The 57,671-nt window shown below is 60.5% G+C and carries 41 protein-coding genes (1 of these 41 cut by a window edge); 18 read left to right on the forward strand and 23 right to left on the reverse strand.

Going from position 1 to position 57,671, the window contains the following annotated elements:
* The 6 genes in view from L6D82_RS15795 to L6D82_RS15820 are tightly spaced (at most 58 nt apart) and all read right to left on the reverse strand, a layout consistent with a single transcriptional unit that may run on beyond the window.
* Window positions 1-105, reverse strand: the beginning of a protein-coding gene (locus L6D82_RS15795) for a GntR family transcriptional regulator (RefSeq protein ID WP_039766879.1). It extends 648 nt beyond the left edge of the window; the window shows 105 of its 753 coding nt (coding positions 1-105); the start codon lies at window positions 103-105; the stop codon falls past the left edge of the window.
* A gap of 58 nt (window positions 106-163) precedes the next feature.
* Entirely contained in the window at window positions 164-553 is a 390-nt protein-coding gene (locus L6D82_RS15800; RefSeq protein ID WP_236190311.1) for a carboxymuconolactone decarboxylase family protein, read from the reverse strand.
* Window positions 554-565: 12 nt separating this feature from the next.
* The gene (locus tag L6D82_RS15805; protein ID WP_007957406.1) at window positions 566-1,051 is read right to left on the reverse strand and encodes a flavin reductase family protein; all 486 of its coding nucleotides are present in this window, start codon (window positions 1,049-1,051) and stop codon (window positions 566-568) included.
* 12 nt (window positions 1,052-1,063) lie between these two features.
* Entirely contained in the window at window positions 1,064-2,545 is a 1,482-nt protein-coding gene (locus tag L6D82_RS15810; protein ID WP_236190313.1) for an aldehyde dehydrogenase, read from the reverse strand.
* Window positions 2,542-3,375 carry an alpha/beta fold hydrolase gene (locus L6D82_RS15815; RefSeq protein ID WP_236190315.1) on the reverse strand — a complete coding sequence of 278 codons (834 nt, stop codon included), beginning with the start codon at window positions 3,373-3,375 and terminating at the stop codon, window positions 2,542-2,544. The genes L6D82_RS15810 and L6D82_RS15815 overlap by 4 nt, the downstream gene beginning before the upstream one ends.
* A gap of 32 nt (window positions 3,376-3,407) precedes the next feature.
* Window positions 3,408-3,998, reverse strand: a complete 591-nt coding sequence (locus L6D82_RS15820; RefSeq protein ID WP_007957412.1) for an amino acid synthesis family protein — start codon at window positions 3,996-3,998, stop codon at window positions 3,408-3,410.
* 222 nt (window positions 3,999-4,220) lie between these two features.
* Between L6D82_RS15820 and L6D82_RS15825 the strand changes: the two genes are divergently transcribed.
* The 3 genes from L6D82_RS15825 (at window position 4,221) to L6D82_RS15835 (ending at window position 8,885) form a co-directional block, all read left to right on the forward strand.
* Window positions 4,221-5,189, forward strand: coding sequence for a hypothetical protein (locus tag L6D82_RS15825; protein ID WP_129974260.1), 969 nt, complete (start codon window positions 4,221-4,223; stop codon window positions 5,187-5,189).
* A gap of 254 nt (window positions 5,190-5,443) precedes the next feature.
* Window positions 5,444-6,472: a WD40/YVTN/BNR-like repeat-containing protein gene (locus tag L6D82_RS15830; RefSeq protein WP_085746236.1), complete on the forward strand. Its 1,029-nt coding sequence runs from the start codon at window positions 5,444-5,446 to the stop codon at window positions 6,470-6,472.
* Window positions 6,473-6,500: 28 nt separating this feature from the next.
* On the forward strand, window positions 6,501-8,885 hold the full coding sequence (locus L6D82_RS15835; RefSeq protein WP_007957414.1) for an efflux RND transporter permease subunit: 2,385 nt from the start codon (window positions 6,501-6,503) through the stop codon (window positions 8,883-8,885).
* 265 nt (window positions 8,886-9,150) lie between these two features.
* Here L6D82_RS15835 and L6D82_RS15840 read toward each other — a convergent pair whose 3' ends face one another.
* Both L6D82_RS15840 and L6D82_RS15845 read right to left on the reverse strand, forming a co-directional pair.
* Complete coding sequence (locus L6D82_RS15840) at window positions 9,151-9,870, reverse strand: FadR/GntR family transcriptional regulator (RefSeq protein WP_011334609.1); 720 nt, start codon at window positions 9,868-9,870, stop codon at window positions 9,151-9,153.
* Between the two features lie 208 nt (window positions 9,871-10,078).
* Entirely contained in the window at window positions 10,079-11,815 is a 1,737-nt protein-coding gene (locus L6D82_RS15845; protein WP_236190317.1) for an IlvD/Edd family dehydratase, read from the reverse strand.
* Window positions 11,816-12,008: 193 nt separating this feature from the next.
* Between L6D82_RS15845 and L6D82_RS15850 the strand changes: the two genes are divergently transcribed.
* From L6D82_RS15850 to L6D82_RS15885, 8 genes are all read left to right on the forward strand, one after another.
* A complete protein-coding gene (locus L6D82_RS15850) occupies window positions 12,009-13,331 on the forward strand; it encodes an MFS transporter (protein WP_007957417.1) in 1,323 nt (440 codons plus the stop codon).
* A 35-nt stretch (window positions 13,332-13,366) separates the two neighbouring features.
* Entirely contained in the window at window positions 13,367-14,359 is a 993-nt protein-coding gene (gene araD1 / locus L6D82_RS15855) for an AraD1 family protein (RefSeq protein ID WP_085746238.1), read from the forward strand.
* 9 nt (window positions 14,360-14,368) lie between these two features.
* Window positions 14,369-15,949, forward strand: a complete 1,581-nt coding sequence (locus L6D82_RS15860; protein WP_236190318.1) for an aldehyde dehydrogenase (NADP(+)) — start codon at window positions 14,369-14,371, stop codon at window positions 15,947-15,949.
* A gap of 205 nt (window positions 15,950-16,154) precedes the next feature.
* Complete coding sequence (locus L6D82_RS15865) at window positions 16,155-16,463, forward strand: DUF5629 family protein (protein ID WP_085746274.1); 309 nt, start codon at window positions 16,155-16,157, stop codon at window positions 16,461-16,463.
* Window positions 16,460-17,635: a lactonase family protein gene (locus L6D82_RS15870; RefSeq protein WP_236190320.1), complete on the forward strand. Its 1,176-nt coding sequence runs from the start codon at window positions 16,460-16,462 to the stop codon at window positions 17,633-17,635. The genes L6D82_RS15865 and L6D82_RS15870 overlap by 4 nt, the downstream gene beginning before the upstream one ends.
* Before the next feature lie 156 nt (window positions 17,636-17,791).
* Window positions 17,792-17,971, forward strand: a complete 180-nt coding sequence (locus L6D82_RS15875) for a hypothetical protein (RefSeq protein ID WP_011334602.1) — start codon at window positions 17,792-17,794, stop codon at window positions 17,969-17,971.
* A gap of 255 nt (window positions 17,972-18,226) precedes the next feature.
* Window positions 18,227-18,439, forward strand: coding sequence for a hypothetical protein (locus L6D82_RS15880; protein ID WP_085746241.1), 213 nt, complete (start codon window positions 18,227-18,229; stop codon window positions 18,437-18,439).
* Window positions 18,436-18,693 carry a hypothetical protein gene (locus L6D82_RS15885; RefSeq protein WP_011334600.1) on the forward strand — a complete coding sequence of 86 codons (258 nt, stop codon included), beginning with the start codon at window positions 18,436-18,438 and terminating at the stop codon, window positions 18,691-18,693. The genes L6D82_RS15880 and L6D82_RS15885 overlap by 4 nt, the downstream gene beginning before the upstream one ends.
* A 5-nt stretch (window positions 18,694-18,698) precedes the next feature.
* Here L6D82_RS15885 and L6D82_RS15890 read toward each other — a convergent pair whose 3' ends face one another.
* Genes L6D82_RS15890 through L6D82_RS15900 form a run of 3 tightly spaced genes read right to left on the reverse strand, consistent with a single transcriptional unit; the run spans window position 18,699 to window position 24,162 of the window.
* Window positions 18,699-19,283 (reverse strand): glutathione S-transferase, encoded by a 585-nt coding sequence (locus L6D82_RS15890; protein WP_236190322.1) that lies wholly within the window; start codon window positions 19,281-19,283, stop codon window positions 18,699-18,701.
* Window positions 19,280-22,921 carry an AAA family ATPase gene (locus L6D82_RS15895; protein ID WP_236190324.1) on the reverse strand — a complete coding sequence of 1,214 codons (3,642 nt, stop codon included), beginning with the start codon at window positions 22,919-22,921 and terminating at the stop codon, window positions 19,280-19,282. Before L6D82_RS15895 ends, L6D82_RS15890 begins: the two co-directional genes overlap by 4 nt.
* A complete protein-coding gene (locus tag L6D82_RS15900) occupies window positions 22,918-24,162 on the reverse strand; it encodes an exonuclease SbcCD subunit D C-terminal domain-containing protein (protein ID WP_236190325.1) in 1,245 nt (414 codons plus the stop codon). The genes L6D82_RS15895 and L6D82_RS15900 overlap by 4 nt, the downstream gene beginning before the upstream one ends.
* A gap of 415 nt (window positions 24,163-24,577) precedes the next feature.
* Here L6D82_RS15900 and L6D82_RS15905 point away from each other — a divergent pair, with 415 nt between their 5' ends.
* The 5 genes from L6D82_RS15905 (at window position 24,578) to L6D82_RS15930 (ending at window position 39,735) form a co-directional block, all read left to right on the forward strand.
* Window positions 24,578-37,642, forward strand: coding sequence for a hemagglutinin repeat-containing protein (locus L6D82_RS15905; RefSeq protein ID WP_236190328.1), 13,065 nt, complete (start codon window positions 24,578-24,580; stop codon window positions 37,640-37,642).
* Window positions 37,639-38,112 (forward strand): hypothetical protein, encoded by a 474-nt coding sequence (locus L6D82_RS15910; RefSeq protein ID WP_236190330.1) that lies wholly within the window; start codon window positions 37,639-37,641, stop codon window positions 38,110-38,112. The genes L6D82_RS15905 and L6D82_RS15910 overlap by 4 nt, the downstream gene beginning before the upstream one ends.
* Before the next feature lie 389 nt (window positions 38,113-38,501).
* A complete protein-coding gene (locus L6D82_RS28695) occupies window positions 38,502-38,702 on the forward strand; it encodes a DUF596 domain-containing protein (RefSeq protein ID WP_373870908.1) in 201 nt (66 codons plus the stop codon).
* Window positions 38,703-38,740: 38 nt separating this feature from the next.
* A complete protein-coding gene (locus tag L6D82_RS15925; protein WP_236190336.1) occupies window positions 38,741-39,154 on the forward strand; it encodes a hypothetical protein in 414 nt (137 codons plus the stop codon).
* Window positions 39,151-39,735 carry a hypothetical protein gene (locus tag L6D82_RS15930; protein WP_236190338.1) on the forward strand — a complete coding sequence of 195 codons (585 nt, stop codon included), beginning with the start codon at window positions 39,151-39,153 and terminating at the stop codon, window positions 39,733-39,735. The genes L6D82_RS15925 and L6D82_RS15930 overlap by 4 nt, the downstream gene beginning before the upstream one ends.
* 111 nt (window positions 39,736-39,846) lie before the next feature.
* On the opposite strand, the gene L6D82_RS15935 is transcribed toward L6D82_RS15930, so the two are convergent.
* The 7 genes from L6D82_RS15935 to L6D82_RS15965 form a co-directional block, all read right to left on the reverse strand.
* Window positions 39,847-41,487: a BatD family protein gene (locus L6D82_RS15935; RefSeq protein WP_236190348.1), complete on the reverse strand. Its 1,641-nt coding sequence runs from the start codon at window positions 41,485-41,487 to the stop codon at window positions 39,847-39,849.
* Window positions 41,484-43,220 (reverse strand): tetratricopeptide repeat protein, encoded by a 1,737-nt coding sequence (locus L6D82_RS15940; RefSeq protein WP_236190350.1) that lies wholly within the window; start codon window positions 43,218-43,220, stop codon window positions 41,484-41,486. The genes L6D82_RS15935 and L6D82_RS15940 overlap by 4 nt, the downstream gene beginning before the upstream one ends.
* Window positions 43,217-44,296 (reverse strand): vWA domain-containing protein, encoded by a 1,080-nt coding sequence (locus L6D82_RS15945; protein WP_236190352.1) that lies wholly within the window; start codon window positions 44,294-44,296, stop codon window positions 43,217-43,219. The genes L6D82_RS15940 and L6D82_RS15945 overlap by 4 nt, the downstream gene beginning before the upstream one ends.
* Complete coding sequence (locus L6D82_RS15950; protein WP_236190353.1) at window positions 44,289-44,786, reverse strand: DUF4381 domain-containing protein; 498 nt, start codon at window positions 44,784-44,786, stop codon at window positions 44,289-44,291. Before L6D82_RS15950 ends, L6D82_RS15945 begins: the two co-directional genes overlap by 8 nt.
* On the reverse strand, window positions 44,783-45,727 hold the full coding sequence (locus tag L6D82_RS15955; RefSeq protein WP_236190363.1) for a DUF58 domain-containing protein: 945 nt from the start codon (window positions 45,725-45,727) through the stop codon (window positions 44,783-44,785). Before L6D82_RS15955 ends, L6D82_RS15950 begins: the two co-directional genes overlap by 4 nt.
* Before the next feature lie 5 nt (window positions 45,728-45,732).
* Window positions 45,733-46,692 carry an AAA family ATPase gene (locus tag L6D82_RS15960; RefSeq protein WP_011334589.1) on the reverse strand — a complete coding sequence of 320 codons (960 nt, stop codon included), beginning with the start codon at window positions 46,690-46,692 and terminating at the stop codon, window positions 45,733-45,735.
* Window positions 46,693-46,903: 211 nt separating this feature from the next.
* On the reverse strand, window positions 46,904-47,257 hold the full coding sequence (locus L6D82_RS15965) for a hypothetical protein (protein WP_003225678.1): 354 nt from the start codon (window positions 47,255-47,257) through the stop codon (window positions 46,904-46,906).
* Between the two features lie 516 nt (window positions 47,258-47,773).
* Here L6D82_RS15965 and L6D82_RS15970 point away from each other — a divergent pair.
* Entirely contained in the window at window positions 47,774-52,660 is a 4,887-nt protein-coding gene (locus L6D82_RS15970; protein ID WP_236190365.1) for an NAD-glutamate dehydrogenase, read from the forward strand.
* Between the two features lie 270 nt (window positions 52,661-52,930).
* Here L6D82_RS15970 and L6D82_RS15975 read toward each other — a convergent pair whose 3' ends face one another.
* The 4 genes from L6D82_RS15975 to pdxR form a co-directional block, all read right to left on the reverse strand.
* Window positions 52,931-53,644: an ATPase gene (locus L6D82_RS15975; protein ID WP_236190374.1), complete on the reverse strand. Its 714-nt coding sequence runs from the start codon at window positions 53,642-53,644 to the stop codon at window positions 52,931-52,933.
* 228 nt (window positions 53,645-53,872) lie between these two features.
* A complete protein-coding gene (locus L6D82_RS15980) occupies window positions 53,873-54,292 on the reverse strand; it encodes a cupin domain-containing protein (RefSeq protein WP_236190404.1) in 420 nt (139 codons plus the stop codon).
* A 228-nt stretch (window positions 54,293-54,520) separates the two neighbouring features.
* On the reverse strand, window positions 54,521-54,814 hold the full coding sequence (locus tag L6D82_RS15985) for a putative quinol monooxygenase (RefSeq protein WP_007959339.1): 294 nt from the start codon (window positions 54,812-54,814) through the stop codon (window positions 54,521-54,523).
* Window positions 54,815-54,934: 120 nt separating this feature from the next.
* Window positions 54,935-56,371: a MocR-like pyridoxine biosynthesis transcription factor PdxR gene (pdxR, locus tag L6D82_RS15990; RefSeq protein ID WP_236190376.1), complete on the reverse strand. Its 1,437-nt coding sequence runs from the start codon at window positions 56,369-56,371 to the stop codon at window positions 54,935-54,937.
* Between the two features lie 311 nt (window positions 56,372-56,682).
* Here pdxR and L6D82_RS15995 point away from each other — a divergent pair, with 311 nt between their 5' ends.
* The gene (locus L6D82_RS15995) at window positions 56,683-57,123 is read left to right on the forward strand and encodes a carboxymuconolactone decarboxylase family protein (RefSeq protein WP_236190378.1); all 441 of its coding nucleotides are present in this window, start codon (window positions 56,683-56,685) and stop codon (window positions 57,121-57,123) included.
* 173 nt (window positions 57,124-57,296) lie between these two features.
* Here the strand turns inward: L6D82_RS15995 and L6D82_RS16000 are convergent, their stop codons facing one another.
* Window positions 57,297-57,611 carry a hypothetical protein gene (locus L6D82_RS16000; RefSeq protein ID WP_085746257.1) on the reverse strand — a complete coding sequence of 105 codons (315 nt, stop codon included), beginning with the start codon at window positions 57,609-57,611 and terminating at the stop codon, window positions 57,297-57,299.
* Between the last annotated feature and the right edge of the window lie 60 nt (window positions 57,612-57,671).

Raw genomic sequence — 57,671 nt, forward strand, 5'->3', positions numbered from 1 at the left:
TTGGAAGTTCATGATGGCGCTTCGCAGTTTATCCAGCACGATTTCGCGCAGGGTGACGGGGTTGCGATTGACCTTGAAGCTGTCGTCGAGTGGCAGGCGTTTCATGGGGTCCGCTCTTTAAGGTGGCTGTCCATGCCAGACGGGCATCAAAACAGCCGAGGGGTTAACTGGAGGCCTCGGCGTCGGCTTCGGCGAAGGCTTCACGGGCAAGCCGGAAACTGTCCACGGCTGCCGGGACGCCGCAATAAATACCGACCTGAAGCAGAATTTCGCGTATTTGCTCACGACTCAGGCCGTTACGCAAGGCGCCGCGCACATGCAGTTTCAGTTCGTGCGGGCGGTTGAGCGCCGAGATCATCGCCAGGTTGATCATGCTGCGCTCCTTGAGCGACAGGCCCTCGCGTCCCCAGACGTGGCCCCAGCAGTATTCGTTGACCATTTCCTGCAGCGGGCGGGTGAAGTCGTCGGCGTTCTCGATCGAGCGCTGCACATAGGCTTGGCCCAGCACCTGGGTGCGGATCTTCAGGCCTTGCTCGTACTTTTCGTTGCTCATGTGTTTCTCCGCTCAACCCAGTGTCGGCAAAGCGCCGAGCTTGCCCTTGTGATAAATCATCGGCGTCACCGGTTGCTCCGGCAGGATCAGGTTCTTCACCGCACCGACGATGATCGCGTGATCGCCACCGTCGTACTCGCGCCACAGTTCGCACTCGATGATCGCCGTGGCTTTGGCGAGGATCGGGTTACCGAGCTCGCTCAAATGCCACTCGATGCCGTTGGCCTTGTCCTTGCCTTTGCCGGCGAAGGCGTAGGCCTCGGCGGTCTGGTCGGCGGACAGCAAATGGATCGCGAACTTCTTGCTGTCGCGCAGCACCGGGTAGGTGTCGGAAGCGTAGTTGGGGCAGAACAGCACCAGCGCCGGATCAATCGACAGCGCACTGAAGGCGCTGGCAGTGATGCCGACGATGCCGCCATCCGGGTCGAGGGTGGTGACCACCGTGACCCCGGACGGAAACGAGCTCATGACGTCTTTGTAAATGCCGGGTTCGATCATGTCGCAGGACTCCTAACGCATCACAAACGGATCAGGCATCGGCGCCTGGGAGAGGTTGATCCACACCGTTTTCAGTTCGGTGTAGGCCAGCACCGAATCGATGCCGCTTTCGCGTCCATAGCCACTGTTCTTGAAGCCGCCGATCGGTGCCATGGCCGACACCGCGCGGTAGGTGTTGACCCAGATGATCCCCGAACGCACGTCCCGGGCCAGACGATGGGCGCGGCCCAGGTCGCGGGTCCAGATGCCGGCGGCGAGGCCGAACTGCGAGTCGTTGGCGATCGCCAGCGCTTCGGCTTCATCCTTGAACCGGATCACCGAAGCCACCGGGCCGAAGACTTCTTCCTGCATGATCTTCATCGAATTGCGATCGCATTCGAACAGCGTCGGTTCGTAGAACCAGCCGTCACCGATGCCGCTGGGGCGCTTGCCGCCCAGACGCAGACGCGCGCCCTCGGCGATGGCATCGGCCACCAGACCTTCAACCACCGCCAGTTGCTGCGCGGTGGCCATCGGGCCCATTTCGCTGCTGTCGTCCTGTGGGTTGCCGATGCGGATGCGCTGGGCGCGCTCCACTAGTCGGCTGACGAATTCGTCGTAGATTTCATCCTGCACCAGCAGTCGCGAACCGGACACGCAGCTCTGGCCAGACGCCGCGTAGATCCCGGCGATGGCGCCGTTGATCGCGCTGTCGAGATCGGCGTCGGCAAAGATGATGTTCGGCGACTTGCCGCCCAGTTCCAGCGACAGCTTGGCGAAGTTCTCGGCGCTGCTGCGCACCACATGCCGGGCCGTGGCCGCGCCACCGGTGAAGGCGATCTTGCGGATCAGCGGATGGCGGGTGAGGGCGGCGCCAGTGCTCGGGCCGTAGCCGGTGACGACGTTGACCACGCCCGGCGGAATCCCGGCTTCGAGGGCCAGGCGCGCCAGTTCGAGAATGGTCGCCGAGGCGTGCTCGGAGGGCTTGATCACAATGGTGTTGCCCGCCGCCAGCGCCGGCGCCAGTTTGATCGCGGTCAGATAAAGCGGGCTGTTCCACGGAATGATCGCGGCGACCACGCCCATGGCTTCGTGCACGGTGTAGGCGAACAGATCGGGTTTATCCAGCGGCAGGGTGCCGCCTTCGAGCTTGTCGGCGAGGCCGGCGGTGTAGTGGAAGAACTCCGGCAGATAACCGACCTGACCCCGGGTTTCGCGGATCAGCTTGCCGTTGTCTCGGCTTTCCAGCTGCGCCAGTTGTTCCTTGTTTTCAGCGATCAGGTCACCGAGACGACGCAGCAGTTTGCCGCGCGCGGTGGCGGTCAAACCACGCCATGCCGGGCTGTCGAAGGCGGTTTGTGCGGCTTGCACGGCGCGTTCGACGTCGGCTTCGTCAGCGTCGGGCAATTCGGCCCAGGGTTCGGCCAGCGCCGGGTTGAGGCTTTCGAAAGTCTTGCCGGAGAGGGCGTCGACCCATTCTCCGCCGATGCACATCTGGAAGCGTGCGAGCGTCATGCAACGATCCCCTTTATATGGTTTTGTCGGGCGTGTGCGGTGTCGAGAAATTCCAGCAGTGTCTGGTTCACCAGCCGTGGCGACTCTACCGGCATCATATGCCGTTGCTCGGGCAGCACGGCAACCTTCGCACCGGGAATGCGCGCGGCCAGTTGCTCGGCCATTTCCGGGGTCGATCCGGGGTCCAGCTCGCCGGTGGCGATCAGCGTCGGCGCCTGGATGCTGCCCAGGTCGTCGGCGCGGTACATGTCCTGGGTGGCGAACAATTCGTAGGTGGTAAGGTAACCCTGTGGATCATTGCCGGCCAGGGTCTGGCGGATCGCGGCGATCTGCGCCGGGTTGGCCGCTTTATATTCACGGCTGAACCAGCGCGACAGTGCCGCTTCGGCATTCGCGTCGGGCCCGTGTTCGGCAGCTTGAGCGGTGCGGGCGATGACGCCGGCGCGTTGCTCTTCGCTGCGGTTGAACACGCTGTTGAGCACCACCAGGCTTTTCAGGCGGTCCGGGTAATGCAGGGCAAACGCCCGCGCCACCAGACCGCCCATGGAAAAGCCGATCACTGACGCCTCGGGCAATTGCAGGTGGTCGAGCAGCTCCAGCAACTGATCGGCATAGCCGAGTAGGGCGGTGCCGCTGGCCGGTCGCGGGCTGGCGCCATGGCCGAGCATGTCGTAGGCGATCACCCGGTATTGCGTGGCCAGGCCAACGATCTGGCCGCCCCACATTTCTTTGTTCAGGCCCACGCCGTGGATCAACACCACGGGTTGGCCAACGCCTGTCGCCAGATAACTGGTGCCGGCCGGGGTGAGTTCAGCGGTGAGCCGAATCATGGAGCGCTCCTGCAATGCCTTTTTTATTGTGATTACTGGGCTTTTTCGGCGGCCAGTTCTTCCAGATCGATGTAGCGGTTGCCGATGCGCGGGTGCAGGCGACCACCGTCGGCGCAACCGAGCACCACGACGATTTCGTCGGCGCGGGGGGCGTCTTCGATCTGCATTTCCAGGGTTATGTAGTGCGAGCGCAGGCCTTCGTCGTCCTTGTGCATCATCGGGATCTGAATCGAAGTGCCCGGACCGCCGCGCTTGTTGGTGAAGCTCAGGTAGCTCTTGGCCTTGACCGCTTCGCGATAGTGATTGCCGAAGCGCAGGGTGTGGATCACCGCCGACGCGTGCTCGATTTCGCCGTCGGCGCCGACCACCGCGGCTTTGCCGTAAGCCTCGATCTTCTCGGCACCGCCGATGATGCCCACCAGACGCTCGACCATCATCGCGCCGAGGTCGGAGCAATTGGCGCGAATCTGCGGCTTGAGGTCTTCGACAAAGCCGTTGCCGACCCACGGGTTTTTCATCACGACGGCCAGGCCCACCATGGTCACCGGGGTGTCGGAAGCCTTGCCGCCTTCAATGAAGGTCTCTTCGACATAGCTGACGATCTTGCGAATTTCGAAACTCATGAGCTGCTCCGTAGGGGATAAAGAGTGTCTGTGCGTCTGATGGTATACCATAATACCGATCGTGCAAGCCTCCCATTCGAATTTGTACGAGATCAGATGGACGGCATGCGCAAGCGCCACGCCATTCAGGGGCGGCAGTTCAAATGTTTAGAGGCGTTGATCGGATAAGCGGAAGGCTTGGGATAACATTGTCCGATCTGAGAGAAAGGACGCTCGCGATCAATGCTCCCCTACATTGCTACCTATTTGATTTTCGCTTTCGTACTGGAAGTGGCCAGACGCTGCATGGATGGCCCGATGTTTGTCAGAACAGGTTCGAAACACTGGCCCTGGAAGCTCAACTACAGCATTCGATGGTGGGGGGTCGACGAGTATCTGGCGGCGCTGACCCTTGTGTCGCTGGCGCTGCTGCTGTTGCTCGCTTTATGGACCAGGCTGGGCAGCCCTGCGGATCTGAGTGTGGTCTTGCAGGTATGGGTCACCCTGTGCCTGAGTTCATTGGTCCTCTCGATCAGATATTTCAATCTGGTCGCCAAATTCAGGGAAAACTTCTGGTGGCTGGCCCTCACCGCGGCCTTGATAACGTTGGGTATCGGCCAGTTTGCGAGTGCCTGGGCTGACTATTTCATCGTTCACTACACGCGAGTCGAAGCCACCCAGTTTCCCGTCGCACAAAAGACGCTGACGTTGCTGATACTTGCATTCACTTGGCTATACGCCGCGACGATGCTGGGCAGTCTCATTGTCATCGTCACATATATGTTCATGAATGAAGTGAAGCCGACATTCCGCGAGTCGGCGAAGCGCGATCCTCTGTCAGCGCCGTTCTGGAAAAAATACAAATCCGGTCGTAGCCACATCAGGCGCGCGACCATGCGCTGGATTGTCCTCGGCGTGTCTCTTTTCACCGTCAGCAGTTCATGGAGTGTGTGGGTTTTTGTTCTCAAACATGTCGAAGAAGGTGTTCAGGAAGCTCTGGTATTCGCCTCGTTTCATCTTCATCCGCGCGAATGCGCCATCCCCGGGATGCCCCATGGCGCCAGAGCGGCATTGATCAGTGAAAAAAAAGCGGTTGTCGCAATTCCCGGGGCCAAGGGTTATGTCTTCGAGACTATGCCTTGCGACATGCAGTCGATCCGGGTTCTGAAAGATGACGCGGCTCAGAGGTTGAAGCTGGATGATTATTTTTGACGAGGGGCCAGATGCGGGTTCATCAACCCGGCGAATACCCCTCCATTCGCTCGCAACCCCGCTCCTTCGCGGTTAACAAAAGATAACGTTGCGCCGATTGTCAGACGTTTCGAATGCCCGATAGGATGAGCCAGCTTCCGAAGGGGCTCTGGATGGCGGGTTTCAGGACTATGCTTGTGACCAGGCAGTCACCGTGAGCACCCTTGCGGCGCCCTTAAGGTCCATGACCAACAATAATAAACAGGGGAAGGTCTATGAGTCGTTGCCGCCCGCCGGCGTTACGCAACACCGCGTTGCTGGCCACAGCACTCTCTCTGCTGGGCTTTGCCACATTGTCGGCGCCGGTTCTCGCCGCCGAAGCGCCAGCCGACGTGGTCTATTCCACCGAATCGGCCAAGGCCTCGAAAAGCCTGATGCTCGATGTCGTTCACGCCGGAACCCGGCTGGTGGCGGTTGGGGATCGCGGGCACATTCTCTATTCCGACGATCAGGGCAAGACCTGGACCCAGGCCAAAGTGCCGAGCCGCCAGTTGCTGACCGCCGTGTATTTCGTCGATGACAAGCACGGCTGGGCCGTCGGCCACGACGCACAGATCCTCGCCAGCGAAGACGGCGGCCTGACCTGGACCAAACAGTTCGAAGACCTCAAGCGTGAGTCGCCGCTGCTCGACGTCTGGTTCAAGGACGTCAACAGTGGCCTGGCCGTAGGTGCCTACGGCGCGCTGCTGGAAACCACCGACGGTGGCAAAAACTGGGAAGACGTCAGCGACCGCCTCGACAACGAAGACCAGTTCCACCTCAACGCCATCGCTTCCGTAAAAGACGCCGGCCTGTTCATCGTCGGTGAGTCGGGCAGCATGTTCCGCTCCGCCGACTGGGGCCAGACCTGGGAAAAACTCGAAGGCCCGTACGAAGGCTCGCTGTTCGGCGTGATCGGTACGGCGCAGCCGCAAACCCTGCTGGCCTACGGTCTGCGCGGCAACCTTTACCGCTCCACCGATTTCGGCAGCACCTGGGAGCAGGTCGAACTGAAAGCTGCGCGCGGTTCGCTGGAGTTCGGCCTGTCCGGTGCCACACTGCTCGAAGATGGCTCCATCGTCATCGTCGGCAACGGCGGCTCGGTGGTCAGCAGCAGCGACAACGGCGAAACCTTCAGCGTGTTCAACCGTCCGGATCGCATCTCGCTGTCGTCGGTCACCGCCGCCGGCAACGGCAATCTGATCCTGAGCGGGCAGGGTGGCGTGCGGGTCACTACTGCGAACGGCGCCGAGCTGGGCAAATGAGCCGAATCAATAATAAGAAGGCGGGGCTATGACTTCCTTGAGCACTCATCATCAGGACAAGGCGACGTTTCTTGAGCGCCTGATCTTCAACAACCGCCCGGCAGTGATCGTGATCTGCCTGCTGGTCAGCATTTTCCTGTTCTGGCAGGCCACGCTGATCCGCCCGTCCACCAGTTTCGAAAAGATGATCCCGCTCAAGCATCCGTTCATCGAGAAGATGATGGAGCACCGCAACGATCTGGCGAACCTGGGCAACACCGTGCGTATTTCGGTGGAAGCGAAGGATGGCGACATCTTCTCCAAGGAGTACATGGAGACCCTGCGTCAGATCAACGACGAGGTGTTCTACATCTCCGGCGTCGACCGTTCCGGCCTCAAGTCGCTGTGGAGCCCGAGCGTGCGCTGGACCGAAGTGACCGAGGAAGGTTTTGCCGGCGGCGAAGTGATCCCGCAGAGCTACAATGGCTCCCAGGACAGCCTCGATCTGCTGCGCAACAACGTGCTCAAGTCCGGTCAGGTCGGGCGTCTGGTGGCCAACGACTTCAAGTCGAGCATCGTCGACATCCCGCTGCTGGAGTCCTACCCGGACCCGCAGGACCAGGGCAAGTTGCTGGCGCTGGACTATCGCCAGTTCTCCCATGAGCTCGAAGACAAGATCCGCAACAAGTTCGAAGCGCAGAACCCCAACGTCAAGATCCACATCGTCGGCTTCGCCAAGAAGGTCGGTGACCTGATCGACGGCCTGGTGATGGTGGTGATGTTCTTCGGCATCGCCTTCGTCATCACCCTGATCCTGCTGCTGTGGTTCACCAACTGCCTGCGCAGCACTGTGGCGGTGTTGAGCACCACGCTGGTGGCGGTGGTCTGGCAACTCGGGTTGATGCACTTCTTCGGGTTCGGCCTCGATCCGTATTCGATGCTGGTGCCGTTCCTGATCTTCGCCATCGGCATTTCCCACGGCGTGCAGAAAATCAACGGTATCGCCCTGCAATCCGGTGAGGCGGACAACGCGTTGACGGCCGCACGGCGGACATTCCGTCAATTGTTCCTGCCGGGGATGATCGCGATTCTGGCAGACGCCGTCGGCTTCATCACGCTGCTGATCATCGACATCGGCGTGATCCGCGAGCTGGCCATCGGCGCTTCCATCGGCGTGGCAGTGATCGTGTTCACCAACCTGATCCTGCTGCCGGTGGCGATTTCCTATGTCGGCATCAGCAAGCGCGCCATCGCCAAGAGCAAGAAGGACGCGCATCGCGAGCATCCGTTCTGGCGTCTGCTGTCGAATTTCGCCAACCCGAAAGTCGCGCCGATTTCCATCGCCCTGGCGCTGGTCGCCTTCGGCGGCGGTCTCTGGTACAGCCAGAACCTGAAAATCGGTGACCTCGACCAGGGCGCGCCGGAACTGCGTCCGGACTCGCGCTACAACAAGGACAACAACTTCATCATCAGCAACTATTCGACCAGTTCCGACGTGCTGGTGGTGATGGTCAAGACCAAGTCCGAAGGCTGCTCGCGCTATGAAGCCATGGCGCCGATCGACGAACTGATGTGGAAGATGCAGAACACCGAGGGCGTGCAGTCGGCGATCTCGCTGGTGACCGTGTCCAAGCAGATGATCAAGGGCATGAACGAGGGCAACCTGAAATGGGAAACCCTGTCGCGCAACCCGGATGTGCTGAACAACTCAATCGCCCGGGCCGACGGCCTGTACAACAACAGTTGCTCGCTGGCGCCGGTGCTGGTGTTCCTCAACGACCACAAGGCCGAAACCCTGGATCGCGCCGTGCATGCGGTGCAGGACTTCGCCAAGGAAAACAACAAGGAAGGCCTGGAGTTCATCCTCGCGGCTGGTAACGCCGGGATCGAGGCGGCCACCAACGAGGTGATCAAGAAGTCCGAGCTGACCATTCTGATCCTGGTGTACATCTGCGTGGCGGTGATGTGCATGATCACCTTCCGCTCGTGGGCGGCGACCCTGTGCATCGTGCTGCCGCTGGTGCTGACCTCGGTGCTGGGTAACGCGCTGATGGCGTTCATGGGTATCGGCGTGAAGGTAGCGACGCTGCCGGTAGTGGCGTTGGGCGTGGGCATCGGCGTGGACTACGGCATCTACATCTACAGCCGCCTGGAAAGTTTCCTGCGTGCCGGTTTGCCGCTGCAGGAAGCCTATTACCAGACCCTGAAATCCACCGGTAAAGCGGTGCTGTTCACCGGTCTGTGCCTGGCCATCGGCGTGTGCACCTGGATCTTCTCGGCGATCAAGTTCCAGGCCGACATGGGCCTGATGCTGACCTTCATGCTGCTGTGGAACATGTTCGGTGCGCTGTGGCTATTGCCGGCACTGGCGAAGTTCCTGATCAAGCCGGAGAAACTGGCGGGGCAGAAGGGAAATTCTCTGTTTGCTCACTGATCCGGTTGGCTGAAATGAAAAAGCCGCAACCTTGAAGGGTTGCGGCTTTTTTTATGGTGTGAGAGCAAAAGCCCCCTCACCCTAGCCCTCTCCCAAAGGGAGAGGGGACTGACCGGGTTGTGCTTCGTCAACCATCGACCTGAAAAACCGAGTCAATTACGGATTCAAGGCAGATCGTTCAAGTCGGTGTATCTCTCCAATATCCCCGGATTGGTGCCCTCTCCCCCTGGGAGAGGGCTAGGGTGAGGGCAGGCGGACTAAAGGCTTACGAAAGATCCGCCCCAAGCACAACACTCAAGGCGCTGCGCGCATCATCCAGCTGCACCAACGTCGCATGCCGAGCCCCCAACGCATCCCGATTCTCGATCGCCGTCAAAATCGCCTTGTGCCGAGGCAACGCCAGCTCATGCAGATTCGGCCGCTGATTCGAATGCTTCAACGCCTCGGCAATCGCCACCGCAAGCATGTTGCACAGATTGGCCAGCAAATCGTTGTGGGTCGCATCGGCGATCCGGCTGTGAAAGTCCAGATCCGGTTGCAGCAAGGCTTCCGGGGTCGGCGCCGCTTCCATGCGCTGGTAAGCCTCGGCAATCGACGCAATGTCGGCATCGGTGGCGTGCTGGGCGGCGAGGGCGGCGGCGGCGGGTTCGATGATGCTGCGCACGCTGGTCAGGACGTTGAAGAACTCGTTCTGCGGGCTGCTTTGCATCAGCCAGTGCAGCACGTCCGGGTCGAGCATGTGCCATTCGCGGCGTGGCTTGACCACGGTGCCGACGCGCGGTTTCGAATACACCAGGCCCTTGGCGACCAGCACTCGGGTGGCTTCGCGCAACACCGGCCGGCTGACCGCGTATTCCTCGCAGAGCAAGGCTTCGGCGGGCAGCTTGTCGCAGGGCAGAAAGCGTCCGGAAACAATCTGCATGCCCAGTTCCTGGACGATGCGCGAGTGCATGCTTTTACGGTCGGAAGGTTTGCGGTAATCCATGGGGAGTGGCGCGATCCTGAGCGATGGAGATGCCGCGCATCATAGCAGGCACGGCGTAATCTGGAGCGAGGCAATGATCGTTCCCACGCTCCGCGTGGGAATGCCTGAAGGGACGCTCTGCGTTCCAGTTCTCGAATGGGACACAGAGCGTCCCGGGCTGCATTCCCACGCAGAGCGTGGGAATGATCAGGGCAGGGGGACGGCGGTGTTAGTGGGAATGGCGGGGGACTTCAGCCCCTCGGCAACCTACCAGGAAGTCGAAATCGCAACCCTGATCCGCCTGCAGCACATGGTCGATATACAACTGACGATACCCACCCACCAACAGCTGCTGCGGCGCTTGCAGATCCGCCATGCGCGCCGCCAGTTCAGCGTCCGGAATGTCCAGATGCAAACGCCCGCTGGCGCAGTCCAGCTCGATCCAGTCACCTTCCTTCACTGCCGCCAAAGGCCCGCCGGCCGCCGCTTCCGGCGCGACATGCAACACAACGGTGCCGTAGGCCGTGCCGCTCATGCGCGCATCGGAGATACGTACCATGTCGGTCACGCCCTGCGCCAGCAGCTTGGCCGGCAGCCCCATGTTGCCGACTTCGGCCATGCCCGGATAACCCTTCGGCCCGCAGTTCTTCATCACCAGAATCGAGTTGGCATCGACGTCCAGTTCCGGGTCGTTGATGCGCGCCTTGTACATGTCGAAGTTCTCGAACACCACCGCGCGGCCACGGTGCTGCATCAGCTCCGGCGTTGCGGCTGACGGTTTGAGCACCGCGCCCAGTGGCGCGAGGTTGCCGCGCAACACGCAGATGCCGCCGTCGGCGCGGATCGGATTGTCGAGGGTGCGGATCACTTCGTCTTCACCGTAGATCGGCGCGTCCTTGGTGTTCTCGCCGATGGATTTGCCGTTGACGGTCAGCGCGTTCGGATTCGGAATCAGATTGGCTTCGCCGAGGCGGCGCAACACGGCCGGCAATCCCCCGGCGTAGTAGAACTCTTCCATCAGGAAACGCCCGGACGGTTGCAGGTCGACAATGGTCGGCATGCCGCGACCGATGCGGGTCCAGTCGTCCAGATCCAGCTCGACGCCAATGCGCCCGGCGATGGCTTTGAGGTGGATTACCGCGTTGGTCGAACCGCCAATCGCTGCGTTGACCCGGATCGCATTTTCGAAGGCTTCCTTGGTCAGGATCTTCGACAGTTTCAGATCCTCACGAACCATCTCCACCGCACGCATGCCGGACATGTGCGCCAACACATAACGCCGCGCATCCACCGCCGGAATCGCCGCGTTGTGTGGCAGGGACGTGCCCAGTGCTTCGGCCATGCAAGCCATGGTCGACGCGGTGCCCATGGTGTTGCAGGTACCGGCCGAGCGGGACATGCCGCCCTCGGCCGCGAGGAAATCATCAATCGTGATGGTGCCGGCCTTGACCTGTTCGCTGAGCTGCCAGACCACGGTGCCGGAGCCGATGTCCTTGCCTTTGTGCTTGCCGTTGAGCATCGGCCCGCCGGTGACGACGATCGCCGGCACGTCGCAACTGGCTGCGCCCATCAGCAGGGCCGGGGTGGTCTTGTCGCAACCGGTCAGCAGCACCACGCCGTCAATCGGGTTGCCGCGAATCGCTTCCTCGACGTCCATGCTCGCCAGGTTGCGGGTGAGCATGGCGGTTGGGCGCAGGTTCGATTCGCCGTTGGAGAACACCGGGAATTCCACCGGGAAGCCGCCAGCCTCGATCACCCCGCGTTTGACGTGCTCTGCGATCTGGCGGAAGTGCGCGTTGCACGGGGTCAGTTCCGACCAGGTGTTGCAGATGCCGATGATCGGCTTGCCATGGAACTGATGGTCGGCGATGCCCTGATTCTTCATCCAGCTGCGGTACATGAAGCCGTTCTTGTCGGCCGTGCCAAACCATTGGGCGGAGCGCAGGGTGAGTTTCTTATCAGACATGATCGATTCTCTTATTGTAAGACTATTGTTTGCGAGCTTCGGCTAAACATATGCGCAAAATCGTCGATTTGGAAGTGTTGTCGCATAATTAGTATTACTATATAGTCGTTTTCGACGGAGGGATGGCCCTGGCGATTTTCCGCGAGAGGCGTTCCCCGAGGTTCCATAAAAACAACAATCGGAGACCGATCTCATGAGCCAGGAACTGCGGCTTGTCCGGCGCATCACGCTGAAACTGATTCCCTTCCTGATCCTGCTGTACCTGATCGCCTATGTGGATCGCTCGGCCGTCGGCTTCGCCAAGCTGCACATGGGCGCCGACATCGGTATCGGCGATGCTGCCTACGGCCTCGGTGCCGGGCTGTTTTTCATCGGCTACTTTCTGTTTGAAATCCCCAGCAACCTGATGCTCGAACGCTTCGGCGCGCGGCGCTGGTTTGCGCGGATCATGATCACCTGGGGCGCGATCACCATCGGCATGGCCTTCGTCCAGGGCCCGCACAGTTTCTACGTGATGCGCTTTCTGCTCGGCGCGGCGGAGGCGGGGTTCTTTCCCGGCGTTCTGTACTACATCACCCAATGGTTTCCGGTGCGCCATCGCGGCAAGATCCTCGGGCTGTTCATCCTTTCCCAACCCATCGCGATGATGATCACCGGCCCCGTTTCGGGCGGTTTGCTGGGCATGGACGGCATCCTCGGCCTGCATGGCTGGCAGTGGCTGTTCATCGTCATCGGCACCCCGGCGATCCTGCTGACCTGGCCGGTACTGCGCTGGCTGCCGGACGGCCCGCAGCAAGTGAAATGGATGGACCAGGCCGAAAAGGACTGGCTGACCGGCGAGCTGAAAAAGGACCTGCAGGAATACGGCCAGACCCGTCACGGCAATCCGCTGCATGCACTGAAAGACAAACGCGTGCTGCTGCTGGCGCTGTTTTACCTGCCGGTGACCCTGAGCATTTATGGCCTGGGCCTGTGGCTGCCGACCCTGATCAAACAGTTCGGCGGCAGCGATCTGGTGACAGGTTTCGTGTCTTCGGTGCCGTACATTTTCGGGATCATCGGCCTGCTGATCATTCCGCGCAGCTCCGACCGTTTGAATGATCGCTACGGCCATCTGGCGGTGCTTTATGTGCTGGGCGCGATCGGCCTGTTCCTCAGCGCGTGGCTGTCGTTGCCGGTGGCGCAACTGGCGGCGTTGTGTCTGGTGGCGTTCGCGCTGTTTTCCTGCACGGCGGTGTTCTGGACGCTGCCGGGGCGGTTCTTTGCCGGTGCCAGCGCGGCGGCCGGGATCGCGTTGATCAACTCGGTGGGCAACCTCGGCGGTTACATCGGCCCGTTCGTGATCGGCGCGCTGAAGGAATACACCGGCAACCTCGCTTCGGGCCTGTACTTCCTGTCCGGGGTGATGGTGTTCGGGCTGATTCTGACGGGTGTCGTCTATCGCTTGCTGGAGCGCAAGCATGTGCTGCCAGTCGAGCAATTTGCAGCGAGTGCACGGGGTGCGACGCGTACCTGATTTCGATCCAGGATTTGTTTTAACAGGAGAACATCATGCATCTGGTTCAATTCGAATTGAGTAGCGGCGAGCGCCGTGTCGGGGTGGTCGAGGACGGCCTCGTGCGTGAAGTACAAGATGCGCGCACGGTTCGCGATCTGGCCCTGGCCGCGATCGAGGCTGGCAGCACCCTCGCGCAGCAAGTGCAAACCCTTGGCCTCGGCATCAGTCACGATTACGCCGAATTGCTGGCCAAACTGCGCATTTTGCCACCGCTGGACCACCCGGACCCGGCGCACCTGCTGGTCAGCGGCACCGGCCTCACGCACCTCGGCAGCGCCTCGGCCCGGGACAAGATGCACCAGCAGGCCGGCGACGAGGCGGCGATGACCGACACCATGCGCATCTTCAAGTGGGGCGTGGAGGGCGGAAAACCGGCGGCGGGGCAGGCCGGTGTGCAGCCGGAATGGTTCTACAAGGGCGACGGCAGCATCGTTGTGCGTCCCGGTCAGCCGTTCCCGCTGCCGCCGTTTGCCGAAGACGCCGGCGAGGAGCCAGAAATGGCCGGGCTCTACATCATCGGCCACGACGGCAAGCCGTATCGCCTCGGTTTCGCGGTGGGCAACGAATTCTCCGATCACGTCATGGAGCGCAAGAATTACCTGTATCTGGCCCACTCGAAACTGCGCAGTTGCAGCTACGGCCCGGAACTTCGCACGGGTGAATTGCCTCAACACCTGGCGGGCACCAGCCGCATCCTGCGCGACGGTGAAGTGCTGTGGCAGAACGAGTTCCTCAGCGGTGAGGCCAACATGTGCCACAGCCTGGCGAACCTCGAATACCACCACTTCAAGTACAGCCAGTTCCTGCGTCCCGGTGACGTGCACATTCACTTCTTCGGCACCGCGACCCTGTCGTTCGCCGATGGCATTCGCACTCAGCCGGGCGACGTGTTCGAGATCAGCCAGGCCGAATTCGGCGCACCGCTGGTCAACGGCATCGCTCCGGTCGCAGCGGCATTCGAACCGGACAGCATCGGCACCCTTTAAGGAGATCCCATGACTCAGATTCTCGGTCACAACTACATCGGTGGTCGTCGCAGTGCGGCGGGCAACGTCAAGCTGCAGAGCGTGGACGCCACCACGGGCGAAGCACTGCCCCACGATTTCATTCAGGCCACGGAAGCGGAAGTAGACGCCGCCGCCAAAGCCGCTGCGGCGGCGTATCCGGCGTATCGCAGCCTCAGCGCCGAACGCCGCGCGCAGTTTCTCGATGCGATTGCCGATGAACTGGACGCGCTGGGCGATGATTTCGTCGCCGTGGTCTGTCGCGAAACCGCACTGCCGGCCGGGCGGATTCAAGGTGAAAGAGGGCGCACCAGCGGCCAGATGCGCTTGTTCGCCAAAGTCCTGCGACGCGGTGATTTCTACGGTGCGCGGATCGATTTGCCGTTGCCGGATCGTCAGCCGCTGCCACGTCCGGATCTGCGCCAATACCGCATCGGCCTCGGCCCAGTGGCGGTGTTCGGTGCAAGCAATTTTCCGCTGGCATTCTCCACCGCTGGCGGCGATACCGCGTCGGCGCTGGCGGCCGGTTGCCCGGTGGTGTTCAAGGCCCACAGCGGCCACATGGCCACCGCTGAGCTGGTCGCCGATGCGCTGATCCGTGCAGCAGAAAAAACCGCGATGCCGGCCGGTGTGTACAACATGATCTACGGTGGTGGCGTCGGTGAATGGCTGGTCAAACATCCGGCCATTCAGGCGGTAGGTTTCACCGGTTCGCTGCGGGGCGGACGGGCGCTGTGTGACATGGCTGCCGCGCGGCCTCAGCCGATCCCGGTGTTCGCCGAGATGTCGAGCATCAACCCGGTGATTGTGTTGCCTCAGGCGCTGGCCGTGCGTTCGGAAACGGTCGCTCGCGATCTGACAGCGTCGGTGGTGCAGGGCTGCGGTCAGTTCTGTACCAATCCGGGCCTGGTGATCGGCATCCGTTCGCCACAGTTCACCGCATTCGTTGAGCAAGTCGCGGCGCTGATCGGTGATCAACCGGCGCAAACCATGCTCAATGCCGGGACCCTCGGCAGCTACGGCAAGGGCGTGGAAAAACTTTTGGTGCACGCTGGCATCGAGCATCTGGCGGGCAATCCGCAACAGGGCAATCAGGCGCAGCCGCAGTTGTTCAAAGCGGATGTTCGCCTGCTGATCGATGGCGATGAAGTGCTGCAGGAAGAGGTGTTCGGCCCGACCACAGTGATTGTCGAAGTGGCCGATCAGGCGCAGTTGAGCGCGGCGTTGAATGGCCTGCACGGGCAACTGACGGCGACCATCATCGGCGAGCAGACGGATTTCGAGCGCTTCCCGGAGCTGACGCCGTTGCTGGAACAGAAGGTCGGGCGGATCCTGCTCAATGGTTATCCGACCGGTGTCGAAGTCTGTGATTCGATGGTTCACGGCGGTCCGTATCCGGCGACGTCCGATGCTCGAGGTACCTCGGTGGGGACGCTGGCGATCGATCGATTCCTGCGTCCGGTGTGCTTCCAGAATTACCCCGACAGCCTGCTGCCGGAACCGCTGAAAAACGCCAACCCGCTGCGTATTCAGCGGCTGGTCGACGGCAAGCCATCGCGCGAAGCCCTCTAAGCCCCATGCCATGATCGTTCCCACGCTGCGTTTCGTTGATCGTTCCCACGCTCCGCGTGGGAATGCAGCCCGGGACGCTCTGCGTCCCATTCGAGAGCTGGAACGCGGAGCGTCCCTTGAGGCATTCCCACGCAGAGCGTGGGAACGATCAAGAGCGGGGCTTTGAGCTATCATTGGCCCTTTCCCCCTGAAAGACATGATTGCCATGACTGCCGTAACCGACACCCTTCTCAACGCCCTCGAACACTGCGGTATGGTCGAAATCGACGGCCTGCACGCTTTCGAATTCGCCCTCGACGAAGACGACAACCTGCACATCGAATGCATCGATGGCCGTACCGCCAAGCACTGGGAATTCACCCCGGCTCAGGTGGCGGCGGCGACGTTTGATGAAGACCTGCAGAGCTGGTTGATCGTCGGTTTTTCCAGCGACACCAAAACCGTTGGCGAACACCGTCTGGTGTGCCTCGGTGACGTACTGAGCAGTGCCGACGACGAGGATGAAACTGAATGAACATGCGTAAATTCTGGCCATTGCTGATGGCCGGCAGTGTCGGCGCGATGGGCCTTTCCAGTGCCTCGGCCGAGAGCTTCCAGTTTTTGGTGGGCTCCTACACCGCCGGCACCAGCGAAGGCATCTACCGGATGAACTTCAACAGCGCCACCGGCCAGATCGCCGCCAAACCGCTGCAAGTGATCAAGAGCGAAAACCCGTCGTGGCTGACCCTTTCGAAGGATCAGCACCGGGTGTTCGTGGTCAACGAAAACGGCCCGGGCCAGAAAGATCCGGTCGGCCGCGTCAGCAGTTATTCCATCGATCCGAAGACCCACGCCCTGACCCTGATCAATCAAGTGCAGAGCCTGGGCAACGAGCCGACCCATTCGAGCCTCAGCGGCGACGCCAGCCATCTGTTCGTCAGCAACTACTCGGTGGTTGAAGATCCGGGCGGCACCCTTGCGGTATTGCCGGTGGGCAGCGACGGCAAGCTCAAACCGGTGGTGCAGATGAGCGCGCACCCGGCGAGCCGGGTCAATCCCGAGCGCCAAGCCTCGAACCACGTGCACTCGACGGTGTCCTCGCCGGACGGTCGTTACGTGTTCTCCAATGACCTGGGTGCGGACAAGGTCTTCATCTACCAATTCGACCCGAAAGCCAACCCGGAACTGCCGCTGACCCCGGCGAAAACCGCGTCGGTGCAACTGCCAGCCGGCAGCGGCCCGCGTCATCTGCTGTTCAGCGCTGACGGCAAACATGCCTGGCTGACCATGGAAATGAGTGCTCAGGTCGCAGTGTTCGATTACAAGGACGGCGTCCTGACCCAGACGCAACTGGTCGATCTGGCTGCCGGCCAGCCGACGTCGGACAAAGCCGCCGCCGCGCTGCACGCGTCCGTCGACGGCAAATTCCTCTACGTCAGCAACCGTGGTACCGCCAATCAGCTGCTGGTGTTCGCCATCGACCCGGCCAGTGGCCAGCTCAAGGAACTGCAACGACGTTCGGTGGAAGGCGATCACCCGCGTGAGTTCAGCCTCGATCCAAGCGGCAAATTCCTGCTGATCGCCAACCAGAAGAGCAACCAGATTGTCGTGGTCGAGCGCGACGACAAGACCGGTTTGCTGGGCAAAACCGTGCAAAAACTGTCGATGGACGCCCCGAGCGATCTGAAGTTTCTCGTGCGTCAATAAGCCGCAGGCCCCGGTTTGCGGGGCCTGAAGCTATGTATTAATCCTGCTGATAACAGGTAATGTTGCAAAGCATTTCAAGCGATAGACCCTCGAGCGTTAAGTTTGCTTCACGGCCCAACCGGGCAAGCAAGCCAACTGAACACGAGGGTTACCACCATGAACTTCAATCTCTTCTCGATCATCGCCGCTTCCGCCATCTCCGCCACCGTGGCTCTGCCAGCCAGTGCCAACGTTGAAATCAGCGACAAAAAATCCCACACCCAGAGCTACACCCAGAAATACCTGCAACAAAGCGCCAACTTCTACGCCGCGCTGGATCACAAAGCTCAACACTGAAATTTCCGTCACACCCTGGAACTGCCCAAGACTGCGATCCTTTGATCTTGTTTCTCAAAAAGCAAAATCAAAAGATCGCAGCCTTGGGCAGTTTTTTGCCTGCGCAACGACCGACGACAGCTATTTTCAAACAGCGAGATAGACCGGCTAAATAATCAACGAAGCTGATGGTTACTATGGAAAACCCTGAGTGGTTACCCCGGCTTTTTTGATCGATTCTGTGGACCTCGAAACATTGTCCACGGAGCACACATCATGGCCAGTTCAATCATCACTTCCGCTAAACGCGGCGCCTACGTGGCCATCGGTCTGTACCTGGTCATGGTGCTGTTTGTCAGTCTGGCGTCGCAGTCGCAACACAGCTTCGAAGCACCAATCGACGTCGCCCATCCCGGCATCCAGTTCGAACTCCGCTCGCAAAACGCGACGGTGGATTCAGCTGAACTCGCGGGAGTCGGCGGAGCATGAAAGGCTACAGACTCTGGGTCATTGCCGGACTGGCGTTCATGACCAACGGCGCTTCGCTTTTGGGATTCGGTCAGGGCTCGGTCGGTGGACTGGCCCGGGCCATAGAGGCCAATCACAGCATCGCTCACAACATCGAACGGGCCAATGCGCTGGGGCTGCTGGCCGGCAATCCGCCAGTGAAAACCGCCAGCGGATTTCTTGGTCCGTTCGAAGTGGATTGCTCGGCCATCGGCATGTGTGAAGTGCTGGCGTAACGTGCCTACTTTTTCATGATGCCGGTGAACAGCTCCGATTCCAGAAACCGCTGCAACCAGGCCTGCAACCGCACGTAAGGCGTCTGTGCAAACCAGTCACGATCAACGTGAGCAAACTGGCGAACGAACGGCAACAGCGCGATATCGGCCAGGCTCGGATGCGCGGTCAACAAGTAATCGCGACCCTCGAGCAGCTCATCGAGCCGCTGCAAGAACAACGCACCTTCCGCGCGATAAACCTCCATCGGCTGTTCCGGATAACGCTCGGCGTACTTGTAGCGATTCAAGTGAATCTTGAACACTTGATCGTTGGCTTCAATCAACTCGGCGATCCTTGAATCGCCCCCCAGCAACCACTCATCCGGATCGTTCTGCGCCAGCGCCCAGCGCATGATCTCCAGACTTTCATCGATCACCTGACCGTCCGCATCCAGCACCGGCACCGTGCCCTTGGGCGAGATCGCCAGCATCTGGGCCGGTTTGGCTTTCAGGCTGACTTCAACGATCTCAATCGGCACACCCGAATAACGCAGGGCCATCCGCGCCCGCATCGCGTACGGGCAGCGGCGGAAGGAATACAGCGTGTTCATTTCACCTCCAGTGTGCTCAAACCGTTGCCCTGGCGCTGTACCTGAATCTGCACCGGAATCCGCTCGTGCATTTCCTGCACGTGGGAAATCACCGCGACCTTGCGGCCTTGCGCCTGCAAGCCGTCGAGGGCGTCCATGGCCAGTTGCAGGGATTCCGGATCTAGGCTGCCGAAACCTTCGTCGATGAACAGTGATTCGATCTTCAACGTGCTCGACGCCATCGAGGCCAGGCCCAGCGCGAGGGCCAGCGACACCAGGAAGGTTTCGCCACCGGACAGCGAATGCACCGAGCGCAGTTCGTCGCCCATTTCGGTGTCCATCACCAGCAGGCCGAGCATGCTGCCGCCACGCTTGAGGCGATAGCGCTTGACCAGTTGCCGCAGCTGCACGTTGGCGTGATGCACCAGTAGGTCAAGGTTGTAGGCCTGGGCGATCTTGCGGAAGGTGTCGCCGGTGGCCGAGCCGATCAGCGCATTGAGCCGCGCCCAGCGCTGATACTCGGCATAGGCGTCGGCGATCTGCTGCGCGAGCGCCTGATTGGCATTCTGGCGCCGCTGGTCTTCGGCCTGCTCGGCGCGCAGTTCGGCGCATTGCTGTTCGCTGGCCGTGCACTGGTTTTGCAGGTCGGCGAGGGCGCTGGCGAGTTGTTCGGCATCCAGATTGCCGTTGTGTTGGGACTGATGATCGAGCAGGCGCTGATCGCGTTCCTGCAACAACACCTTGGCCTGTTCAACGGCTTTTTCGTTGCGCTGCAAGCGCTGGCGCAGTTCATCGACTTGCGCGTCATCGACCCGCAGCAAGTCTTCGAGGCCACCGTCATCCAGCTCCGGATGGCGGGCGCGCCAGTCGGCAATTTTGCCGGCCAGATCGCGGTCTTCGGTTTCCAGCGCTTGCAGACGTTCCTGCTGCGCTTTCAGTTCGGCGGCGATTTGCACGAGCTGCGTACGCGCGTCCTGCAGCGCCTGAGTCGTCGTGGATTCGGCGTTGCGCGCCTGTTCCACCGCCTGTTCCAGTTGCTGCTGCCAATGCTCGGCGCAGGTGTGATCACCCAGCAATTGCGCAAGCTTCTCTTGGCTGGCCTGTTGTTGCCCTGTCAGCGTGTTGAGCTGCTGCTCAGCGTTTTGCAGCTGCTGCACACGGCCCTGTTGGCGGTCCTGTTCTTTCTCAAGCGTCTGCTGGCGTTGTTGCTGTTCGGCCAGCTCTTCCTTCTGTTGATCGACTTGCGCCAGACGTTCGGCAATCTGCCGGTCAAGCTGCATGAAGGTCGCGGCCGGTTCGGCGCGCAAGGCGTCGAGGGTGTCGCTCGGCAGCAGTGTGGCGAAGGCCGCCAGTTCTTCGTCCAGGCGTTGGCGATCAGCACTCAGCTCGCGCTGCTGATTGCTCAGGTGCTGCGACGCTTGGTGGTGTGCGGTTTCGGCCTGACGCAATTGCTGGGTCAGACGCGCCGCATCCTGTTGCAACGTGAGCAGGGCGGTCTGGCGCTGTTCGTCCTGGGTGATGCTCTGGTTCAGTTGATCGTTCTGGCGAGTCAGCCACGCGGCGCGCTTGTCACTGTCCTGATTCAGCAACGACGCAGCCAGCGGATGCGCCTCGATGCTCGGCGTCAGCGATTGTTGCTGAGCAGCCAGTTGTTCCTGCTGTTGCAGCAACTCTTTCTGTTGGGCAATCACGCCACCGACGCTGGCGCGCAGCTCGGTGAGTTTTTCCTTCAGTTGATCGACGGCTTGCTGCGCGCTGGCCTGCTCGCTTTCGTCGTGACGGCCGAGGCTTTGCAACAGGGCTTCCGGCTGGTGATACGGATGTTCGTTGCTGCCGCAGACCGGGCACGGCTGGTCGTCCTGCAACTGCGCGCGCAGCTCTTCGACACTGGCACTGCGGGCCAGACGCTGACGTTCGAGCAATTCACGGGTGACGTTGAGGGTCTGTTCGGCGACAGTCAGCTCGGACTTGGTTTTCACCCCGTCCTGGGTCAGGCGCTCGCGCTCCTGTTGCGCATCGAGCTGACGCTGTTGCAGTTCGGCACTGCGTTTGTCCAGCTCCTGCTGACTGGCCCACAGGCGCGTCAGGTCTTCAATGGCGCGCAGCTGCTTGCGGTTGTCCTGCAACAGAGTGCCGAGGATGCCGATCTGTTCGGCGACCGCGTCCGGTTCGGCACCAGCCTCCTTGAACAATACTTCCAGCTGTTGCTTCTGCGTGGCGAGCGCTTCGCTGGCGCGAGTGGCGTTTTCTTCGAGAGAGGCCAGTTCACCTTGGCCCTTGTTCAACCGATTGCCGATCAGCATCAGTTGCTGCAAGCGGTCGCGATAGGCATTCCACGCTTCGCTCAATGGTGCCAAGTGAGCGCTTTGCTCAAGATCAGCGGCAATGCGCTGCAAGCGTTCGGCGACCTGTTTTTGCTGATCGAGCAGGGACTGGATCGTGCTTTGGCCCTGAGTGCAGGCTTGCTCTGCGGCGTGCTTCGTTTCGGTGCCGGACGCAACGTCCTTGGCAAGGCGGGCGAGGGTGCTTTGCTCCTCGAAAGCCTGGCGCAACAGCGGCGCGCTTTCGCTCAGCTGCGTTTGCGCCTGGGTCAGGGCGATCTGCGCTGCGGCGAGATCCTGTTCCAGTCGCGTCTGGCGCTCGGTCAGCTCGCTATGTTGCTGGGTATGCGCGTGGATCTGTGCAGCGAGTGGCGTCAGCTGGGTATCAAGTTCGGTTTTGCGGGCGAACTGGTGCCGTTGCGGGGCAAGTTGTTCGAGGCGGGTGAGCTTCAGACGCTCACCGGCCAGCGACTCCCTTTCGTGCTCGGCGCTGCGCAGTTGTTCGGCGGCGGCCTGTTGCGAGTCTTGCAGCCGCAGCAGTTCCTTGAGCCAGTCGTGCTGCTGCTCGATTTGTTTGAGCTGCGCCTGCTGCAACTTGAGTTGTTGCTGGGCGGCATTGAAGCGCTCGTCGAGTTCTGCGCGAGCCTCGGGGGCCAGCGGGGTCACGCCGGTAGCCTGATCCTGCAACTGCTTGTGGGCTTCGCGGGCCTCCTTGGTCTTGTCGAATGCGCGGCGGCCGAGGCGGGTGTAGAGCGCGGTATCGGTGAGTTTTTCCAGCAGTTCGCTGCGGTCGTTGTCGTCGGCCTTGAGGAACGCACTGAATTCGCTCTGGGCCAGCAGCACGGCGCGGGTGAATTGTTCGAAGTTCAGGCCCAGCGCGGCTTCAAGCTGAGTCTTGTACTCGCCTTTCTGGCTGGCGAGCAGTTGATCCTGATCGATGTCGCGCAGGCTCTGACGGCTGGCCTGCAACTTGCCGCCGGCCTTTTCCCGAGCGCGGTTGGCTTCCCAGCGCGCGCGATAGCGACGGCCATCGACGCCGACAAAATCTACTTCGGCAAAGCCTTCACCCGTGCCGCGACGCAGCAGGGTGCGCGGGTCGCCGGTGGCGATTTCGCCGTCGGCGTCCGGCACTTTGGCGTCACGCCCGGTGTTGTTCAGACGCGGCACGGCGCCGAACAGCGCCAGACACAGCGCATCGAGCAAGGTACTTTTGCCGGCGCCGGTCGGGCCGGTGATCGCAAACAGTCCGGCGCTGGCCAGCGGTTCGGCGGTGAAGTCGATCTCGAACGGGCCGGCCAGCGAAGCGAGGTTCTTCAAACGAATGGCGAGAATCTTCATGGCTGCTCGCTCTCCATCTGGACGTCTTGCAGCAGCTCGGCGAAGTCCTTGAGGGTTTGCTCATCGACCTCGCTGCCGTAGTTGTCGAGCCAGGCGCGGCTGAACAATTCCTGCGGCGTGAGCTGGTCCAGTTCGATCAGCGCGCTGCCGTCCTCGGCGCCGTCAGCGCCCCGGTTGCCGGCGTATTCGGCGGCAATTCGCACCAGTCGCACAGCCTTGCCTTGCAGGGCGTTTTCGACCTGATGGCGCAGATCCGGCTGCGGTTCGTCGAGGCGCACCCGCACTTCCAGCCACGGCTGACGCTGGGTTTCGGCCAGCAGGTCGATATTCGGCAGGTCCGCCAGTTGCAGCAGGATTTCCGCCAGCGGCGCAGGGCCGAGGCGTTGCAGATTGACGGAGCGGGGGATCAGCATTGGCTCGACGCTGACCAGGGTTTCGCCGTCCAGAACGACGTCGAGCACCTGATGCTGATAGCTGATTTCCGAAAATGACAACGGGATCGGTGAACCGCTGTAGCGAATCCGTTCTTCACCGTTGACCTTCTGCGGCTTGTGCAAATGGCCGAGGGCGACATAGCTGATGCTCGGCCCGAACAGGCTGGCGGGCAGGGCTTCGGCGTTGCCGATGATCAGGCTGCGCTCGGAGTCTTCCGATACCGAACCACCGGCCATGTGCGCGTGGCTGATGGCGACCAGTGCCTGGCCCGGTTGGCGCTTGGCATTCGCTGCTTCGATCAGCCATTCATGCACCTGACCTATGCCGCGCAGGTAGTTGTCGCCGAGATGCGCGCCGGTCACTTCGGCAGGCCGCAGGAACGGCAGCGCCAGGCACCACGCGGCAATCTCGCCGGACGCATTCGGCAGCGGCAACAACAGACGCTCCGCATCCAGTTGCCCGTCATCCAGCCACAACACCCTGCCCAGCGCATGGGTACGCAAACGCCGCATCAACGGCGCGGGCAGTTCGATCCGCGAACCGGAATCGTGGTTGCCGGCGATCATCACGATGGTCAGCAACGGCTGCTGTTCATGGGCGCTGACGATGAAGTCGTAGAGGCGTTCCTGGGCTTTGACCGGTGGATTGACCGTGTCGAAGATGTCGCCGGCAATCAGCAGCACGTCCGGCTGCGCCAGCTTCAATTGGCGCAGCAGCCACTCGAGAAAACAGGCGTGCTCGAAATCGCGTTCCTGGCCGTGCAGGTTCTGCCCAAGGTGCCAGTCGGAGGTGTGAAACAGACGCAAGGCTGACTCCGCAATATAAAGAAGTGATGGCCACCGGGATGAGAGGGGCGGCGAAAGAGGGGAGAGTTTACAGATTATTGCGCCAGGAGGCGCTGACCCTGCCCGGGGACGTCAGTTGAAGGGTATTTGACGGCATGATGACCGTTCGTCGGCAACGCCGGGTCGTCGCATCCAATAATTGACGCCAAAATAGTGGCCATCTAATATCGCGCCATTAATTTGATATCAGTGTGCCGCTACGAGGGAACGAACAGGCGTTCATGGCTTTTGCCGTGATCGTCCGGGCAACGCTTGATCGCCTTGCGCAACTTTAGCCCTATCCGATTTTGCTCTGACGGGCGCCATCCGCAACCCCGTCGGGATCGTCGCGCCTGCCTTCAAATCGCCCATCCTGCCTGTGCATTGAGACCTTTACATGGACGTTCGTCAGTTCTCCTTTCTCGCTCGCCTGCCATCTGCCGCCGTAAAAAGCCGTGATCAGTTCTGCGGTATGCCCAAGCGAGGACTGGCGTTTTTGCTGGCCAACGTCATGTTCTGGCAACCGATGTGGGCACAGGCCGACGGCATTGTGGTGGCCAACCCTGGCACTACGCTCGACCGCGCCGGCAACGGCGTGCAGATCATCAACATCGCCACGCCCAACGGGGCGGGTCTGTCGCACAACCAGTTTCATGACTACAACGTCAGCGCGCAGGGCGTCATCCTCAACAACGGTTCCAACCAGGCTTCGTCCACTCAATTGGGCGGCTACATCATTGATAACCCGCACCTGAAAAACAGTGGTTCGGCACAGGCGATCCTCAACGAAGTCATCGGTGGCAGCTCGAGCCAGTTGCGCGGTTACACCGAAGTGGCGGGGCAGTCGGCGCGGGTGATCGTCGCCAACCCGTACGGCATCAGTTGCAACGGTTGCGGTTTCATCAACACACCACGCGTCACCCTTACCACCGGCAAACCGGTGCTGGATGGCAGCGGTCGCCTCGACCGTTTCCAGGTCGATCAGGGCAGCGTCGCCATCGAGGGCGCGGGGCTTAACGCAACCAATGTCGACCGCTTCGAAATCATCACCCGCTCGGCGAAGATCAACGCCGAGATCCAGGCGAAAAACCTGACCATCGTTGCCGGGCGCAACGACGTCAACGCCAACAACCTCAACGCCACGGCCCGCGCTGACGACGGCAGCGCCAAACCGCAACTGGCCATTGACTCTTCGGCGCTGGGCGGGATGTACGCCGGTGCGATCAAACTGGTCGGCACCGAAGCCGGGGTCGGGGTGAAACTCGACGGCAAACTGATCGCCAGCGGCGGTGACATCCAGCTCGACGCCAACGGCCAGCTCAGCCTGGCCGAAACCTCGGCCACCGGCGCGGTCAACGTCAAGGCCGCCAGCCTGGAGACCCGCTCGGCGGTCTACGCCGGCACCTCGCTGAACGTACAGACTCAGGGCGATCTGACCAACCGACAGACTCTCGCGGCGCGGGACAGCATCAGCCTCAGTGCGGGCGGTCAGTTGACCAACGCCGGGGCCATTGAAGCCGGGGTCAATGCTGATGGCAGTCGCAATGCCAATGGTGATCTGAGCCTGAGCGCGCAAAACATCGACAACCGTGGCAAAGGTCTGGTCGCGAGCCGCAACCTGACGGTTAACGCCGCACAGACTTTGAATAACCAGAGCGGCACACTCAGCGGCCAGAACACCCGTGTTACCGCCGGCTCGCTGGACAACCGCAACGTCGGCCGCGTGCTCGGCAGCGCCTCCCTGAACCTCAACGCCGGTCAGGTGCTCAACACCCAGGGCGTGATCAACAGCGCGGGCAACCTGACCGGCACGGTCGGGCAGCTCATCAATCGCAACGGCGAACTGAGCAGCCAGGCCGACACCGTGTTGACGGTCACATCGCTGGATAACGTCGCCGGCCTGATGATGGCCGGGCGGATGCTGGACATTACGGCGTCGGGAGCGATCAACAACACCACCGGCAAACTCGGTGGCAAGACTGCCCTGAACGTGCGCGCGCAAAGTCTCGACAACAGCCAGCAAGGCCAGTTGATCAGCGAAGGCACGCTGACCACCCGCATCAGCGGCCAGCTGAACAACCAGAGCAAGGGCCTGATTCAGGCGAACGGTGCCATGGACGTGCAGGCCACTCGCCTGGACAACCGCGCCGGCAAGATTTCCGGCCTCGACAGCCTGACGGTCAGCAGTGCCAACACGGATAACCGTGGCGGTGTGATTCGTTCGGACAAGGCGCTGAAAGCGCTGGTCGACGAACTGGACAACCGCGACAAGGGCCGGCTCGAAAGCAAAGCGGCACTGACTTTTGAAGGCCGCACGCTGGACAACCGCAATGGCGGCCTGCTGACCTCGACCGGGCTGATGACGCTCAAGGCCGGCGAAGTGAACAACGCTGCCGGGCGAATTTCCGGCAAGGCCGATATCGACGCCAACATCGACACCCTGAACCAGCAGGGCGGTGAACTGGTCGCCGAAGGCAATTTGCTGCTCACCGGCAAAAACCTCGACAACCGCCAGGACGGCCTGGTTGGCTCGCTGAAAAACCTGACCGTGAATGTCGAGCAGATCGACAACCGCGGCGGTTCGTTGTCCAGCCAGCAAGCGCTGTTGGTCAACGGTGCGCGTCTGGATAACAGCGAAGGCGGCAAGGTGTTGTCCGACACCACGCTGGGCCTGAAGGTCGCGCAGATCATCAACGCCACCAACGGCCTGATTTTCAGCAAGGGTGCGAGCACGCTCAGTGGCATTGGTTTGAGCAACGTCGGCGGGCGGATCGTCAGCCAAGCGGATCTGCAACTGACCTTCGATGAAGCCATGGACAACCAGGGCGGTCTGGTCAGCAGCGAAGGACGGCTGACCCTCAAGGCCGGCAGCCTCGACAATCGTCTGGGCAAACTGTCGAGCCTTGAGGCGATGGCATTGACCTCGACCGGCGCAGTGCTGAACCAGGGCGGTCTGATCGCCTCGCAAAAAGGCCTGGTGTTCAACAGCGGAAGCCTCGACAACAGCGACCAGGGCATCATCAGCGCCAAGGCCGATTCGACGCTGACCACCGGTGAATTCAAGAACCGTCATGAAGGCAGCCTGGCCACCGACGGCTCCCTGCAGCTGAAAGCCGCCCACCTGGACAACTCCGGCGGGCGCATCGGCAGCCAGCAGCAACTCGACGTGTCGGTCACTTCGCTGGAGCAGGATGGCGGCGAGCTGTTCAGCAACGCTGACCTGACGCTGGACATGAACCATGGCTTGTTGAACAACCAGCGCGGCAACCTGCATACGCCGGGTCAGCTGCTGCTGAAAAACCTCGCCGAGGTGAACAACAGCGCAGGTGAAATTTCCGGTGCGAATGCCTGGAGCCTGAATGCGCAAAGCCTGAACAACGACGGCGGCAAGTTGCTGAGCAACCAGAAGCTGACGCTGGTTGTCGATCAGGCCTTGAGCAACATCAAGGGCCTGATTGCCTCTGCCGGCCTCGACAGCCGCAGTGCCAGCCTGGACAACACCGGTGGCGAAATCCGTGGGCGCGGCGAGGTCGACCTGACCGTGACCGACCTGTTCGACAACCAGGCCGGCGTAGTCATCGCCGACGATGGCCTGCGCGTCACGGCCGCCCGTCTGGACAACCGTCAGGAAGGTCTGGTGGGGTCCACAAAAGCGCTGACACTCACCGTTGACCGCGTCGACAACCGCAGCGGTGAACTGTCGAGCAAGGCCGGTGTGAGCCTGATTGGCGCCTGGCTCGACAACAGCGACAGCGGCTACATCGCTGCCGGCGGCAATCTGGCGCTGACGGTGGGCCAGGTCATCAACCACAACAAGGGCCTGATGAGCGGCGACAGCGGTCTCACACTGACCGGGCAGACGCTGGAAAACAACGGTCGTCTGAGCAGCGGCAAAGACCTGGCGATCACCCTGTCATCGGACCTGAACAACAATCAGGGCAGCCTGATCAGCGAAGGCGCACTGGCGATCAATGCCCAAAGCCTGAGCAACAACGGCGGCACGCTCTCCAGCGCCAAAAACCTCACGGTCGACACCCGAGGCGCCGTCAGCAACCAGGGCGGCAAACTGCTCACCGACACCGCGCTGACGATCAACAGCAGTGCGCTGGATAACCAGCAAAAGGGTGTCATCAGCAGCAAGACCGGCCTGAACATCAACACCGGTGACCTCAACAACAGTCAGGGCAGCATTTACTCGGCCGATCGACTGGAGTTGAACGCAGATCAAGTGACCAATACTGGCGGCAGCATCGGCGCGGCCAATGCTCTGGTGGCCAACCTCAAGGGGCTCGATCAGCAGAGCGGCAAGCTGTTCAGTACCGGCAACCTGAGTCTTGATCTGAAAGGCGGTGCGCTGAACAACCAGGACGGCTTCATCACGGCACCGGGCCAATTGCTGCTGAAAAACCTCGGTGAGGTGAACAACCGGGGCGGCGAGATTTCGAGCGAACAGGCCTTCGACCTGATCGCCACGTCGCTGGACAACAGCGGCGGCCAGGTGCTGAGCAACCAGAAACTGACCCTGACCATCGACAAGGCCCTGACCTCGATCAAGGGCAAGATCGCCGCCGCAGCATTGCAGATCCGGGCGGCGAGCCTGGACAACAGCGATGGCGGCGTGTTGCTGAGCGACAGCGATCTCGAGGTGACCGTCGACGGCCTCTTGAGCAACCGCAACAAAGGCAGCATCAAGGCGGCGCAACAATTGACGCTTAACAGCACCGGTCTGGATAACCACGGCGGCACGCTGGTGGGCATTGCCGGCCTGGCCATTGACCTGGGCACTACCGCTCAAGACCTGAATAACCAGGACGGCATGATCAGCAGCACAGGCCTGCTGAGCATTGCCCACCTGCGTGACCTCAATAACCATAACGGCGTGATCAACAGCAAGGGCGTGCTGAGCATCGCCACGCTGCGTGCCCTGAACAATCAGAAAGGTGAAATCTCCAGCGTCAACAGTTTCAGCCTCACCGGCAACAGCCTGGACAACCGGGGCGGCAACCTGATCAGCAACGATCAACTGACCCTCACCGCGCCCGAGCTGAAAAACCAGGGCGGTCTGATCTCTGGCTGGAAGGGCGTGACCGTCACTGGCGGCACTCTCGACAACAGTCAGGAAGGCAGCGTCTCCAGCCTGCTCGGCAACCTGAACATCGACCTCAGCGGTGCGTTGATCAACCACAGCAACGGCGGGCTGGGCGGCATCGGCGAGGTGACCATCAAGGCCACCCGCCTGGACAACACCAGTGGCACCGTCACCAGTGGTGGCAAACAGACCCTGACCATCACCGGCGGCACGATCAGCAACGGCGCCGGCGGTTTGATCGAAAGCGGCGACACCCTCGATGTTCGCGCGGCCACCCTGAACAACGCCGGTGGCCGGATCACGGCCAGCAAAGCGCTGACCTTCACCGGTACGCAACTGGACAACAGCGGCGGCAGCCTGGTCGGCAAGGGCAGCGTCACCCTCGACCTGCTGGGTGCCCTGACCAACGTCAACGGCGCCCTCGGCAGCACCGGGCCGCTGGTGATCAAGCGCTCGGCCAGCGTCGACAACCGCGGTGGCCAGTTGATCAGCCAGAGCCTGCTCGACCTGTTGACCAACGGTGATCTGAACAACAGCGCGGGCGGCACGATTTCGGCCAACGGCCAACTCGACCTCAAGGCCGACGGCACCCTGCACAACAACGGCGACGGCCTGATCTCCAGCCGCGATGGCGCCGCCAACCTGACCGCCGCCGCGCTGAACAACGGCAAGGGCGCGGTGCAGAGTTTCACCGCCATGACCGTGAACACCGGCACCGGGGCCATCGACAACCAGGGCGGTAAACTCATCGCCCAGACCGGTGACCTGAACATCACCGCCGCCAGCCTCGACAGTCGGGGTGGGGTGCTGTCCAGCCTCAAGGGCTTGCTGCAAACCCGTCTGACCGGTGTGTTGCGCAACGGCCAGGGCGGCAAGATCGAAGGCAGTCGCCTCGACTTGCGCGCCCTCGGCGGCATCTATAGCGACGGCGGCCGCATCGCTGCCAACACCGGCGACATCCTGCTGAATGCCGGCGCCAATGCGCTCGACAACAGCGGTGGCGGCATCTACGCCAAAGGCCAGGTAAAAGTCAGCGCCGGCTCGATGAACAACAATGCCGGCCAGGTCAGCGGCAGCGTTATCGACCTCGGTGCGGGCACGAGTTTGACCAACCGTGGTGGTCTGATCGAAAGCGCCGGCACCCTGGCTGTGCGTGCCACCAACCTCGACAACCAGGGCGGCAAACTGCGCGCCCTCGGAACCAGCGGCAAGACTGACTTCCAGATCGGCAGCCAGTTCGACAACCGCAATGGTCTGGTGGAAACCGCCAACACTCATTTCACTCTGGCAGCGCCGAGTTTCCTTAACGCCGGTGGGTCGGTCACTCACGTGGGCGTGGGCGAGTTCGACATCTCCACCGCCAACGTGATGAACGCCGGCGGCTCGCTGGTGACTCGCGGCGGCTTGACCCTCAACGCCGACAGCTGGACCAACAGCAGCGTGATTCAGGCCGGGCGCCTGACGCTCAACGTCAACAACTTCACGCTAACGGCCAGCGGCCAGGTGCTGGCCTCGAACCAGCTCACCGGGCGCGGGGTGAACTGGTACAACGACGGGTTGATTGCCAGTGATGGCGGCATGGATATCCAGTTGGGTGGTAGCTACGGCGGGAATGGCCGGATCAGTAGCGTTGGCACTATGGGCCTCACCGCTTCGCAGATAGATGTGACTGCCGCGGCGAGCATCACCGGCGCCTCTGAGTCCACGATCACCAGTCGCGGCAGCCTGACCAACCTCGGGCGCCTCACCTCGGCTGATCGACTGACTGTCAATGCCGATTCTCTGGTCAACAACGGCACTCTTGGTGGCGGTGGAAAGCTGCGGATCAACAGCAATTCCCTGCTGAACCAGAACGGGCTGATCTTCAGCGGCGATGACATGGCGTTGCGGGTCGGTACGTTGACCAACCGTTATGCCGACATCTACGGCATCGGCAACATCAGCATCGCCCGGGACGACAGCAATGGCTGGAGTTCCTCGATCAACAACATTTCCGGGACCATCGAGAGCACTGGTGACCTGAGCCTGGCGGCGGATCACATCGAGAACCGCAAGGATGTGTTTGAGGTGGCTGCCGGGGGCGGGTTGATCTCCGGGGCGATTGGTGTTCGCTGCTACAGCTGTACTTCTTTCGGTGAGTTCAGTGAAGGTGAAGGTTCCCCGAGTCATATGGTCTGGGTTGAAAACTACAAGTCAACCATTGTTAAGGACTCGGCTTCGGGCACTTTGACGGCAGGTCGAAACCTGACCGGCAATGGCCGCGAGTTTATAAACAACGCCTCCGTGGTCAGCGCGGGCAGCAACCTGACGCTTAATGTCCAGAACTTTACCAACCAGGGGGCGTCTGTCGGTGAATACACCGTTACCCGTTGGTTCAACGCTCCCAAAGACCCGAGATTCTGGGAAGCAGTCTTGAGTTACAACGCGGCTAACGATCCGGATTACGATTCCGGGGAGCTCGGCTATATCGCGGGGCAAGGTGCATTTGCCAGACCCAACCTGCATGTCTGGAACGTCAATGAGGTTGAATCGTTGACGCGTGTGCGCAGTCGTACGGCGGGTAATGAGGCGGCTCGATATATCGCATTCGGTTCATTCCATCTCGATTATGACGGCAAGTTCTACATTCCAGCGCCCCACTACAATGACGGGGTACGAGTAGAGGCACCTGACGCCGCCAAGAATGCAGCGTATTTCAGGGATACCATCGTTGAACGCAGCCCGACTGCAAACGCCAACGCAGTAGTCCAGGCAGGCGGCACCGTCTACATCAACGCAACAAACAAACTCGACAACGGCGTCGTTCGCAACGGCAATGCATCGGCGGGCGGGGCGTCTCGCCTGGGCTCCACTCAACTGGGTGGCGGGGTGGTCCCGACGGTCATCCGCATCAATTCCCAGCTGCCGCCGGACCTTGCGCAACAACAGGTCAACCCGCTGTCCCTGCCGGGCTTCACTCTGCCAACCGGCGACAACGGTCTGTTCCGTCTCAGCCACAAGGGCGGTAGCGAGCAAGACCTGGTAGCCAATCGCGACTGGACCATCGGCACCATTGCCGCCAGCGCCACCCAGCGTTCGGACGGCATGCCCGCACGGTCGGCGACCGCGTTGCAGTTCGACCAGAACGACCCGGTCTCGAAGAAAAAACGCGATCTGGCCTTGAGCGGCGTTCCCTCGCTGAACCTCAACGACAAGACCGCACAGTTCAACGTAGGCCCGGTGGCCGGCGACGGACCGGTCGGCGTACTGGCGCCCAACCGTGGCCAGGTTTCGTTCGACGTACCGCGCGTACAGGGCCTGCCCGACACCAGCGTGCGCTCCAACCCGCACAAGTACCTGATCGAAACCAACCCGGCGCTGACCAACCTCAAGCAGTTCATGAGCTCGGACTACCTGCTGGGCAAGCTCGGCTACGACCCCGACACCAGCGCCAAACGCCTGGGTGACGGCCTGTTCGAGCAGCGCATGGTGCAGCAGGCCGTGGTCGCCCGCACCGGCCAGCGTTTCATCGACGGCCAGACCTCCGACGAAGCGATGTTCAAGTACCTCATGAACAACGCGGTCGCCAGCAAGGATCAGCTCAATCTGTCCCTCGGCGTGACCCTGACGGCTCAGCAAGTGGCGGCACTGACCCACGACATCGTCTGGCTCGAAGAGCACGAAGTGAACGGCGAAAAAGTCCTGGTGCCAGTGCTGTACCTGGCCCAGGCCAACAACCGCCTGGCGCCGAACGGCGCGCTGATCCAGGGCGGTGACGTGACCCTGATCGCCGGCGGCGACCTGAACAACGCCGGCACCTTGCGTGCCTCCAACAACCTGTCGGCCGAGGCTGGCAACAACCTGACCAACACCGGCCTGATCGAAGCCGGCGAACGCCTGACCCTCAAGGCCGGCAACGACATCATCAACAAGTCCGGCGGCATCATCTCCGGCAAGGATGTCAGCCTGACGGCCACCAACGGCAGCGTGATCAACCAGCGCGATGTGTTCAGCATCGACGGCAACCGTGGCGGCAACCTGTTCCACCGCGATGTACTGGACAACGCCTCACGAATCGAAGCGGCCAATGACCTGACAATCGGCGCTGGCCGGGATATCAACAACATCGGCGGTGTATTGCAAAGCGGCCGTGACATGACCCTCGACGCCGATCGCGACGTCAACATCACCTCGGTGCAGGATCGCAGCACCACGGGGCGTGGCAGTAGCTTCCTCAATCAGACCATTACTCAGCATGGCGCTGAAGTGAAGTCCGGGCGGGATTTGACGATCAGTGCCGATCGTGATGTGGCGATTGTGGGTAGCCGGCTGGATGCCAAGCGGGATCTGAGTGTCAACTCCGGTAATGACATCATCATTACCTCGGCGGCCAATGAAAGTGACTACGTTTCGCGTGGCAAGAGGTTCGCCAACGAAACCCACAGCATCACTCAACAAGCATCCGTACTGAACGCCGGACGTGATATCGCGCTGGACGCGGGCAACGATCTGGGCATCATCGCCAGTCGTATCAAGGCCGAGGAAAACGTCAGCCTGGATGCGGTTCAGGACATCACGGTTGCTTCCGCCAAGGACGAGAGTTCGTCCTACTACTACAAGAAGAAAAAAGGCTCGTTCGGACGTAGCAAGACTACCCAGACCGAGAGTTATGAGAGTGAGAACGTTGCTTCGGTGATTGAAGCCGGGCGCGACCTCACCGTTAATTCGTCCAAGGGCGAAGACGGTGCTGTCAGTCTTGATGGCGGACGCAATGTCACTGTCATCGGCAGTCAGCTGAAGGCCGGTAATGATCTGGTCGTCGGTGCAACCAACGACGTCGCAGTGCTTTCTGCCACCGAAGAATCTGGGTCTTACAGTAAGAAAACCAAGACTGGCGCCTTCGGCATGTCAAAAAGTGGCAGTAGCCACTTGCAGACCTCTGTTACCCAGGTCGGTAGCCAGTTGAGTGCCGGGCATGACGCTGTAGTTCTGGCGGGGCGTGATGTTCGTCTGAATGCCAGTGAAGTTAACGCTGACAACGATGCCGAACTCCATGCCGGTCTCGTAGACAAGGAAGGTGATATCACCCTGTCGTCTGCCGACGACCAAGCCTACAGCCGGGCTGAGGAATACAAGAAAAAACTGGGTATGTCGCTAAAGGACACAATCGGTGTGTTCGCTGGCACACCGGGGCTGGGTGCCGATATCACTGTTGGCTCCTCGCACAACGGCGGGCGCGAGGTTGTTCGCTCCAACAGTGTCGGCAGTCAGGTTAACGCGGGGCGCGATGCAATTCTCGACGCTTCACGCGACATCAATGTCATTGGCAGTGGTATCAGTGCCGAAAACAGCGTATCGCTCGATGCCGGTCGCGATGTCAATGTGGTCGCCTCGATCGACAACCATCGCAGCAACAGCTGGGAGACGGACAAGAGCGTTGGTCTCAAGCAGACCATCGACAGCAACGCCTTCACCACGTTCGTTGGCAGTGAAACCATCCAGCACGGTGTAAACAGTAAAGGCTACACAGCTGCGGGCAGTTCCATCGATGCCGGGATGAACCTCAATGTAACTGCCGGTCGCGACATCAACCAGCAAGGGTCCGATCTGGCAGCCGAAAACAACATTCGCCTCAAGGCGGATCGCGACATCAACATCGATGCCAAGGAAGAGGCTAGCGAAGTCACCATCCGTGACAGCATCAAGCGTAACGGCATCACCGCGACAACAGCCTACAACATCGGCAACACGATGGATGGCCTCAAGGGGACGGGTAAAGGTGAAGACGGGGTCAGCAAAGGTTCAAGCGTATTAAAATCGGTTGATACCCTTGATCAGTTTTTTAGCGGACCGAAATCTGACGGGCATATCGGCGCCTCCAGCGTCAGCTCCAGTAATACACAGAGTTCGGTGACACAGCGGCCATCGACGCTTTCGGCGGGCAATGACATCACACTGGATGCCGGCAACGGTGTCAATGTCAGTGGCAGCCAGTTCAATGCCGGGCGTGACATCAATGTCAAAGGCAAAGACATCACCTTTGATGTCGCGCACGGCTCGCAAGACAGCTCCGGACATTCGACTCAGAGCAAGGGCGGCGTCAAGGGCGGCACCACCGGTGGCTTCAAGCTGGGTGTCGGGGTCAGCAATGCGGGTACCGAGGACAAATCGACTCAGGGGACCTCGACGGCAACCCAATTGAATGCCGGCGGTAGTATTAACCTGGATGCCAAAAATGATCTGACCCTGATCGGCACCCGAGCGATTGCCGCGCGGGACATCTCCCTCAAGGCCGGTAACGATCTGAACATTCTGTCGGCGCAAAACGCCTATGAGAGTTCACATGATCGCCGTAGCTGGGGCGCGGAGGGCGGCATCATCGCCGGCCAGGATGGTTTCGGCGTTTATGGCTCGGCAAATGTCGGCATCGGCGATCTGAACCGCGAAGGCGTGAAGCAGCAGGAAGCGTACCTGTATGCAGGTAACAAGCTGAGCTTCGAAAGCGAGCGTGATACTACGATTGCTGGCGCCACTCTGCGCGGTGATGAAGTTATTGGTGATGTAGGACGTAACCTGACCGTGTCCTCTGTTCCGAACACCGGCAAGGTCGAGGGCAAAGAGTTCGACGCCAGCCTGACTGTCGCGGTCAGCTTCGGTGCAACGGTCAGTGGCTCGCTGGGTTACGGCGAAACCAACGGCAAAACCAATTGGGTCGACAACCAGACGGTTATCAGCGGCAAAAGCAAAGTCGATATCCGTACCGAAAAACATACGCAACTTGATGGCTCGGTGATCACTGCCGATAACGGCAACCTCAAGCTCGACACCGACACCCTCGGCTATCGCAACATCACCGGCAAGGATAACGAGCACGGTTATTACCTCAATGTCAGCGGTAGTTACGGCGGTGGCGGTGGTTCTCAGGCTGACAAGCCGAACAAGGGCATGGAAGGTGAGAGCAAAAATAGCTGGGCCGTGGAGGGTTATAAGTACGACAAGGATCGTCAGCAGACGCTGAACGCTACAGTGGGCGAGGGTCAGATTGTCGTGCGTAACGACAAGGCCTCCGGGCAGGACTCCACGGCGGGTCTCAATCGTGATGTGAACAAAGCGTATGAGATCACCAAGGACGAAGAGCATCGTACTGATCTTTACGTCAGCAGTTCTTCTATCGACTCGGTGAGCCATTCGCTCCAAACACTTGACCGTTGGGACGATAGCATCACTAAGTTCAAGGAGAACATGGTCAAGGAAGCCATGGCAGGTGCCAGTTTCTTGGCCAATCTGAAACAGGCAATCAATGCACAATTAGTCGATATCAGCGAGGTCTCTCCCTCCCTCCGCAAGCAGCTTGGCGATGAGCAAGCACTGGCTATCACCAAGAATTTTGTTCGACAGGGAAAAAATCCTTCAGATATGGACTCCCTCGATCCGGAGGTGCTTGCAGGACTCAAGCGATTCGCGGATCTGGCTGCAGATTACGATAAGGAGATGACGAAGGAAGTTGATGAAGGCAACATCATCATCGAACCAACAAACGACGGCAGTGGGGGAACTAACGTCGTTTATCTTGATGCAGTCAGAATCACAAAGACGGTCATCCCAATGGGACAGGCAGCCCTTGGTGAATTGGGCAAGATGCTGGTGGTTGCTAATTCCTTACCTGTTGAAAAGCGCAATCAGCTAGAGACAGCTGCAATTGCAGCCCAAGCAGTAATGGGGCCGATGAAATTCATGGTGAGCATGGTTACAAATGCCCTGATTAATTTTGCTGCAGGCAAGCAGGTTGAAGAGTTGAAAGATGGTGCAGCTATTAACTTGGCCGCCTTCTTTACCGAAACGCCAGAGGACAGCTTGAGAGAGAGCAACAAACATGCAAAGGATGAGCATCGGAAAGGCAACATCAAGTACCCTCTAGACGGTAACAACTACGTCGTTGCTGCGCGTTTCCTGGTAGATGCGGCCTTGGGGGAGTTCAAGTCGCTCGGTGTAAAAGTGGGCGGCAGAGTGCTCTCAATGACGAACAAAGGTTCGGCCGGCGGTGGTTCGCCTCATACTCCACCGCCATTCCCCCCTCCGAGAAATGCTGCCAATCTGATTGGAGGACCCTTGGAACATGCTACGCAGGTCAGCGGAAGGTTCAGCTTGTTGGGGCCTAAGGGGGCGACTCTCTATCGTGCTGACAACCGAGGGAATATCACCAGTTATGCTGTATATGATGCGGAAGGCATGATCATCAAGCGAGTAGATGTTACTGGCGCTCCTCACGCAGGGGTACCGACTCCTCACGTCATTGAGTATGGTAGGAATACGTTACCTGACGGATCAGTCAGAGTTCAGTCACCATCCACCAAAGCGCCTCCTAGAAGCGTAACTCCGGAAGAAATACCATGAATGGGATCTACTCAATTCCACCTGTCACAGACGCTGTCAAGTATGAGACTTGGAAAAATCAGTGGGCTCAACAACAAGGTCTGGATATATTTTCTTATATCAGTGATCAATGCCACCCTGAGCAGATGTTGTTGTTTTCAAAGGTGCTTTTTCCTGATTTTTTGACATGCGAGGGAGGAGTATTTCTGGAGCGTAATTTTGCTTCAGAAACCTTCGCTGCGCGTATGGCTGAAATGCATGATATTCGGAAAGTAGAGCAGGTTATGAATAACGTGCATGTTTATGAACTTTTTGAACAGTGCGCAGATGATGTGTCGGACAGCATTTTTTTGCAGTTGCGCAACGTATTGGCGTTTTCATGGGGGATGGTGTTGAAAGAGAAGTTCCCTGAAAAAAAATTCTTTGTTGAAGTGTCAGATTCGGAAAGTAACTACGGTCCCGTGATTACGTTTTTTCAGGTGGATAGATAAAGAAGGGGGCGTATTAAAAAGTGACACCACAAAAGCACCACAAAAGGGGACAGATTTATTTGATTAAATAAATCTGTCCCATTTGTATATTTAGAGAGGTGTATGTGATTTGCCCACGATGTCAGCAGGACGACGTTCTCAGAGCGATGATAAAAGCGAATAAATCGATTATTTTTATTTGCCCTGAGTGCGAAGCGACGTGGTTCTCGATCGACTAAATAAAGTTTCCCGGATTTGTGGATTACATGACTTATATGAGCAGTATTGGTCTGTCCCATTTGTGGGATGAGTTGGAAATTATTTCGGAGAAAATATATGAGTAAAGGGGGGCGAGTAAAAGGGGGGGCAGATTTATTTGATTAAATAAGTCTGTCCCCTTTTTTGATCTGATGCTTGAGGGACACGTAAAACTCGCGCTGGATGGAAAATTTCTCACGGGTGGAATTGATGAGCAAATTGATCTTATCAAGCTCGCGTGGCCTGCTTGCCCCGGGGGCGATGATCTTGATGGTGTTGGACTCTGGTTTTTGACCACGGCTCCCGCTGGCGTAGTATGGATTACGACTGACGGTCAGCAAGTGTGGACATGATTCGTCCGGTTTAAGCGGTGATGGTTTGGAGGGAGAGAATGTCGACTACACGTTTGCCTGATGAACTTTTTGAAGAGTTTTTACAGTTGCTGATCTCTTCGGGTCTGCTCTCGGCCGAATTCTTGGAGATGGCATTGTCTGATCTGGGCGGCGCGCAGGGCGTTGTGGAAAACGCCTACTATATTTCAGCGTATGAACTTTTAGGGAGTGCATTGGTGTCTGCCCATTCATTCCAAAGTCTTTTGATTTTCTTTAAGGATCTTCAACGTTGCCTGGGTGAAGGGGCGGAACAGCGTTATTACTTTGTAGAATCCATAGTCGACTGTTCTTCAGCCCGAGGAGACAATGTTGCCGCTCTCATCGAGGCAGCGCCTTCAAGTTATAGGATTTACTTGCATAAAAAATTTCCGCAAAAAAATGAAGGTGGATTCTTAAAAGAGTTCGGGGAATGATATTGAATCAAGCAGTTTGTGATGATCTCTGGGAAGGCGAAAAAAGTATTGGTTTTTTTGTATGTTGCGGTAGCTGTTTCTGGGTTGTTGATGAGAAATATAATTTCTGCCTTGATGCGGAAAAAGATTATCGCGCCTACCTGGAAAGCGGGGATATAACTCAAGAGCAGTATGAGCTGGCGTGCAAGAATTTTCGAGGAGGGGTGTTGAGGTTGACTGCAGAGAACTTTCCGCAGTATCTCAAGGCTTCAGAAGGAAAGGTTCTCTCTCCACTGGAACTGGATGCCCTGTTTGAACCCGACGGGAAGCTATTTGAACGAATAGAGCAGCATTATTTATCGGGCGAAGCGCTGAGTGTTGACGAATTCAAGTTGGCTAATATTTTTGTTTCGCGGCTTCCTAAGTTCTATGTGAACTTTGACAGAAAAATATACATGCATATGGACTATGGCCGCTGTCACGAAGAATCCGCATACCCTGGCTGGATTGCTCAGTGCGTTGATTTCAATTTCCTGATTCCCGATAGAGAACGATATTGGGTAAAAGAGGGGAGTGATTATTGGAAACTCAGGTTTCTATAAAATCAAGGAAGGCGGCGGGGTGGGCAGATCTCGAGTTTATTCATTTATAAACTGCTTAGTCCTTGCAAGGGGCTTTCAAACGCAACCCCCGACGCAATGTTTATCGCGATCCTACTTCGGATAAAGCGGCGGCAACCCACTATCCCCAACCGGATCCTGCACCCGCTCCGCCGTCGGAATCGTCCGGATCGCCCGCCACAGATCCTCACCCTGCCAGTGCTGCCCGGTCTCGCTGTACAGCGCTCCGTTCAAACCATCGAGCGCATCCGACAGCGGCACAAACCGCGCCGCCATATCCGCCAGGGTTTCCGGTTGCTGACGGGCCCAGGCGTCGAGGGCCTGGCGGGTGGCGTGGGGGTCGTTGGCCTGGCTGGCACGTTTGATGTCGTCGAGCAGGGTGCGCGGGCTTGGGCCGGTTTGCGCGGCGCGCAGGATCGCCGGTTGCCAGCGGGCACGCCACCAGAGGCCGAAGCCGAGCAGGGTGGTGCAGGCGAAAACGAAGGTGCTGAGTTTCCACCACCACAAGGCTTCGCTGTCGGCGGCGCTTAGCGGTTGCGCGCTGCCGGCCGGGGTGTCGACTTGCAGGCTCGGGTTGTTCGCCACCTGCAGGGTGCGCGCCGGCAGGCTGGTGTGTTCCAGGTGATCTTCGAAGGTGTTCCACCAGACCACGTCTACCGTTGGCAACTCGATCGAGCCGCTGCGGCTCGGCACCAGCGCTTCGCGCTCTTCACGGCTGCCGATCAGGCCGCGGTCGCTGCTCTGGTTGTTCAGCACCGGTTGATCCGGGTAGCGGCGCAGGCCGTTGGCTTCGGTGGCGGGCAGGGCGGGCAGTTGCGAACTGGCCAGGCCTTCGACCTTGAGGGTCAGGCTGCGGGTCAGGGAGTCGCCGACTTGCGTGTGTTCCGGCTCCGGGTTCCAGCTTTCGCTCAGGCTCAGGCTGCGGGCCGGCAGCCAAGGCGCATCGCTGGGGTAGGTCATCGGTTTGGGTTTGACCGTCAGCGACGTGGCGCTGGAGCTGACGCGCATCAGTTTGCCCGGCTTCGGCCCCTGCGCCGTGGCGTCCTGCGAGGGTTGGGTATCGACCAGTGTGGCGCTGAAGGTCTGCGGGGCGATGCTCAGCAAACCGCTGTGCTGCGGATAGATCGCATAGCGCATCTCGATCACGCCATGGCGCACACCGTTGATGTCTTTTTCGTAGGTGCGCATTTCGCCCAGTTGCTCGATACGCGCGTCGGCAATCTGCAACGGCGTCAGGCTGCTGTCGTCGTACAGCGACACCGAATGGTAGATACGCAGTGTCAGGATGGCCTGGGCCTGCACGTAGACGCTGGTCTGGTCGAGGCTGGCTTCGATGAACACTGGTTCGCGGGCGTTGTTCTCCTCACGGGTGTCGCTCTCGATCACCTGCACGGTGATCGGCTGACTCTCGACTTCGCCCAATTTCAGCGGCGGGATTTCAACGCTGCCGTTCTGCTTGGGTAGCAACGTGATGATCCAGCGAGTGGTGGCGCGGTTGTCACCGTTGAGCGTGTTCAACTGGTTGACCTGACGCGTGCCGCGCACTTCGAACAACGGCTCCAGCGGGCTCAGGTCCGGTTTGCCGAACTGCGTGACATCGTTGGATTCGAGGGTGAGTTCGACCGTCTCGCCGGAGTTCAGGCGACTGCGATCCACACTGGCCGTCAGCTCGGCCGCCTGGGCGGTGGCCGTGCAGATCAGCAGGGGCAGCAAGAGAGCGGTGAAACGGGTCATCGAATGTTTTCCTGATCCTGATGTTGTTGCTGTTCGTACCAGAATTTGCGTCGCAGCAGTTCGCCCGGATCATCCGGGATCTTGCCCAGCCACTGTTCCAGCGCCTGCTGTTGCTCGCCTTCGAGGGTGTCCTCATTGGGGCGCAGCAGCGGCGCAGTGTTCTGTTCCTCGCCCGGTTCGCTGTCCGGCAACTCGTTGGCACCCGGCAGCGGCGGGGTGGTCGGTGGCGGTTCGCTGGCGGACTCACCGGTTTGCGGTTCGCTCTGGGTTTCGCTTTTGACCGCTGGCGGCGGAGCGGTCGTTGGCGGTGGTTCATCGCCCGGTAGGTTTGGCTGCGCCGGTTTGTCTTGCGGTTCGGCCGGCGGCGGGGCGTTTTTCTGTTTCAGCAGGTTTTCCACCAGCGCCTTGTTGGTCAGTGCCGGACGCAGATCCGGCTGACGTTCCAGGGCCTGCTCGTAGGCGTCCAGCGCCGCTTCCAGCTCGCCGCTTCTGGCCAGGGCATTGCCACGATTGTAGTGGGCGTGGGCGTCGTTGCCCTCGGCGAAACGCTGAGCGGCGCCACTGTAGTCGCCGGCCTCGTACAACGCCACTCCTTGCCATTGCGGATCTTCGAAATGCTTCGCCGCCTCGGCCGGGCGCTTCTGTTTGAGCAGATGCAGGCCTTGCTGATCGGGACGCAGCCACAGGTCTTCGAAGTCGAAGGCATAGCTCGGTTGCGGCAACGCGAGCAGCAACGGCAGGCAGAACAGCCAGCCACGCCGCCCTGCGCACGCGGCGAGCAACAACAGCGGCAACAGCAGCCAGTAACCCTGATCGGCCCAGGTGTCGAGGCGCACGGTCTGGCCATCGTCGCGCAGGCTGCGCGGGCCATCGAGCAGGCCGAGGTCGCCCAGATCGGATTCATCCAGCCGTGCGCTGCGGTACTCGCCGCCGACTGCGTTGAGGAAGGCACCGAGGCCCGGGCTGTCGAGTTGCGGCACCCGGATCGCGCCTTGTTCATCCTTGAGGAAACTGCCGTCCTCCTGAGCAATCGGCGCGCCCTCGGCGGTGCCGACACCAAGCATCAACAATTGCGCCGATTGGCCGCTCAGCGCATGACGAATGCCTTGGCGCTCCTCTTCCGACAGCGAAGAGCCAATCAGCAGAATCCGCCCCTGACCCAACGCGCCCTGCTTGAGCAGCGCCAGCGCCTTGCTCACTGCCAGATCGGCGCGATGGCCGCTTTCCGGCATCAGCGAAGGCTTGAGCGCGTCGAGCAGATTGCGACTGGTCGCCAGGTCATCCGACAACGGCACCAGCGTATGGGCGCTGCCGGCGTAAACGACGATAGCGGTCTGCGCATCGCTGCGCACCTGCAACAGGTCGAACAGCTTGCGCCGGGCCTGTTCCAGTCGCGTTGGCGGCGAGTCGGTGGCGAGCATTTCCGGGGTCAGTTCCAGCACCACTACCAACGGGTCGGCGGGTTTCTGGCTGGTCTGTTCGACCCGTTCCCAGCTCGGTCCGAGCAACGCCAGGATCGTCAGCAGCCAGGCCACGCTCAGGGCGACCCACGGCAATTTGCTGTCGCGACCGCTGCCACCACTGAGCAGCGTGGCGTGGAAGGCCGGCGGCAGAATCATCTGCCAGCGACCCGCGCGTTTCTGCCGGTGCCAGAGCTGCCAGATCAGCCAGCCGAGCACCGGCAGCAGCAACAGCCACCAGGGGCGGAACCAGTGCGGCCAGAGGGCGATCATCGGCGCCTCCGCAAACGCAGGCGCTTGAGGCGCTCGCGCCAGTCAGGCAGAGGGCTTTGCAGATACAGCTCCTTGGTGAACAGCCGTTGCAGCGGGTTGTCCGGCCACAGCACACGGGCCACCAGCAAAATGCTCAGCAGCAGCGCGAACGCCAGCGGCCACTGATACAACGCCTGCGCCGGTCGGGCCTGGGTCGGTTGCTGAGTCACGGGTTCGAGCTGATCGAGGGTGTCCTTGATCGCTTGCAGTTGCTGGCCGTCGCGGGCGCGGAAGTATTGGCCGCCGGTGACCTCGGCGATGGCCTTGAGCGCCGGTTCGTCGAGATCGAGGGTCGGGTTGCCGCCGAGCAACGCCGTGGCGCCGCTTTCTTCGGGATCGGCGCCGATGCCGATCGGATAGATTTTCACGCCTTCGCTGGCGGCCAGTTTTGCGGCGGTCAGCGGGTCGATTTCGCCGCCATTGTTCGCGCCGTCGGTGACCAGAATCAGCACCCGACTCTGGGCCGGGCGCATGCGCAGGCGCTTCAGGGCCAGGCCGATGGCGTCGCCAATCGCGGTGTTCTTGCCGGCGATGCCGATCCGCGCTTCGTCGAGCCACACGCGCACGGTGCGTCGGTCAAACGTCAGCGGCGCTTGCAGGTAGGCCTGGCTGCCGAACAGGATCAGGCCGACGCGGTCGCCATCGCGGCTTTCCAGGAAATCACCGAGCAAATGCTGAACCAGCGACAGGCGACTGACGTCTTCGTCGTTCCATTGCATGTCCGGGAAATCCATCGAGCCGGACACGTCCACCGCCACCAGCAGATCACGACCGCTGGCGGCAATCGGCAGCGGTTCGCCGAGCCATTGCGGGCGGGCGGCGGCGATCAGCAGAAACAGCCACAGCAGTATGAACGGCGCTTGCTGGCGCCACGCTGGCAGGTTGGCCCGGGCGCGGCGGCGGGCGAGGCCTTCCAGGTCACCCAGGAAACTCACTTTCAGCGCCGGTTCGCCGCTGTCGGCCACCGGCAGCACGAGGCGCATCAGCCACGGCAGCGGCAACAGCAGAAAGATCCATGGCCAGGCGAACTCAAACATGTTTGCGGATCCAGGTGTCGACTGCCTGGGTCAGGCCGGCGATGGCTTTGTCGTCGAGTTTGCACTCGGGTTTGTAGGCGCCTTCGACGAGCACCATCCAGCGGGTCAGGCCGGCAGCGGGGCAACGGTTGTCGAGAAACGCCAGCCATTTGCGGCCGTTGAGGGTGTGGCTCTGGCTGTAGGGATAGTGGTTGCGGCACAGGCGCTTGAGCAAGCCGTTGAGCTGCTGCAGCCAGGCCCCGGCCGGGGCGCCGTCATAGGGTTTGGGCATCTGCGCCAGTTCGGCGAGTGCGGCGATGCGCACCGGATCGAGCGGCAGTTCGGCGCGCATGACCGGTTTTTTCTTGATCGGAATGAAACGCCGCAGCCGCCAGATCGCGAAACCGATTACCGGCAACAGTAAAAGCAGCAGCCACCAGCCCGGTGCCGGCGGCCAGAAGGCAATCGGTGGCGGGGAGATAAGCGGTTGCAGTTGTTCGAGGCCGTTCATCGACCTTTCCCCGGACGTTGCGGGTTAAGGAACTCGCGCATCTGTTCGACCATTTCGCTCTGGGTGCTCAGCGGCATCAACAGCACGCGCAGCTTCTGCGCGAGCAATTCCCAACGGGCGATCCGCGCTTCGGCCTGGGCGCGGTAGGTCTGGCGCAGGTCGAAGTTGAGGGTGTCGAGTTCCAGTTTCGCGCCGCGTTCGGCGAATCTCAGCAGGCCGGCGGCGGGCAGGGCGTGGTCCAGCGGATCGGACAGCGGCAGCATCAACAGGTCGCAATGGCGCGACAGCAGGCTCAATTGCTGCTCGGCGCTGTCGGACAGTGCGCGCTCGTCGCAGATCACGATCACCAGACTGCCCGGTCGCAGCACTTCACGGGCCCGACGCAACGCTACGCCAAACGCGTCGCGGTCCGGCTCCCGCTCGCTGTGCAGCGACTGGTTGACCTTCACCAGCCGGTTGAGCAATTGCAACAGGCTCTGCTTGCTGCGCCGTGGTTTGATTTCGTAATGCTCGTTGTCGCCGAACACCAGCCCGCCCACCCGATCGTTGTGACCCAGCGCAGCCCAGCCGATCAGCGCCGCAGCCTGCGCCGCAAGCACCGATTTGAACATCAGCCCGGAGCCGAAAAACAGCCGCGTGCTTTGCTCGACCATGATGAAAATCGGCCGTTCGCGTTCTTCATGGAACAGTTTGGTGTGCGGTTCCTGCGTCCGCGCCGTCACGCGCCAGTCGATGGTGCGCACGTCGTCGCCGGCCTGATAGACCCGAACCTGATCGAAGTCGACGCCGCGACCACGGAATTTCGAGTGATGCAGGCCGATCAGCGGGCTGCGCTGGCTCGGCGTCGAAAACAGCTGCACTTCGCGCACGCGGTGACGCATCTCGATCAGCTCGGCGAGGCTGATGCGGATGCCCGGTTCGGACGGCAGGGAGGCGTTCATCGGGGTCAAGCGACGGCTACGACGTCGAGAATCCGTTGCACCACGCGATCCTGATCGATGCCAGCGGCTTCGGCTTCAAACGACAGAATGATGCGGTGACGCAACACGTCGAACAGCACCGCCTGGATGTCTTCCGGGCTGACGAAGTCGCGACCGGCCAGCCAGGCGTGGGCGCGGGCGCAGCGGTCGAGGGCGATCGAGCCGCGCGGGCTGGCGCCGTAGGCAATCCACTCGGCCATTTCCGGGTCGAACTTGGCCGGGTTGCGCGTGGCCATGACCAGTTGCACCAGGTATTCCTCGACCGCGTCCGCCATGTACAAGCCAAGGATTTCCTTGCGCGCGGCGAAGATCGCCTGCTGGCTGACCCGGCGTTCGGGCTTGGTTTCGCCGTTCAGGGCTTCGCCGCGGGCCTGTTGCAGGATCCGACGCTCGACGGCGGCATCCGGGAAGCCCATTTTCACGTGCATCAGGAAGCGGTCGAGCTGGGCTTCGGGCAACGGATAGGTGCCTTCCTGCTCGATCGGGTTCTGCGTGGCCATCACCAGGAACAGCGGCGACAGCTCGTATGTACTGCGCCCGACACTGACCTGACGTTCGGCCATGGCTTCCAGCAGCGCCGATTGCACCTTGGCCGGGGCACGGTTGATTTCGTCCGCCAGCACCAGGTTGTGGAAGATCGGGCCTTGCTGGAACACGAAGCTGCCGGTTTCCGGGCGATAGATCTCGGTGCCGGTGATGTCGGCGGGCAGCAGGTCCGGGGTGAACTGAATGCGATGGAACTGGGCTTCGATGCCCTCGGCGAGCTCTTTGATCGCTTTGGTCTTGGCCAGACCCGGAGCGCCCTCGACCAGCATGTGGCCGTCGGCGAGCAGGGCGATGAGCAAGCGCTCGATGAGTTTTTCCTGGCCGAGAATCTGCGTTGAAAGAAAGGTTCGCAGCGCCAGCAGCGCTTCACGATGTTCCATCGATGACTGTTCCTGGAAAGGGAGGCCACAGGCGTTCGGATAACGCCGGGGCTGGGGGCGTTACTTTAATCCATCGCAGGGGGTGGCGACTAACGGCATTTTGCGCAAAGTGCGGGAAATGACCGGGGGATTTGTTGGAATTTTGTAGGGTGGGGTAGGTGCGGTGTTCTTTCGGGCCCTTTCGCTCGCGAAAGGGCCGGCCCAGATGCCATCAAATCTGGCTGATATAGGTGCCAGTACCATCAAGAATGTTCTTCAGGGTTTCCTCGACCTCAGCCAGATCCACCATGTCCGGATTGAAAGTGATTTCCAGCACATCATCCCCGTTCAACGCATCGGCATCGGCTGCAGCGATTTCGATCTTCAACAGGGTTTTGGTCAAAGTGACCTTGACGCCATCAAGGGTCGACGGCTCGCCATCCAGCGTGATCTCCAGCTCGTCCTCGTCCGGGTAGCGGCTCATCAGGAACATGTCGCCCTTGTCGCTGTGGCAGCAGAGCATGGCCATGTTGTCTTCTTCGTCGTCGCACGGGTTGACGATCAAAAGGGCGGTGGTCATTTGCATGGGGAATTCCTGCCTCGGCGGGCTTGTTGGTCGCAATTGGGCGCGATTCTGCCAGCCCCCGGGAATTTCTGCATGTGAGAGTGTCAGAGGATGTGTCGTGAACGCGACACAGGTCAATGGTCATTCCTGGCACGCCTGTACCGTAAAAACGGGCATTCAGACCGGCGTTCCGCCCCATGAATGCTAGTGTTTACCGATGCGCAGGCCTTGGTTTACGTGCCAATGACCGAATATGTCGCAGCACCGCAAGCAGACACATTGTCGCACCCATTAAGCTGCGCAACGGATGAGCACCCGTAAAGGCATTGCCATGGCCCCGCGAGCGGCGCCGGGCAGTCGTTTTTGCAGATGCCCATTCATGGAAGGTGAATGTGACCTGAGTGTCTCGTCCAGCTTCACCCACCTGTCACCCTGTTTCCTCTGCCCGAGAATCAGGAACAGGGCGACGGAACGCCCCGAAAGGGGTTTTGCACGCGACGCTTTCCATCAATAACAAGCCCAAGCGGAGTACCACAGATGGCGTTCTTCACCGCAGCCAGCAAAGCCGACTTCCAGCACCAACTGCAAGCGGCACTGGCGCAGCACATCAGTGAACAGGCACTGCCACAAGTGGCGCTGTTCGCTGAACAATTCTTCGGCATCATTTCCCTGGACGAGCTGACCCAACGTCGCCTCTCCGACCTCGCTGGCTGTACTCTCTCTGCGTGGCGCCTGCTTGAGCGCTTCGATCACGCGCAACCGCAAGTGCGCGTCTACAACCCCGATTACGAACGTCACGGCTGGCAGTCGACCCACACCGCGGTCGAAGTGCTGCACCATGACTTGCCGTTCCTGGTGGACTCGGTGCGAACCGAGCTGAACCGTCGCGGTTACAGCATCCACACCCTGCAGACCACCGTGCTCAGCGTGCGTCGTGGCAGCAAGGGCGAGTTGCTGGAAATCCTGCCAAAAGGCACCACCGGCGAAGGCGTTCTGCACGAGTCGCTGATGTACCTGGAAATCGACCGCTGCGCCAATGCGGCCGAATTGAATGTGCTGAGCAAGGAACTGGAACAGGTTCTGGGTGAAGTCCGCGTCGCGGTCTCCGATTTCGAGCCGATGAAGGCCAAGGTGCAGGAAATCCTCACCAAGCTCGATAACAGCGCATTCGCCGTCGATGCCGACGAGAAGACCGAAATCAAGAGCTTCCTGGAATGGCTGGTGGGCAACCACTTCACCTTCCTCGGCTACGAAGAATTCACCGTTGTCGATCAGGCCGATGGCGGCCACATCGAATACGACCAGAATTCGTTCCTCGGCCTGACCAAGATGCTGCGCACCGGTCTGACCAACGAAGACCGCCACATCGAAGACTATGCCGTGAAATACCTGCGCGAACCGACCCTGCTGTCGTTCGCCAAGGCCGCGCATCCGAGCCGCGTGCACCGTCCGGCTTACCCGGACTACGTGTCGATTCGCGAAATCGATGCCGACGGCAAAGTGATCAAGGAACACCGCTTCATGGGCCTGTACACCTCGTCGGTGTATGGCGAAAGCGTGCGTGTCATCCCGTTCATCCGCCGCAAGGTCGAGGAAATCGAGCGCCGCTCCGGCTTCCAGGCCAAGGCTCACCTGGGCAAGGAACTGGCCCAGGTCCTGGAAGTGCTGCCGCGTGACGACCTGTTCCAGACCCCGGTCGACGAACTGTTCAACACCGTGATGTCGATCGTGCAGATCCAGGAACGCAACAAGATCCGCGTGTTTCTGCGCAAAGACCCGTACGGTCGTTTCTGCTACTGCCTGGCCTACGTGCCGCGCGACATCTACTCCACCGAAGTTCGCCAGAAGATCCAGCAAGTGCTGATGGAGCGCCTGAAAGCCTCCGACTGCGAATTCTGGACGTTCTTCTCCGAGTCCGTGCTGGCCCGCGTGCAACTGATCCTGCGCGTCGACCCGAAAAACCGCATCGACATCGACCCGCTGCAACTGGAAAACGAAGTGATCCAGGCCTGCCGCAGCTGGCAGGACGACTACGCCGCCCTGACCGTCGAAACTTTCGGCGAAGCCAACGGCACCAACGTGCTGGCCGACTTCCCGAAAGGCTTCCCGGCCGGTTACCGCGAGCGTTTCGCAGCGCATTCGGCCGTGGTCGACATGCAGCACCTGCTCAACCTGAGCGAGAAGAAGCCGCTGGCCATGAGCTTCTACCAGCCGCTGGCCTCCGGCCCACGCGAGCTGCATTGCAAGCTGTATCACGCCGATACCCCGCTGGCACTGTCCGACGTACTGCCGATCCTGGAAAACCTCGGTCTGCGCGTGCTGGGTGAATTCCCATACCGTCTGCGTCACACCAACGGCCGCGAGTTCTGGATCCACGACTTCGCGTTCACCGCCGCCGAAGGTCTGGACCTGGACATCCAGCAACTCAACGACACCCTGCAGGACGCGTTCGTCCACATCGTCCGTGGCGATGCCGAGAACGATGCGTTCAACCGTCTGGTGCTGACCGCCGGCCTGCCATGGCGCGACGTGGCGCTGCTGCGTGCCTACGCCCGTTATCTGAAGCAGATTCGTCTGGGCTTCGACCTCGGCTACATCGCCAGCACCCTGAACAACCACACCGACATCGCTCGCGAACTGACTCGCTTGTTCAAGACCCGCTTCTACCTGGCCCGCAAGCTCGGCAGCGATGATCTGGACGACAAGCAACAGCGTCTGGAACAGGCCATCCTGACCGCGCTGGACGACGTTCAAGTCCTCAACGAAGACCGCATCCTGCGTCGTTACCTGGACCTGATCAAAGCGACCCTGCGGACCAACTTCTACCAGACCGACGCCAACGGCCAGAACAAGTCGTACTTCAGCTTCAAGTTCAACCCGCACTTGATCCCTGAGCTGCCGAAACCGGTGCCGAAGTTCGAAATCTTCGTTTACTCGCCACGCGTCGAAGGCGTGCACCTGCGCTTCGGCAACGTCGCTCGCGGTGGTCTGCGCTGGTCCGACCGTGAAGAAGACTTCCGTACCGAAGTCCTCGGCCTGGTGAAAGCCCAGCAAGTGAAGAACTCGGTCATCGTGCCGGTGGGTGCGAAGGGCGGCTTCCTGCCGCGTCGCCTGCCACTGGGCGGCAGCCGTGACGAGATCGCGGCCGAGGGCATCGCCTGCTACCGCATCTTCATTTCGGGCCTGTTGGACATCACCGACAACCTGAAGGACGGCAAACTGGTACCGCCGGCCAACGTCGTGCGGCATGACGACGATGACCCGTACCTGGTGGTCGCGGCGGACAAAGGCACTGCAACCTTCTCCGACATCGCCAACGGCATCGCCATCGACTACGGCTTCTGGCTGGGTGACGCATTCGCGTCCGGTGGTTCGGCCGGTTACGACCACAAGAAAATGGGCATCACCGCCAAGGGCGCGTGGGTTGGCGTTCAGCGCCACTTCCGCGAGCGCGGCATCAATGTCCAGGAAGACAGCATCACCGTAGTCGGCGTGGGTGACATGGCCGGTGACGTGTTCGGTAACGGCCTGTTGATGTCCGACAAGCTGCAACTGGTTGCCGCGTTCAACCACATGCACATCTTCATCGACCCGAACCCGGATCCGGCCACCAGCTTCGCCGAGCGTCAGCGCATGTTCGATCTGCCGCGTTCGGCCTGGACCGACTACGACACCAGCATCATGTCCGAAGGCGGCGGCATCTTCTCGCGCAGCGCGAAGAGCATCGCCATCTCGCCACAGATGAAAGAGCGCTTCGACATCCAGGCCGACAAGCTGACCCCGACCGAACTGCTGAACGCCTTGCTCAAGGCGCCGGTGGATCTGCTGTGGAACGGCGGTATCGGTACCTACGTCAAAGCCAGCACCGAAAGCCACGCCGATGTCGGCGACAAGGCCAACGACGCACTGCGCGTGAACGGCAACGAACTGCGCTGCAAAGTGGTGGGCGAGGGCGGTAACCTCGGCATGACCCAACTGGGTCGTGTGGAATTCGGTCTCAATGGCGGCGGTTCCAACACCGACTTCATCGACAACGCCGGTGGCGTGGACTGCTCCGACCACGAAGTGAACATCAAGATCCTGCTGAACGAAGTGGTTCAGGCCGGCGACATGACCGACAAGCAACGCAACCAGTTGCTGGCGAGCATGACCGACGAAGTCGGTGGTCTGGTGCTTGGCAACAACTACAAGCAGACACAGGCCCTGTCCCTGGCGGCCCGCCGTGCTTATGCGCGGATCGCCGAGTACAAGCGTCTGATGAGCGACCTGGAAGGCCGTGGCAAGCTGGATCGTGCGATCGAGTTCCTGCCGACCGAAGAGCAACTGGCCGAACGCGTTGCCGAAGGCCATGGCCTGACGCGTCCAGAGCTGTCGGTGCTGATCTCGTACAGCAAGATCGACCTCAAGGAGCAACTGCTGGGCTCCCTGGTGCCGGACGACGACTACCTGACCCGCGACATGGAAACGGCGTTCCCGCCGACCCTGGTCAGCAAGTTCTCCGAAGCCATGCGTCGTCACCGCCTGAAGCGCGAGATCGTCAGCACCCAGATCGCCAACGATCTGGTCAACCACATGGGCATCACCTTCGTTCAAAGGCTCAAAGAGTCTACCGGCATGACTCCGGCGAACGTGGCGGGCGCTTACGTGATCGTGCGCGACATCTTCCACCTCCCGCACTGGTTCCGTCAGATCGAAGCGCTGGACTATCAGGTTTCCGCCGATGTGCAACTGGAGCTGATGGACGAGCTGATGCGTCTGGGCCGTCGCGCTACGCGCTGGTTCCTGCGTGCCCGCCGCAACGAGCAGAACGCTGCCCGTGACGTCGCGCATTTCGGTCCGCACCTGAAAGAGCTGGGCCTGAAACTGGACGAGCTGCTGAGCGGCGAAATCCGCGAAAACTGGCAAGAGCGTTATCAGGCGTACGTCGCCGCCGGTGTTCCGGAATTGCTGGCGCGTATGGTAGCGGGGACTACCCACCTCTATACGCTGCTGCCGATCATCGAAGCGGCCGATGTGACCGGTCAGGATCCAGCCGAAGTGGCCAAGGCGTACTTCGCTGTGGGCAGCGCGCTGGACATCACCTGGTACATTTCGCAGATCAGCGCCTTGCCGGTTGAAAACAACTGGCAAGCGCTGGCCCGTGAAGCGTTCCGCGACGACGTCGACTGGCAGCAACGCGCGATCACCATCGCCGTTCTGCAAGCGGGCGGCGGTGATTCGGACGTGGAAACCCGTCTGGCACTGTGGATGAAGCAGAACGACGCCATGATCGAACGCTGGCGCGCGATGCTGGTGGAAATCCGTGCCGCCAGCGGCACCGACTACGCCATGTACGCGGTGGCCAACCGTGAGCTGAACGACGTGGCGCTGAGCGGTCAGGCGGTCGTGCCTGCTGCGGCGACTGCGGAGCTTGAGCTTGCTTGAGTAGCCGTTGAATGAAAAAGCCCCGCTCTCGAAAGAGGCGGGGTTTTTTCATGCCTGTGTTCGGCGGTATTTATGTGTTGATGCACAGAACCAACCCCCTCACCCCAGCCCTCTCCCCCAGGGGGGCGAGGGGGAAAGGGAGCCGATTTGTGTGTTTTTCAACACTTGAGTTCGCCTCGGTATTTCACGTCGGCGTAACTCTAACAAACACCTCGGTCAGTCCCCTCTCCCTTTTGGGAGAGGGCTAGGGTGAGGGCAGCGGCCTGACAGTCACTGCAACTTATGTAGTTGTTTACTATCAAGCATCGACACATTACCTGCCGACCTGGTCAATAAATTACTGAGCGACTGGTCAAACTTCTGCAACGCCCGAACTTGCACATTCTGCTGTTCATTAATATCCGCCACGATATCTTCCGAACGTTTGTAATCCGCCCATAACGGACTCAAGGCTCTGGCATCCGTCCCTTGGGCCGTGCCGATATAGTTGAACTTCCCGTCATAAAAATCCGCACTCACATCCGCCTTGACGTCTGAACTGCGCGACGTAATCAACTGGCTGTGCGTGTCGACGATCGCCACCACATCCGGATTGGCCGCACGCAGGCTGTGCATGTCCGGGTACACCGTCACCGAGCCGAACTGACGTTGCAGCGAAGCTTTCACCCAATCCACCGCCATGTCCGGTTTCGAAGTGGCGACGTAGGCATCGTGGATCGGCTGCACCAGCAAGCTCTGGCCGAAACCGGTGCCGGCGTTGGCCTGGTAGTTGCGCAGGTAGTCGCGGTTGGTCTGGGTGCTCGGGCTGTAAATCACGCCCAGCGACACGCCCGGGCCGGCCTTCACGGTGGTCATGTGGCTGCGGCCCACCGGGTGGGGCAGCAACGTGTCGAGCGACGATACCGCTTTGGGCGCGGTGGGTACCGAGCAGGCCGTCAGTGTCAGCAGTGAAAGGAACAGAGTGCTGGCGAACGCAGGTTTCATGGTGTTTCTCCCGTGAAACAACTTCAGTCGGAAAGTTTAAGTTGCCACTGTTTGTGGCAGTTGAATCAGACTAAACCTGTGGCGGTTTTATGAAACGACCAATCAGTGAAGTTATCAGGAGGCCAATAGTTTTATTTGCTGTAAGCCGGGCAGGTTAATTGCGGTCAGCATTAAAAACGCCCAAATCGACGATTTGAGCGTTTTTATTTATGGCTGACGTAACAGCAATCAGTTTTCCAGGGGGATCAATACTTTCTCATCGGGCGACAGCACCATGAACACCAGCAATTTGGCCGGTTTGCTCTTGCTGGCGTTTTTCGAGATCAAATGCTCGGAACCGGCCGGTTCGTACCAGTATTGGCCCTTCTTGTAGGTGATCGGTTGCTCACCTTTGACCTGGGAAACGATCTCGCCTTCGAGCACGTACGCCATGGCGGTGCCGTCGTGTTTGTGGGCGATCGAGGACTGGCCGGGTTTGTAATCGACTTCGATCATCATGGCCTTTTTGCCGGGGACGTTTTTCAGCATCTGATCCTGCAGCACCGAGATTTTCTCGGATGGGGAATCGGGGCCGTGCGCCAGTGCCGAAGCGCTGATGGTGAGGGCCAGAGCGGCGAGCGGGGCGGCAAGCAAGTGCAGGACTTTCATGGTGATCACCTGATAAGTGGGGGAGTCGGTCATCACAGTAGTCCGCGGGCCGGGGTATTCAAACGGCCAATACTCGTGAAGATCAGGTGACCAATCTGGGGGATTGCAGCGCATTCAAATACGCCATCGCTGGCAAGCCAGCTCCCACAGTTTTTTGTGTCGTTCATATGATTTGTGAACAATACAAAACCTTGTGGGAGCTGGCTTGCCAGCGATGGCGTCAGTAAGTCAAACGATCGGAAAGGAGTTGAAATCCACGCTATTGGCCAGACGACTGTCGATCAAGTCAATAAACCCCTGAGCTTCCGGGCGATTGAAATGCGCCTGCATCGCCGCTTCCGACTGCCAGCGGGCGCTGACCGTCCAGCGGTGGCTGTCCTCGGGGCAGCGGTCGACCATGTAGGAATCGCAGCCCGGCGTTTCGCGCAGGGTTTCGACGATCTTCTGCAGCTGCTTGCCCAGCTCCTCCGATCGGCCGGCGGCAGCCTGCACCTGTACGGTGTTGATCACTTCGTTGGACATTGCTCACACTCCTGAATCAGGCCGGACGAATCCTGCTCATTGAGGGATAACGCTTGTGCAGGATAGGCCTGCACCCCCGGATCACCAATAACCAATCGGCGGTTAATCGTTTAGTCCAATCTACCCAACAACCTGTTGCAGAATGTCGCGCAGGCGGTCGAGCGCGATATCGATGTCCAGGGTTTCGATGGCGCCGAAACCGAAGTACATCCCGCTTTTGGCCGGCTGCTGATAATAGAAGCCATCGATGGCGTACAGCCCGACTTCGACCTTCTTCGCCAGTTCGATCACCAGCGGCAAGTCGATCGGCACCTTGCAGAACACCGCCATATGAAACCCCGCGCTGGGCGGCACGGCTTGCAGCCACGGCGACAGGTCGGTGGCCATGCGCGCCAGGATCCGCTCGCGGCGCTGGGCGTAAATGGTATGGCAGCGGCGGATGTGCTTGAGCAGACACCCTTCGGCGATGAACTTGGCCAGCGCCCATTGCGGCAGGGTGGAGGCGTGCAAATCGGTGAGCTGCTTGGCGCGGATCACCGCTTCGAGAATCGCCGGCGGCAGGATCGCGTAGCCCAGTCGCAGCTCCGGCAGCAGGGTTTTCGAGAAGGTGCCGACGTAGGCGACGATGCCGCGCTGATCGAGCTTGTGCAGCGAATCGGTCGGTCGGCCTTCGTAACGGAACTCGCTGTCATAGTCGTCCTCGATGATGATCGCGCCCAGCTCATGGGCTCGCTCAAGCAGGGCCTCGCGCCGCGCCTCACTCATCGGCATGCCCAGCGGAAACTGGTGCGACGGCGTCACATAGATCAGCCGCGTGCCCTCGGGAATCCGCTCGACCTGAATGCCCTCGGCGTCCACCGGTACGCCGACCACCGTCGCCCCGTGAGTGCCGAACAGCAGCCGCGCCGGCGGATAACCGGGATCTTCCATCGCCACCAGACTGCCGGGGCGGATCAGCACCCGCGTGATCAAGTCCAGCGCCTGTTGCGCGCCGTTGCACACCACGATGTCCTCGTCCTGACAGTTCACACCACGGGAAAACGCGATGTGCCGGGCAATCGCATTGCGCAGCGCCGGCAGGCCTTCCGGCACGCTGTAAAAACCTTTGGAATTGGCCATCTGCCGCAGCGCGTGAGAGACGCAGCGGCGCCAGTCATCCTGGGGAAACTGGCCCTTGCTGGTAGCGCCGCCGATAAAGTCATAGCGCAGCGAACCCTCGAGCGTCGGATGCCGCAGGAACACCGGCAGATTGCGCCAGCTCTCGATCACCTCGGAACTGGCCAGCTCGGAATGGCTTTGCTTGCGCTGCACCGGCGTTGAGCGGGCGTTGACGTAAGTGCCTTTGCCGATCACTCCGGTCAGGAAGTTTTCGTAAGTCAGCTGCGCGTAAGTGTCGGAAATGGTCTTGCGGGAAATCCCCAGTTGCTCGGCGAGCAAACGGCTCGGCGGCAGTTGCGTGCCGGCGGCCAGACGCCCGGATTCAATGGCGTCGCGCAGTTGCCGGTACAACTGACCGGCCAGATCCTTGCGGCCATTGATCACGACATGAAGTTCCATACCGAGGGGGCTCTCCGGGCGATTGAGTGTGCCGGCCAGATTACTCCCGAATGCGGTATCGGCAGAAGTTGCGCAGTGCAAATCCCCCAAATTGGCGCAAAACCCTGTGGGAGCGAGCTTGCTCGCGATGGCGTCAGTTCAGCCACTGTCAAAGGTGAACGACACACCGCCTTCGCGAGCAAGCCCGCTCCCACAGGTATCGTGTTTGGCGCGGGTGCAGTGGTCTGCCGTTTTTTCGTGGAATTGGGGCTGTAACGTTGCCGAATCAGCGTTTACCGTGAAATCACTCTTCTGCTGCCCGAGGCCCGCCCATGTCCCCGCGTCTGGATTACTACAGCGCTTCACCCAAAGCCATGAAAGCGATGATTGCCCTGGAAGCGCTGACCAGCAGCCTGAGCATCGAACCGCCGCTGCTGCACCTGATCAAGATCCGCGCCTCGCAACTCAACGGCTGCGCGTTCTGCACCGACATGCACTCGGTGGAAGCACGGCGGTCAGGGGAGACGGATCGGCGGTTGTACGCCATCGCGGTCTGGCGCGACAGCGGCTTCTTCAACCTGCGCGAACGGGCCGCACTGGCCTGGACCGAGGCCGTCACGCTGCTGGCTGACAGCCGTGTGCCTGACGATGTTTACCAGCAAGCGGGGGAACAGTTCAACGAGACGGAACTGGTGGACCTGACCATGGCCGTCAGCACCATCAACAGCTGGAACCGGTTGGCGGTGAGCTTCCGCCAGATTCCCAGCGATTGATCACTAGCGGTTGATCGCTTCCACGTGCCCGCGCGTTGAACGCACCACGCCCCCACACGGTGATCGTTCCCACGCTCCGCGTGGGAATGCCTCTAGGGACGCTCCGCGTCCAGTGACGCAGAGCGTCACGGGCTGCATTCCCACGCGGGAGCGTGGGAACGATCAGGTAAAAGTTAGTTCGGTGGCCGCTGCGGTTTCACCGACGTACCAAACGTGTTGCCCATCCGCGTACTGGTGGCCGCCGGCGTCGCCAGCCCCACCTGATTCGGCGGGCGCTTGTTGACCGGCACATTCATCGCTTCCTGATTCTTCTGCGCAGCCGCCGCGCCATTGGGATTGTTGCCCATCTGCTGGCTCAGGCAATCGTAATTCGGCGCCTTGTAGCCACCCACCGTCACCTCGACGCAGCCCAGCGGCTCCTCCGCGTGCGCACCGCCCAACACCGTCAGCAACAACCCGCCGAAGACGACTTTCCAGACTGATTTCATGCGTGCCTCCTGGCCGGCCCGAAGGGGCCGCTCTGGCTCCAGAGTCTAGTGCAACGGTCG

This window comes from Pseudomonas paraglycinae (genome assembly GCF_021601625.1).
GTDB classification, from domain to species: domain Bacteria; phylum Pseudomonadota; class Gammaproteobacteria; order Pseudomonadales; family Pseudomonadaceae; genus Aquipseudomonas; species Aquipseudomonas paraglycinae.

Excerpts from the sequence above, each read along its gene's own strand:
- L6D82_RS15840 (WP_011334609.1), bottom strand. The coding sequence starts at position 9,870 with ATGGATTACCGCAAACCTTCCGACCGTAAAAGCATGCACTCGCGCATC.
- L6D82_RS15950 (WP_236190353.1), bottom strand. The coding sequence starts at position 44,786 with ATGAACGGCCTCGAACAACTGCAACCGCTTATCTCCCCGCCACCGATT.
- L6D82_RS15985 (WP_007959339.1), bottom strand. The coding sequence starts at position 54,814 with ATGTCCAACGAAGTGATCAACACCGTACAGGTGCAGGCTGCCGCCGGC.
- L6D82_RS15845 (WP_236190317.1), bottom strand. The coding sequence starts at position 11,815 with ATGTCTGATAAGAAACTCACCCTGCGCTCCGCCCAATGGTTTGGCACG.
- L6D82_RS15965 (WP_003225678.1), bottom strand. The coding sequence starts at position 47,257 with ATGCAAATGACCACCGCCCTTTTGATCGTCAACCCGTGCGACGACGAA.
- L6D82_RS15960 (WP_011334589.1), bottom strand. The coding sequence starts at position 46,692 with ATGGAACATCGTGAAGCGCTGCTGGCGCTGCGAACCTTTCTTTCAACG.
- L6D82_RS15835 (WP_007957414.1), top strand. The coding sequence starts at position 6,501 with ATGACTTCCTTGAGCACTCATCATCAGGACAAGGCGACGTTTCTTGAG.
- L6D82_RS15805 (WP_007957406.1), bottom strand. The coding sequence starts at position 1,051 with ATGATCGAACCCGGCATTTACAAAGACGTCATGAGCTCGTTTCCGTCC.
- L6D82_RS15810 (WP_236190313.1), bottom strand. The coding sequence starts at position 2,545 with ATGACGCTCGCACGCTTCCAGATGTGCATCGGCGGAGAATGGGTCGAC.
- L6D82_RS15945 (WP_236190352.1), bottom strand. The coding sequence starts at position 44,296 with ATGTTTGAGTTCGCCTGGCCATGGATCTTTCTGCTGTTGCCGCTGCCG.
- L6D82_RS15895 (WP_236190324.1), bottom strand. The coding sequence starts at position 22,921 with ATGAAGATTCTCGCCATTCGTTTGAAGAACCTCGCTTCGCTGGCCGGC.
- L6D82_RS15830 (WP_085746236.1), top strand. The coding sequence starts at position 5,444 with ATGAGTCGTTGCCGCCCGCCGGCGTTACGCAACACCGCGTTGCTGGCC.
- L6D82_RS15970 (WP_236190365.1), top strand. The coding sequence starts at position 47,774 with ATGGCGTTCTTCACCGCAGCCAGCAAAGCCGACTTCCAGCACCAACTG.
- L6D82_RS15875 (WP_011334602.1), top strand. The coding sequence starts at position 17,792 with ATGAACTTCAATCTCTTCTCGATCATCGCCGCTTCCGCCATCTCCGCC.
- pdxR (WP_236190376.1), bottom strand. The coding sequence starts at position 56,371 with ATGGAACTTCATGTCGTGATCAATGGCCGCAAGGATCTGGCCGGTCAG.
- L6D82_RS15860 (WP_236190318.1), top strand. The coding sequence starts at position 14,369 with ATGACTCAGATTCTCGGTCACAACTACATCGGTGGTCGTCGCAGTGCG.
- L6D82_RS15975 (WP_236190374.1), bottom strand. The coding sequence starts at position 53,644 with ATGAAACCTGCGTTCGCCAGCACTCTGTTCCTTTCACTGCTGACACTG.
- L6D82_RS15980 (WP_236190404.1), bottom strand. The coding sequence starts at position 54,292 with ATGAAAGTCCTGCACTTGCTTGCCGCCCCGCTCGCCGCTCTGGCCCTC.
- L6D82_RS15880 (WP_085746241.1), top strand. The coding sequence starts at position 18,227 with ATGGCCAGTTCAATCATCACTTCCGCTAAACGCGGCGCCTACGTGGCC.
- L6D82_RS28695 (WP_373870908.1), top strand. The coding sequence starts at position 38,502 with ATGCTTGAGGGACACGTAAAACTCGCGCTGGATGGAAAATTTCTCACG.
- araD1 (WP_085746238.1), top strand. The coding sequence starts at position 13,367 with ATGCATCTGGTTCAATTCGAATTGAGTAGCGGCGAGCGCCGTGTCGGG.
- L6D82_RS15955 (WP_236190363.1), bottom strand. The coding sequence starts at position 45,727 with ATGAACGCCTCCCTGCCGTCCGAACCGGGCATCCGCATCAGCCTCGCC.
- L6D82_RS15910 (WP_236190330.1), top strand. The coding sequence starts at position 37,639 with ATGAATGGGATCTACTCAATTCCACCTGTCACAGACGCTGTCAAGTAT.
- L6D82_RS15890 (WP_236190322.1), bottom strand. The coding sequence starts at position 19,283 with ATGAACACGCTGTATTCCTTCCGCCGCTGCCCGTACGCGATGCGGGCG.
- L6D82_RS15905 (WP_236190328.1), top strand. The coding sequence starts at position 24,578 with ATGGACGTTCGTCAGTTCTCCTTTCTCGCTCGCCTGCCATCTGCCGCC.
- L6D82_RS15925 (WP_236190336.1), top strand. The coding sequence starts at position 38,741 with ATGTCGACTACACGTTTGCCTGATGAACTTTTTGAAGAGTTTTTACAG.
- L6D82_RS15935 (WP_236190348.1), bottom strand. The coding sequence starts at position 41,487 with ATGACCCGTTTCACCGCTCTCTTGCTGCCCCTGCTGATCTGCACGGCC.
- L6D82_RS15820 (WP_007957412.1), bottom strand. The coding sequence starts at position 3,998 with ATGAGTTTCGAAATTCGCAAGATCGTCAGCTATGTCGAAGAGACCTTC.
- L6D82_RS15850 (WP_007957417.1), top strand. The coding sequence starts at position 12,009 with ATGAGCCAGGAACTGCGGCTTGTCCGGCGCATCACGCTGAAACTGATT.
- L6D82_RS16000 (WP_085746257.1), bottom strand. The coding sequence starts at position 57,611 with ATGAAATCAGTCTGGAAAGTCGTCTTCGGCGGGTTGTTGCTGACGGTG.
- L6D82_RS15930 (WP_236190338.1), top strand. The coding sequence starts at position 39,151 with ATGATATTGAATCAAGCAGTTTGTGATGATCTCTGGGAAGGCGAAAAA.
- L6D82_RS15870 (WP_236190320.1), top strand. The coding sequence starts at position 16,460 with ATGAACATGCGTAAATTCTGGCCATTGCTGATGGCCGGCAGTGTCGGC.
- L6D82_RS15815 (WP_236190315.1), bottom strand. The coding sequence starts at position 3,375 with ATGATTCGGCTCACCGCTGAACTCACCCCGGCCGGCACCAGTTATCTG.
- L6D82_RS15995 (WP_236190378.1), top strand. The coding sequence starts at position 56,683 with ATGTCCCCGCGTCTGGATTACTACAGCGCTTCACCCAAAGCCATGAAA.
- L6D82_RS15825 (WP_129974260.1), top strand. The coding sequence starts at position 4,221 with ATGCTCCCCTACATTGCTACCTATTTGATTTTCGCTTTCGTACTGGAA.
- L6D82_RS15865 (WP_085746274.1), top strand. The coding sequence starts at position 16,155 with ATGACTGCCGTAACCGACACCCTTCTCAACGCCCTCGAACACTGCGGT.
- L6D82_RS15800 (WP_236190311.1), bottom strand. The coding sequence starts at position 553 with ATGAGCAACGAAAAGTACGAGCAAGGCCTGAAGATCCGCACCCAGGTG.
- L6D82_RS15940 (WP_236190350.1), bottom strand. The coding sequence starts at position 43,220 with ATGATCGCCCTCTGGCCGCACTGGTTCCGCCCCTGGTGGCTGTTGCTG.
- L6D82_RS15885 (WP_011334600.1), top strand. The coding sequence starts at position 18,436 with ATGAAAGGCTACAGACTCTGGGTCATTGCCGGACTGGCGTTCATGACC.